The following is a 57,671-nucleotide window of genomic DNA, read 5'->3' on the forward strand; positions in this document are numbered from 1 at the left end:
CGTTACCGTAGCCCGTGGTGCTCAAATCGTTGATCTCAAACGCGCCCGGCGGCACTGAGGTCTCATAAATTTTATTGCCGCTCTGCGTGACGCTGACTTTGGCATTGCTGTTTGCCACGCCGCGAATCACCGGTGCATACCCCGTTGAACCGTTTGGCAGCATACGTTCGTCGCTATACAGACGTGTTCCGCGCAGGCTCAAGGAGTCGAAGGCTTCTCCGTTGGTAAAGGAGTCACCGAGTACCCATTGCGCGTCAAGAGAGGTGATGTCACGCTGAAGATAAATATCCTGGCTGCTGTAGTGCGTGCCGTTGTCTTTATCCCAGTTCAGACTGCCGCGCGATCGCAGGCGCCATGGTCCCATGTTGAGACCATAGCGCAGGCCCGCATAGGCGCTTTCAGAGGTTGAACCGCTGTTTTCGCTGTGCCAGCCGTTGAGATCGTAAGACAGAAGCGCCGCCGGAATGCCGTTATCCCAAAGGGACGGGTCGACATAGCCTAACGGGCGCTTAACCACGTAAATTTGCGGGAAGTTGAGGTTCAACACCTGCTTAGCACTGTCGTAGTTGACCGACGCTTCAGGATAGAATTTTTTTACATCGATGCAGGTCTCGTTGTCGTCGTCGTCCAGCTCGTCTCCGAGTGCGCGGGTATCCACACCGGACTGCGAGAGCAAAAGCCTCGTAATACAGGGTGTCGCGCGCGGCGTCCCGTTATCTTTAAAGATAATGTCAACCGTCGATTTTAACGTGCCGTTTAAATTGACCCTGGTACGGTACGTACCCGGCGCCACCGGGTTACCATGCGCAAAGCGGCTTACGTCAATATTTGTGCTTCTTGAGAGAAGAAACTGTTCGTTAAATTCGACCGCATCTTCGTTTTCCTGCGCGGTGTCATTAGCTGCGTGACTATCTGCACAAACATGTAAGGGGAATGCCGTGCCGATCGCAAGGCATAAAAGAGAACGTCGGAACACCATGGCACATCCATTTATCAGTGCGGATAAACATATCCGCAGAGCTCATGCTATCTATTGTTATGTTGTCGGGTGGCAAATTACTTCAACGTGGTTTCGTGGTTGTCGACCCCACCGTTATCGTTAATTGTTTCGTATGCCACTTTGCCGGTTGTGGTGGTGGTTAATCCTTTGACCAGCATGGCTTTCTCGCTGAAAGGCAGAACAGACTGGTGGGCTACCTCATAGGTCTTTTGGCCCGACTTAAGTTTGACCATTGAAATCGCTACGTTGTACGGGGACTCGTTATGGGCGACGAGGCTGACGCCGTTGCCGTCTTTCTTCATGGTCCAGGTGACATGGTCGGCGGCTTCCAGCGCTGAGCCTTTCAGTCCGTCTGGACGGAAAAAGAATTTAATGCGGGTGCGGAACGCCAGCTGAAGCTGGTTTGTATTTTCGGCGTTGGCATTTTTAGGTTTTGGCGGAATTTCTAATACGTTAAACCAGAACAACGATTCGCGGTCTTTTGGCAGCGAATGACCCATGTAGGTAATACGCAGAGACTGACCTTGCTTAGGGTCGATACGTGAAACTGGCGGGGTGATCACGAACGGGAGCTTAAGTTCTTCCGGGCTTTTTTCGTCGCGACCGTCGTCCAGCCAGGACTGAACCAGCAGAGGTTTTGCACCACGGTTATCCAGGTTAACGATGACGTCTTTTGATGACTCAGGGTAAACAATGCGGGTGCCGGAAATAACAATATCGGCACTGGCGTGTGATGCTGAAAATAAAACAGCAGTAAACAGCGCGGTCTTTAATCCTTTAATTACGGATGCGTTAAACATAATTTTTCCACTTCCTGTTGGAATGATAAGAATAATCCCCCAGAAGCGGGGGATTATTTAAAACCTGCAAAACAAAGAGGTTTATTCGTAGTTCATGGTGAAGGCAACTTGTGCCTGCACGGTACCGGCGGATACTGGATTAGTGGTTTGATCCCAACCCTGGCCCTGGGTATAAGCTACTTTGTAGTACAGCTTAGCCGCGCCGCTTGTATCAACAGTGGCCTGCTGAGTGTTGTTAGTCTGGTCGATTTTCACCAGATCGGTTTTGGTATTGCCATCGTTGCTCAGTACGAGGTTAACGTTCTTCGCAGAACCCTGAGCGTTTGCTGGTGGAACCAGCAGGCCGCCTTCGGTAGAAGTAGAACCCGCCCAGGAGTTGAACTGTGCAGATGCTTTAGCCACGGTAGCAGTATCACAACCGGTCAGCGCCAGGTTGAATTTTTTCTGGCCCAGGGTGCTGGTAGTACCCAGGGCAGTGGTGCCAAAATCAGCAACAGATACGGTGTCCAGGGTGACATCGAAATCGTTACCACTCTGGTCAATTTTCTGATCCAGGGAAACTTTACAAGTGGTGTTAGACACCATGCCGTGGAAAGTAATCGTACCTGTGTCACCTGGAACAGCTGCAATTGCGGAACCTGCGCTCAGAGCCAGTGCAATTGCCATACCCATGCTAACTTTTTTAAAAGACATACCAATATCCATATTTTGAAGTTAAAACATTTAAATCAATAATTTTTTTTGGAGCTATTGATTTAAAATCTGAAGTGTTATTTCGTGGCGGATTCTAGAGATTTATTTAGGATAAGGCTAGTCAACGGGGGTGATTAAAACTGCAGGTTGGTTTAAGTTTTTCTTAATGGGTGGGAGTTATGATTTGAGAATTATATAATATAATTCTCTGAGATTTCTTTGGTTATTTATTTAAATCCTATTAAATGCGCTATAATTGATCGTGGCTTGCACAAAAAAGACTGGACTCATTTTGATAGTGAATGGGATAAAAATGAGTCCAGGGAAAAGAAATCAGGCGACCTGAACAGGAATAGCTTTTGCCGTGCGCTTCATTTCGTTATCGTCTTCAAAATAGGCCACTTTGGGCTGCCAGCGACGCGCTTCTTCGTCAGACATCATCACGAAGCTGGCGATGATCACGATATCGCCCACCTCTGCGCAGTGTGCTGCCGCGCCGTTGACGGAGATGATTTTGGACCCGCGTTCGGCGGCAATTGCATAGGTAGAGAAGCGTTTGCCGTTATTGACGTTCCAGATATCGATCGCTTCGTTCTCAAGAATACCCGCCGCGTCGAGGAAATCCTGGTCAATGGCGCAGGAGCCTTCATAGTGCAGGTCTGCCTGAGTCACTTTCACACGGTGAAGCTTACCTTGCAGCATTTTGCGAATCATTACGTTTACCTTTCATCTTCCGGGTAGAAAAACTACGCCAGCTCAACCACTTTGTTGTCAATCAGGCGAGCCTGGCCAAGCCATGCCGCCACCAGAATTACCGCACGTTTGCTTGTCTCTGCAAGTTCGAGCAGCGTATCAGCATCGCGGATTTGTACATCGTCAGCCCGGAGACCTTTGTCGTTCAGCGCCTGTTCCGCAAGAGCAATAATCTCTTCTGCGGTTAATGCTTTCGCCAGAAGCTGTTCTGCCATGCTGTTCATGACCTTGCTTAACGCGGGGGCGATTTTACGCTGCTCGGCGGTCAAATAGCCATTGCGGGAGCTGAGCGCCAGCCCGTCTTTAGCGCGCACGATCGGCACGCCTACAATCTCAATATCATATCCCATGTCCGCCACCATTTTGCGGATCAGCGCCAGCTGCTGGAAATCTTTCTCGCCGAAGCAGGCGATATCCGGCTGCACCAGGTTAAACAATTTGCTGACGATGGTGGAGACGCCGCGGAAATGGCCCGGACGGCTGGCGCCTTCCAGCATGGTCGAAATTCCCGGAACGTCCACGTAGGTTGCTTCGCCGGTTCCCTGAGGATAAACGTCTGCCGGAGACGGCGCGAAAACAATGTCCGCCTGACGCTTTTTGAGCTTCTCGCAGTCTTCCTGCAGGGTACGCGGGTAGCGCGCCAGGTCGTCTGCGCGGTCAAACTGCATGGGGTTTACGAAGATACTGACCACCACGATATCTGCACGGGCTCTTGCTTCGTCGACAAGCTTCATATGGCCGTCATGCAGGTTGCCCATGGTCGGGACCAGTGCGATACGTTTACCTTCCTGACGCGCGCGACGGATGTGTTGGCGAAGCAGCGGCAGGGTTTCAATGATTAGCACAACGAGACTCCTTAATGGAAACTGTGTTCTTCACCCGGGTAAACACCGGATTCAACGTCGGCAATATACTGCCTGACCGCGGCGCGCATGTCGCCCGCTTCGGTAAGGAAATTTTTCGCAAATTTCGGGATATGCCCACCGGTAATACCAAAGGCGTCGTGCATCACTAAAATTTGCCCGTCGGTCACGTTGCCAGCACCAATACCAATCACCGGAATCGACAGCGCTTCAGTGATACGTTTCGCCAGTTCAACAGGCACGCACTCCAGTACCAGCAATTGCGCGCCTGCAGCTTCCAGCGCCAGGGCATCATCAAACAGCGTCTGTGCCGCATCGCCACGGCCCTGCACCTTGTAGCCGCCAAAGATGTTGACGGACTGCGGCGTCAGGCCCAGATGGCCGCACACCGGCACGGCGCGTTCGGTGAGCATCTTCACCGTATCCACCAGCCAGGCACCGCCTTCAATTTTGACCATATTGGCCCCGGCACGCATGACCGCCGCCGCGTTTTCGAATGCCTGCTCCGGTGTGGCATAGGCCATAAACGGCAGATCGGAAAGCAGGAGGCAGGCTGGCGCACCGCGGCGCACGGCGCGGGTATGGTAAGCAATATCCTCAACCGTGACCGGCAGGGTGGAATCATGTCCTTGTACCGTCATCCCTAACGAATCTCCGACCAGCATGACGTTGATACCCTCTTCGGCAAACAGTTTGGCGAAGCTGTAGTCATATGCGGTGATGGTGGCGAAGCGTTTTTTTTCCTGTTTGCATTTCTGCAGTAAGGAGATGGTGGTTGGTTTCATACTGTTTCCTGATAGCCCAAAGCGAATCTTTGCGCATTCTAACAGTAACATTCCGGGGAACAATGATTTTAGGCAACCGATTAACCACAATTATTTAGCGGCCAACCGGTGGGGGAGAGGTTTACCAGCGAGCGGGTTTTTCCGCGTTCAGGTTGTCCAGAACGGTCTTTAACGAGGTACCGTCCGGGAAGGTGATATCGGGGGCGACTTCAAAGAGCGGCCAGAGCATAAATCCGCGATTTTTCATATCATAATGCGGTACGGTGAGGCGATCGGTATGAATCACCTCCTGGCCAAACAGCATGATGTCGAGATCGAGGGTGCGCGGTCCCCAGCGTTCGGCTTTGCGCACGCGGCCCTGCTGGAGCTCAATGCGCTGGGTGTTATCCAGCAGCGCTTCTGCATCAAGGGCTGTTTCCAGCAACACGGCAGCGTTCAGATAATCAGGCTGATCCTGTGGGCCGAGCGGCGGGGTACGATAAAGCGACGAGACGGCGACGATCCGGCTTTGCGGAATCTCGCCCAGCGCCTTTACGGCAGCGTTAACCTGCTCCAGCGGAGAGGCTAAGTTACTGCCGATGGCGATACAGGCGAGTGTCATGCTGACCCTTCACGACGCGGCGCACGTTTGCGCGGACGACGATGACGGCGACGCGGTGCGGGCTCTTCATCCAGCCCGGTCAGCATATCCTTCTGTTCCGGCGGAGCGGAAACCTGGAATTCAGCCCACCACTGGGCCAGACGCTGCAGCTCCTGACTGCGTTCAATTTCCGCACGCAGGGACAGCAGATCGAACGCGGCGCGGAACTTTGGATGTTCCATCAGTTTCCAGGCGCGTTTACCCTGGCGGCGGGACATGCGCAGCTGAAGCTGCCAGATGTCGCGCACCAGCGTGGTAATACGTTTCGGGATCGCCAGCGTACGGCACCCTTCGTCCAGCACGTCGTTTGCGGCCAGCGCGAAGGCATCGTAATAGGCCAGGCCGCTCTCCTGAGTAATTCTTTGCGCGGTTTCCAGCAGGGGATACCAGAACATCGCCGCAAACAGGAATGCCGGGTTCACGCGCATGTCATTCTGGATGCGGGTGTCGGTATTTTTCAGCACCTGCGCAATCATGCGCTCCATCGGGCTGTCACCGTTTTCGGTGAAGTAGCGCGTAATGGTCGGGAACAGCGGCTGGAACAGGTTGTATTCGCGCAGCAGCTTGTAGGTTTCAAACCCGTAGCCGGCCTGCAATAGCTTCAGCGCTTCTTCAAACAGGCGGGCAGGCGGCACGTCGTTGATCAGCGTCGCCAGACGCGGGATCGGCTCTGCCGTCTCCGGGCTGATGCGCATGTTGAGCTTGGCGGCGAAACGCACGGCGCGCAGCATACGCACAGGATCTTCGCGATAACGCGTTTCTGGCGTGCCGATCAGGCGGATCAGGCCCTCTTTCAGGTCCTGCATACCGCCCACGTAATCACGCACGGTGAAATCCGCCACGCTGTAATAGAGGCTGTTGATGGTGAAGTCGCGGCGCTGGGCATCTTCTTCGATAGAACCGAAAATATTGTCACGCAGCAACATACCGTTCTGGCCGCGCTGGGAGGTCGTGCGATCGGATGCGCCCGCTTCGTGGTGGCCGCGGAAGGTCGCCACTTCGATAATTTCTGGCCCAAACATGACGTGAGCAAGACGGAAACGGCGGCCAACAAGACGACAGTTACGGAATAACTTGCGCACCTGCTCAGGCGTGGCGCTGGTCGTCACGTCGAAATCTTTTGGTTTTTTGCCCAGCAGTAAATCACGCACCCCACCGCCAACGAGATAGGCCTCGTAGCCCGCTTTATTCAGACGATAGAGCACCTTGAGGGCATTTTCACTGATATCTTTGCGGGAAATAGTGTGCTGCTCACGCGGAATAACCGACATGTGTGGCTGTGCAATAGCATCGTTCGCCATGCTCTCTTCGCGGCTTAGCACTTTACGGCAAAAATTAGCGACTCGGGTAAAAATGGTACACCTCGTAGTGTGTTTTGTTATGAAAAAAGCGGCTAATCATAGCTCAGCGCAACGCATTTGAGAATGCTGGATTTTTGGCACCGCCGTGAGCGTCCATTGCGCGATGGCCATTTTCAGCAGTTCGTCAATACGCAGATCCTGCCATTCGTGGGTTACATTTTGGTTGAGAAATCGCAGCGCGTCGATCAAAACAGGACGCGGATCGCCGTCTGGCAGGGCTGGGGCGTGGTTTTGCTTGGACAGTTTAATGCCCTGCGCATTGACCGCCAGCGGCAGATGAAGATAACCCGGTACCTTCCAGCCAAACTGCTGATACAGCGATATTTGCCGCACGGTAGGTTCGACCAGGTCTGCCCCGCGCACAATTTCCGTGACGCCCTGGAAATGGTCGTCGACGACAACGGCCAGGTTATAAGCAAACAGACCATCACGACGGTGAATAATAAAATCTTCGCGCGCCAGACGTTCATCGGCACGGATCTCTCCTGAGAGCAGATCGTGGAAACGGGTGACGGGCGCACGTTGCAGCAGGCGCACGGCGGCGTTCTCCGGGGGATGATTGAGCGTACGGCAGTGCCCGTCATAGACGCCGCCAACGCTCTGGATACGCGCGCGGGTGCAGGTGCAGTTGTAGGAAAGCCCTTGCTCAGCGAGCCAGGCCAGACGCTCCCGATACGCCTCGTGGCGTTTTGATTGCCAGAGAACCTCGCCGTCCCAGTGCAGGCCGTAATGTTCCAGCTGACGCAGTATGGTCTCTGCAGCACCGGGAACTTCACGCGGCGGGTCAATATCTTCTATGCGGACGAGCCATTTGCCTTGGCTGGCGCGAGCCTGCAGGTAGCTGCCGAGCGCGGCAATTAATGAGCCGAAGTGTAATTCACCGGAGGGAGATGGCGCGAAGCGCCCGATATAGTGTGATTCAGACATATCAACGTTAACAAGGCGGGAGAGACTCCCGCCTTTGGAGTGGGTAAACAGCGCTGGTATTAACCGGCCATCTGTTTTTCGCGGATTTCGGCCAGCGTTTTACAGTCGATGCACAGATCGGCGGTTGGACGCGCTTCCAGGCGACGAATACCGATTTCAACACCGCACGATTCGCAGTAGCCAAAATCTTCGTCTTCGACTTTTTTCAGCGTTTTCTCGATCTTTTTGATCAGTTTGCGTTCGCGGTCACGGTTACGCAGTTCGAGGCTGAACTCTTCTTCCTGAGCGGCACGGTCTACCGGATCCGGGAAGTTTGCAGCTTCATCCTGCATATGCGTAACGGTGCGATCGACTTCATCCCTGAGTTGATTACGCCATGCTTCAAGAATACGCTTGAAGTGCGACAGCTGGGCTTCGTTCATATACTCTTCGCCCGGTTTCTCTTGATACGGCTCCACCCCAGCGATGGCGAGAATACTCAGGGACGATGTTTTACGGTTTTGCCCTTCTTGCATGTTGCTTCTCCTTAACACGCACTATCGATCCCCGTGTTGGGGGAAAAATCAGGTCGCTATAAATAGCAGATGCTTTTCCGTATGGCAATTATCTAAACGTAACACTTGACAAGCCTGTGAGGAAAAGCGTATTTGCGCACGCGGCCAGAACACATAATCATCAATCGTCTAATCCCTTATAAGACAATGGGAAGAGAGGATCTCAGAGTCATATTATCGGCAGAAAGTTCCGCCTTATAAGCGAAAACCTCTACCCCCTGCTTTTGTGCCTCATTCAACAATTGCGCGTATTTAGGGTCAATATGGCGGGCAGGTGAGAACCGTTCGATGGCTGAATGCAGTACCGCAAACAGCAGTACGGCGCGTTTGCCCGCCGCCGCAACACTCATTAGCTCCCGCAGGTGCTTCTGTCCACGTAGCGTAACCGCATCCGGGAAGTAGCCATTTTCCTGTTCCGCTAACGTCACTGATTTTACTTCAATATAGCACTCCGGCCTGTCTTCCGCCTGTAACATGAAGTCAATTCTGCTGCTTTCATCGCCATATTTCACTTCACTTTTATGCGTACCATAACCCACCAGTTCGGGAATAGTGCCATGGGTCAGCGCTTCCTTAACCAGTTGATTGGCGCGCAGGGTATTAACGCAAATAAATGCCCCACTTTGTGTCTCAGTTATTTCCCAGGTATGGGGATATTTGCGTTTAGTATTTTCTGAAGTGGAATACCAGACCGTGTCACCCGGCGTGGCGCAACCGGTCATGGCTCCGGTGTTGGGGCAGTGCAGAGTGAGCGTTTCCCCCTCAGTTGTCACCACGTCGGCGAGGAAGCGTTTGTAGCGTTGGATCAGCGTGGCGGGCTGGAGTGCAGGGCTAAACTTCATCAGGATTCCTTCATCGTGTCGCCCAGCGTCCAGCGCTGTAGCGGCGTATAGCGTGTGCGTCCTTGAGCAAAGACAGATTCATAAAGCGCGAATGCATTGACCGGGAAAGCCCAGTGAAAACCCGGGGCCGGGAGGGCAACGGCCTGACCGGCATCGCGCAGCAGCGTGATATGCGGATGAAATGGCTGCGGGCTCTGATAACAGCCGCTGCGCGCCGCCTGCGCGCGCAGCATATTTGCCAGCTGCAATAATCCGCGCGGTGGCTGGCGCGTGCCCAGCCAGACCACGCGCGAACGTAGCCATTGTCCTGCATCGTCGAGGTGCAGCGTAAACGGCGGCTGAGAAATCCGCCCGGCCATGGCGGCTAACGCCCGCTGTTTCCCGGCACTCACGTCGCCCAGGAATGCCAGCGTCAGATGCAGGTTCGCGGCTGAAACGGGCCGACCTGCTTCCGGTGGAAAATGTTCAGCGCGCCAGCGAACGATTTGCCGCTGAACAGGGGCGGGCAGCTCAATGGCAAAAAACAGTCGTTTTGACTCAGACATACGGGGGACTCGGTAATGATATGCGCCGATGCTACAATGTACGCCGACTAATGTTAACCCTCTGGAGCTGTTAGTGTCCTCATTGCCGGTCGCCGTCGTCCTTCCCGAGCTTCTTGCTGCCTTACACCACGCCCCGCAGGTTTTGCTTAACGCGCCTACGGGGGCGGGCAAATCCACCTGGCTGCCGCTACAGATCCTCAAGGAAGGGAAGATTGCCGGAAAAATCATCCTGCTGGAGCCGCGCAGGCTCGCCGCACGCAACGTGGCGCAGCGACTGGCGGAACTGCTGAACGAAAAACCGGGCGAAACGGTAGGTTATCGGATGCGTGCCGAAACCTGCGTTGGCCCGTCCACGCGCCTTGAAGTGGTTACCGAGGGCATTCTCACCCGCATGCTGCAAAACGATCCGGAACTGACCGGCGTGGGGCTGGTGATCCTGGATGAATTCCACGAACGCAGCCTGCAGGCGGATCTGGCCCTGGCGCTGTTGCTGGACGTCCAGCAGGGGCTGCGCGACGACCTCCGGCTGCTCATTATGTCGGCGACGCTGGATAACGCGCGGCTGCAGCAGACGCTGCCTGATGCCCCAGTGATTGCCTCCGAAGGTCGTGCATTCCCGGTGGAGCGGCGCTATCAGCCGCTACCTGCCCATCAGCGTTTTGACGAAGCGGTGGCTGTCGCCACGGCTGAACTGCTTCGTCAGGAGCCGGGGTCGCTGCTGCTATTTTTACCCGGTGTGGGAGAAATCCAGCGCGTACAGGAGCAACTGGTATCACGGGTGAGTAGCGACATTATTCTGTGTCCGCTCTATGGCGCGCTGTCACTGGCCGATCAGCGTAAAGCGATCCTTCCCGCCCCGGCGGGGCAGCGCAAAGTGGTGCTGGCGACCAATATCGCGGAAACCAGTTTGACCATCGAAGGCATTCGCCTGGTGGTGGATAGCGCCCAGGAGAGGGTGGCCAGTTTTGACCCGCGCACCGGGCTGACTAAGCTGCTCACGCAGCGCATCAGCCAGGCATCGATGATCCAGCGTGCGGGCCGTGCCGGGCGTCTTGCGCCGGGCATTTGTCTGCATTTGACCAGCGCGGAGCAAGCTGAGCGTGCCGCACAGCAAAGCACGCCAGAAATTTTACAAAGTGATTTGTCTGGCCTGGTGATGGATCTCCTGCAATGGGGCTGTCCTGACCCTGCCCAGCTCACATGGCTCAACCCTCCGCCAGCGGTTAACCTCACGGCGGCGCGCAGCCTGCTGACTCAGCTTGGCGCGCTGGAAGGCGAGCGTCTGACGGCGCGCGGGCAGAAAATGGCGGCGCTGGGTAACGATCCGCGTCTGACTGCTATGCTGGTGGCCGCGCAGGGGAACGATGAAATTGCCACGGCGGCCAGGCTGGCGGCTATCCTTGAGGAGCCGCCGCGCAGTGGCAGTAGCGATCTGGGACAGGCATTTTCGCGTAATCAGGGGAACTGGCAGCAGCGGGCGCAGCAGCTGGCCAAACGCCTGAATAGCCGGGGCGGTTCACCTGACAGCGATAAAATTGCCTCCCTGCTGTCAGAGGCCTTCCCGGACAGAATTGCCCGCCGCCGCGGGCTGGACGGGCGCTATCAGCTGGCAAACGGCATGGGGGCGATGCTGGACAGCGATGATGCGTTAACGCGTCACGAATGGCTGATTGCCCCGCTTTTGCTTCAGGGGAGCCACTCTCCTGACGCACGTATTTTACAGGCGTTTGCCGTAGACATTGATGCCCTGACCCGCGCTTGTCCGCAGCTGCTGCAGCAGTCCGATATCGTGGAATGGGATGAGACTCAGGGCACGCTAAAGGCGTTTCGCCGCAGTCAGATTGGCAAACTGACGCTCGGGACGAAACCGCTGGCGAAGCCGTCAGAAGAAGAGTTACACCAGGCGATGCTGAACGGCATCCGGGAAAAAGGGCTGAGCGTACTGAACTGGACGCCGGAAGCTGAACAGTATCGTATACGCCTGCACTGCGCCGCGAAGTGGCTGCCGGAACACGGCTGGCCAGCGGTGGATGATGAGACGCTGCTGGCTACGCTTGAGCACTGGCTACTGCCGCAAATGAGCGGCGTACACTCCTTGCGTGCGCTCAAGGCGCTTGATGTTAAGACCGCGTTACAGAATTTACTGGACTGGTCATTACGTCAACGTCTGGATAGTGAGCTGCCTGGGCATTACACTGTGCCCACCGGGAGCCGGATTGCCATTCGTTATCATGAGGATAATCCTCCGGCGCTGGCGGTACGGATGCAGGAGATGTTTGGTGAAGCCACCACACCGTCTATCGCAGAAGGGCGTGTGCCGTTGGTGCTTGAGCTGCTGTCGCCTGCGCAGCGTCCGCTGCAGATCACCCGCGATCTGGGCGCGTTCTGGGCGGGAAGTTACCGGGACGTGCAGAAAGAGATGAAAGGGCGCTATCCCAAACACGTCTGGCCGGACGATCCGGCGAACACGGCACCGACACGGCGGACGAAGAAGTATTCGTGAATCAGGGGAAGAGGGGAGTGCGGGCTGGATTGTGCGGGCTGGATTGTGCGGCCTGATGCCCTCACCCCGGCCCTCTCCCATGGGGAGAGGGAGAAAACACTAAAGACTTTCCTGCAAGGAAAGTCTTGCTGTTTATTTTGAGAGATTTCTTCTTTCACAGGTCAGTGGAAGAAATGAGAATCGGGCCTTTGCGCCTGAACGTTGCGGAGAAAAAGCATGGCGGGGAATGACCGCGAGCCAATAGGACGTAAGGGAAAACCCACGCGTCCGGCGAAAGAAAAGGTAAGCCGTCGTCGCCTCAGAGATGAGGACTATGACGATGACTATGAAGACGATTATGAGGATGAAGAACCGATGCCGCGTAAAGGAAAAGGCAAAGGGCGCAAGCCTCGGGGCAAACGCGGCTGGTTCTGGCTGCTGCTGAAGCTGTTCATTGTTTTTGTTGTGCTGATGGCGATTTACGGCGTTTATCTGGATCAGAAGATCCGCAGCCGTATCGACGGTAAAGTCTGGCAGTTACCTGCGGCAGTGTATGGCCGTATGGTGAACCTTGAGCCAGATATGTCCATCAGTAAGAACGAGATGGTGAAACTGCTGGAAGCGACCCAGTATCGTCAGGTGTCGAAGATGACGCGCCCTGGCGAATTTACCGTTCAGGCGAAAAGCATTGAGATGATCCGCCGTCCGTTCGACTTCCCGGACAGCAAAGAGGGGCAGGTGCGCGCGCGTCTGACCTTTGACGGCGATCGTCTGGATACCATCGAGAACATGGATAACAACCGTCAGTTCGGTTTCTTCCGTCTCGATCCGCGTCTGATCACCATGCTCTCGTCGGCAAACGGCGAGCAGCGCCTGTTTGTGGCGCGTAACGGCTTCCCGGATCTGCTGGTGGATACGCTGCTGGCAACCGAGGACCGTCACTTCTACGAGCACGACGGCATCAGCCTTTACTCTATCGGCCGTGCGGTACTGGCGAACCTGACCGCGGGTCGTACCGTGCAGGGGGCGAGTACGCTGACTCAGCAGCTGGTGAAGAACCTGTTCCTCTCCAGCGAACGCTCTTATTGGCGTAAAGCCAACGAAGCGTACATGGCCGTGCTGATGGATGCGCGTTACAGCAAGGATCGTATTCTTGAGCTGTACATGAACGAGGTTTACCTCGGTCAGAGCGGCGATAACGAAATCCGCGGCTTCCCGCTGGCAAGCCTGTACTACTTTGGCCGCCCGGTGGAAGAGCTGAGCCTGGACCAGCAGGCATTGCTGGTGGGCATGGTGAAAGGGGCGTCCATCTACAACCCGTGGCGTAACCCGAAACTGGCGCTGGAGCGTCGTAACCTGGTCCTGCGTCTGCTGCAACAACAGCAGGTGATCGATCAGGAACTGTACGACATGCTGAGCGCGCGTCCGCTTGGCGTGCAGCCGCGCGGTGGGGTGATCTCTCCTCAGCCTGCGTTTATGCAAATGGTGCGTCAGGAGCTGCAAAGCAAGCTCGGTGATAAGGTCAAAGATCTCTCCGGCGTGAAGATTTTCACCACCTTTGACTCCGTGGCCCAGGATGCAGCAGAAAAAGCCGCGGTGGAAGGTATTCCGGCACTGAAGAAACAGCGCAAGCTGAGCGATCTGGAAACCGCCATGGTGGTGGTTGACCGCAACACCGGCGAAGTACGCGCGATGGTGGGCGGTGCCGAGCCGCAGTATGCGGGCTATAACCGTGCCATGCAGGCGCGTCGTTCGATTGGTTCTCTGGCAAAACCGGCGACCTATCTCACCGCCCTGAGTCAGCCGAATCTGTATCGTCTGAACACCTGGATTGCCGATGCGCCAATCTCACTGCGTCAGCCTAACGGTCAGGTCTGGTCCCCGCAGAACGATGATAAACAGTTCAGCGGCCAGGTTATGCTGGTGGATGCGTTGACCCGTTCCATGAACGTCCCCACGGTTAACCTCGGTATGGCGCTGGGCCTGCCTGCGATTGTCGACACCTGGCAGAAACTGGGCGTGTCGAAAGATCAGCTGCATCCGGTTCCGGCGATGATTCTGGGGGCACTTAACCTGACGCCGATCGAAGTGGCACAGGCGTTCCAGACCATTGCCAGCGGCGGTAACCGTGCGCCGCTTTCGGCCCTGCGCTCGGTGATTGCCGAGGATGGCTCCGTGCTGTATCAGAGCTTCCCACAGGCAGAACGTGCGGTGCCTGCGCAGGCGGCCTATATGACGCTGTGGACCATGCAGCAGGTTGTGCAGCGGGGTACTGGCCGTCAGCTGGGGGCGAAATATCCGGGTCTGCATCTGGCGGGTAAAACCGGGACCACCAACAACAACGTCGATACCTGGTTTGCCGGTATTGATGGCCGTGAAGTGGTGATCACCTGGGTAGGCCGTGATAACAACCAGCCAACCAAGCTGTACGGTGCAAGCGGGGCGATGTCGATTTACCAGCGCTATCTGGCGAATCAGTCTCCGGTGCCGCTGAACCTGGTTGCGCCGGAAGATATCGTCGATATGGGCGTGGACGGTTCCGGTAACTTTGTTTGCGGCGGTGGGATGCGTACCCTGCCGGTCTGGACCACCAATCCGGACTCCCTCTGCCAGCAGAGCCAGCCTGAACAGCCAACGGGCAACCCGTTCGATCAATCTTCTCAGCCTCAGCAGCCGCAGCAACAACAGCCGCAGCAGCAGAATGAGAAGAAAGACAGCGATGGCGTAGCCGGCTGGATTAAGGACATGTTTGGCGGGAATTAATTAATTCCCTGAATAAAAGGCCGCTTTATTTTAAAGCGGCCTTTTTTATTGTTTACAGTCCGCAATCCTTTAAAAAAAGTTAATTCAAAATTAAGAATTCCTAAGATTCATTATTTTTTATTTAAAACATAGTCTTGTGCGCCATTATGTGCAGGAGGTTTTTAGGCTATCTGGACACTGGTAAGAATGATCTGATTTAATCGCCTCAAGGAATCACAGGCTTTCCTGAAACATGGCTGGGTTAATTACCCCTGTATGAGTGATATGAGCGCTTAAATAACATTCTGACGCACAGTATTGGGGCGGGAATGGATGACTGCATCGATATATATAAGGATATGATTATGAGTAAGTATGTTCTTTCTTCATTTTTGGCTGCAAGCATAATGGCAGCGCTGTCTCTGCCAGCATTTGCCGGAAACGATTCTGGCACGGTGAACTTTGCCGGGAAAGTGGTGGCCGACACCTGTGAAATTAATGTTGATGGCTCCGGTACGACCTCGTCAACCGTCACGTTCCCCGATACCTATGCGTCGGACTTTGGCACTGATGGCGCAGTGGGCACCAGCAAAACGTTTAATATTGAAGTGAAAAAATGTGACCCGCTGGTTGCCAAACTCAACCTCAAATTCAGCGGAACGACAACGGATGCCGCGCATAAACGTCTGAAGAACGACCTCAGCGGCGCCGGTAATGCCACCAACGTTGGCATCATCGTCAGCAATGAAAACGGCACGAAAGACGATGTGGTATTTGATGGCTCCCTGCCTTCGACGGGAACGGATGTGGCTAACGATGCGACGGGAACAAATGCGTCAGTCTTTAACTACATCGCGAAGGTGATTCAGATTGGTGATACTGCACCCACCGCAGGCCGCTATTCTTCTTCGGCAACTTTCGAGGTTGTCTATCGCTAAGTCATTACTGGCAGCCTTTATGGCTGCCTTTTGGAACGTTGTATGAAGACTTTATTTAAATTGTTATGTGGTTGTTTAATTATTTCTTGTCTGTCAGCGCAGGCCAGCGTGGTTCTGGGTGGTACTCGTATTATTTATCCATCAAATAAAGCTGAAGTACAAATAGCCCTTAAAAATAAAGATCCCCATACGCGTTATCTGGTACAAAGCTGGGTCAGCTATGTCAATAATGCAAAAGCGCCCTTCGTTATTACCCCTCCTGTTTATAAGCTGCAGGAAAATCGTCAAACCCTTTTACACGTTATTTTTACTGGCGATAAAAAAAGCCTGCCATCAGACCGTGAATCGCTGTTCCTGGCGAATGTGAAATCGGTCTCCGCGCTGTCGCCTGAGCTGAAAGAGAAAAATACCCTGCAGTTCGCGATGAAAACGCGGCTGAAGCTTTTCTGGCGCCCGTCTCAGTTAAAAGAGGCCGATGCGCTGGTGGCGGATGAAAAAATCACGTTCCGTCGTCAGGGCGACACGCTTATTGCCAACAACCCCACACCGTTTTACGTCTCCTTTGGCGAGCTGGCCGTGGGCGGGAAAAGCGTACCGGTGAAAGAGACCGAAACCACGCCGGGGGCTATTTCGATGATGGTTGCACCGTTTAGCGAGCAGCATTTTGCGTTGCCAAAAGGGGCGACGGGTGCGGTGACCTGGACGGCAATCAATGATTTTGGGGCGCAAACCCCTCAGCGCAAGCAGGCCCTTTAACGGGATCGTGTTGGAATGCTATGTCCTCTCCCTTTCGCCAAAAACAGGTATGGTCCGGGATCGTGCTCGCGCTGTTCGTCGCGATCCCGCCTGCGTGGGCTGATGACGAATTCAACCTGCGGATCCTTGAGCTGGATACGCCGCTGGAAAATACCGCTACGCTCAAAAACTTCATTAATGATAACGGCTTGCTGGCAGGGCGCTATCTGACCACCATCATGTGGGATCGGGACGTCGTGGATAAACGCGAGGTCACCTATGTGCTTTCTGACGATAAGCAGCAGCTTCTGCCGGAGCTGACCAAAGCGGATCTGCGTGAATTCGGCGTGAACGTCGACGCGGTGCCGGATCTCAAAGATATGGACGATGCGGCCTGCATTCGGGATATCTCCCATTTTATCGAACATGCTCGCTACGATTACAATCAGGATAACCAGACCCTGACGCTGGTCATTCCCCAGGCCTACCGCAACCGCGCGGCTGCGGGCGCCATTAACCCGAAATTCTGGGATGACGGTGCTCCGGCGGCCTGGACAAGCTATCAGCTCAGCGGTTCTCAGCAGCACTACAGCACGGGTCAAACCTCATCAACCTGGCTTGGCCTGACGTCGGGTCTTAATCTGGGCGCGTGGCGGCTGCGCAACAACAGTACCTGGAGTGACTCTTCGGGCTGGGAAGCCATCGCCACCACCCTGCAGCGCGATATCAAAGCGCTGAAAAGCCAGCTTGAACTGGGCCAGACGTACACCAACAGCGAGCTGTTCGACAGCATGCAGATGACCGGCCTGACGCTGGAAACGGATACGGCGATGCTACCGGTCAGCCAGCAGGGGTTTGCGCCAGTCGTGAGGGGGATTGCCAACAGCGATGCAAAAGTCACCATTAAGCAAAACGGCTACACCCTTTATCAAACCAACGTCTCGCCGGGGCCATTTGAGATCCGTGATTTAAGCCAGGTCGCCTCCGGCGCGGATCTGGAAGTCACCGTTGAAGAGGCGGATGGCTCGGAGCATAGCTTCATACAGGCCAGCGCGTCGGTGCCGGTCCTCCAGCGTGAGGGCGGGTTTAAGTATTCGCTGGCGGCCGGGCGTTATCGCGGCAATGAAGGGGAAGATGAGCCCACCTTTGTGCAAGGTACGGCTATTTATGGCCTGCCGTATGGCGTGACGGCCTACACCGGCGCTCAGGGGGCGTCGATGTATCATGCACTATTGCTGGGGGTTGGCGCGGATTTGGGTCACCTGGGCTCAGCCTCGGTGGATATCACCACCGCGAGAACCGCCTTTGATGACGGACGTGATGACGCAAATGGACTCTCATGGCGAGCGCAGTATTCAAAAGATATTCCCGACACAGATACCACCGTCACGCTTGCCAGCTACCGCTATTCCACCTCCGGGTTTTATACCTTTCAGGAGGCTATCGATCAGCGCGACAGCGAGATTGATGACGGCATTTATACCTATCGCAGAACCAACAACCGCCGAAGCCGCATGCAGGTAAACCTTTCCCAGCGGCTTTCTGACTGGGGCTCGGCGTATCTTAACGGCTATCAGCAGGATTACTGGGATATGGACGGCCACGAGCGCAGCGTCAGCGCCGGGCTGAGCTCCAGCTGGCGGGATATTACCTGGTCGATAAGCTACAACCTGACCCGCACGCCAGATGCCGATTCCGATCGGCAACTGGCGCTGAACGTCAATATCCCGTTATCGCACTGGCTCTCTAACGCGTGGGCAAACTACAGCGTAAATACCGCAAGCGGCGGGTATGTCTCGCACCAGGTGGGGATCGGGGGGACCGCGCTTGAGGATAACAAGCTGAGCTATAACCTCCAGCAGACCTACGCCAACAAAGATACGGGCTATGGCGGCAGCGTATCCGGGCGCTATCGCGGCTCGTCCGGCGAAGTTGGCATGGGGTACAGCTACGGCGGGGATAACCGCCAGTGGAACTATAACGCTCAGGGATCCATCGTGGCTCACGGTCAGGGCGTTACGCTGGGGCAGCCCGTGCGGGACGCTTTCGCGATTGTACACATCAACGACGGAGAGGATGTCAACGTTCAGAGCGGCCGCGGCATTTATACCGATGCGTTTGGTAATGCCATCGTGCCGTCGCTTACCGCTTACCGACACAACACCCTCACGGTAAACACGCAGGAACGCAGCGATATTGATATTGACGGGGCAACGTTAGATCTCGTGCCGACAAAAGGCGCGGCGATACTGGCGAACTTCGAGGCCCGCGTTGGGCGCCGCGCGCTGGTCACGCTGCGTCATCAGGGTAAACCAGTGCCGTTTGGTGCCATCGTGGCGCTTGATAACACCACCGCGATTGTCGGGGATGATGGCGAGGTCTACCTCTCAGGGCTTAACGGACACACATCGTTCAGCGCGCAGTGGGGAGAGGCGGGCGACGAACAGTGTCATGGCGTCATCGATTTACCCGATGACAATGGCGAGGGAATCATTAATACCGCGGTCAATTGCCAATGAGGCTGGAGAGAAAATGCGCGTGACTATTCTGGTGAGAACCGTTATCTCTGCCGTACTGCTGGTCGCCGCCGCGCGGGTACATCCGGCATTTGCTCAATGTACTTTCAGCGGCGGGGATGGATCTGGCGGCATTGTTACCTTTCAGCTTCCAGCGGTCTTTATGCTCGATCCCGATACCCCTGTGGGGACCGTAATTTATGACAATGCCGTCGAATCCAATGAAATTACGGTGCACTGTGGCGGAGCTGACGCGCAAATCCGGCGCGGCTATTTGACCCTGACGGATGCCGACGCGCGTGAGGACGTTCTGCCGGGAGTCTATAAAACCAACGTGCCGGGGATTGGAATCCGTGCGGCGGCGTCAAGCGAACGGTTGCCCGACTATATAGAGGAGGACCTCATTCGTCCCTGGCAGTATTATGGCTACAAACATGGCGGGTCTGATGGCACCCACGTCTTTCGGGCCGCCGCCCAGCTGGTGGTCATCGGCCAGGTACAGGACGGGATGCTGGATACCTCGCGCCTGACCGCGCAGGATACGCTCGGCGGTGCTGTAGTGGGAGAAATACGTTTTTCGCCCACCAGCGTCCATATTACGACCAATACCTGTAACCTGGTTGACCGGAACATCTTTGTTCCTCTCAAAACGGTCAATTCTCAGGATTTTGACGGGCAATACTCAGAGATACTGACTGATGGGAGCTTTAAGATCGCTATAAACGACTGCGCGGCGGGAACAAAGATTGACTATCAGTTCACCCGCACGGGGTCGACGGGGGTGACCAACGGCTCGATTTTGGGCATTGCATCCGGTGATGCTGCCGCACAAGGGTTGGGGATTCAAATTCTCGACAGCAACGATACCGTCCTTCAGTTTGACCAGACCTATACTGCGATATCCGCTACGCAGGACAAGGTGCCCGCAGAGATCCCCCTGAAGGCCCGCTACGTAAAAACGGGGGAGGTCAAACCCGGAAAAGTCGAGGCGGTCGCCACGTTCGAGCTGTTTTACCGCTAATGCTTCCCGCCCGCTCCGGCGGGTTTTGGCGATCCTTTCGCTAACATCATTAACCCCCTGTTTTCATCTGGTTAATTCTTAATCCCTCAATTCTCGTAGGGCCGCTTATTGCTTGCTATGCAACCGGCGTTTCGCCTATTATTCTTGCGCTCATAATAATAATTCTCGTTTACGTTATCATTAACCTTTCCATCAGAGATACAACATGGCGCTTTCCAATACTGCTCAGCCAATCAACACGTCGCTGCGAAAAGTCGCGGTCGTCGTAGCCACAGCGGTTGCCGGCATGTCGGCTTATGCACATGCTGCCGAAACCCCGAAAAAAGAAGAAACCATTACGGTAACCGCAGCGCCTGCGGCACAGGAAAGTGCCTGGGGACCGGCGGCAACTATCGCGGCAAGACAATCCGCGACCGGCACGAAAACCGATACGCCAATTCAGAAGGTGCCGCAGTCTATTTCAGTCGTCACCGCCGAAGAGATGGCGCTGCACCAGCCGCGTTCGGTAAAAGAAGCCCTGAGCTATACGCCGGGCGTGGCGGTTGGCACCCGTGGTGCGTCGAATACCTATGACTATCTGGTGATTCGCGGCTTTGCGGCCGACGGCCAGAGCCAGAATAACTACCTCGACGGCATGAAGATGCAGGGCAACTTCTATAACGACGCGGTAATCGACCCTTACATGCTGGAACGCGCCGAGATCATGCGCGGTCCGGTTTCCGTTCTGTACGGCAAAAGCAGCCCTGGCGGTTTGCTGAACATGGTAAGCAAGCGCCCAACCACCGAGCCGCTGAAAGAAATCCAGTTCAAAGTCGGTACGGACAGCCTGTTCCAGACCGGGTTTGACTTCAGCGATGCCATCGACGACGACGGCGTATACTCTTACCGCTTAACGGGTGTTGCGCGTTCTAATAACGCTCAGCAGGAGCGTGCGGAAGAGCAGCGTTACGCCATCGCGCCATCGTTCTCCTGGCGTCCGGATGATAAGACTACCTTCACGTTCCTCTCTTACTTCCAGAACGAGCCTGAAACCGGCTACTACGGCTGGCTGCCAAAAGAGGGGACGGTTGATCCGCTGCCGAACGGCGATCGTCTGCCGACGAACTTCAATGAAGGCGCGAAGAACAATACCTATTCCCGCAACCAGAAAATGGTGGGATACAGCTTCGATCACGAATTCAACGATACCTTTACCGTACGCCAGAACCTGCGCTTTGCTGAGAATAAAACCTCACAAAACAGTGTTTACGGCTATGGCGTCTGTACCGATCCGGCGAATGCAGGCAACAAACAGTGCGCCGCGTTAGCCCCTGCTGACAAAGGCCATTATCTGGCGCGTAAATACGTTGTCGATAATGAAAAGCTGCAGAACTTCACCGTTGATACCCAGTTGCAAAGCAAATTCGCTACCGGTGAGGTGGACCACATCCTGCTGACCGGCGTTGACTTTATGCGCATGCGTAATGACATTAACTCCTGGTTCGGCTATGACGACTCGGTGCCGCTGCTGGATCTCTACAACCCGGTGAACAGCGATTTTGATTTCGGTTCAAAAGATCCGGCGACCTCCGGCCCTTATCAGATCCTCAACCGTCAGAAACAGACCGGTCTGTACGTTCAGGATCAGGCGCAGTGGGATAAAGTGCTGGTTACGCTGGGCGGCCGTTATGACTGGGCGGATCAGGAATCGTATAACCGCGTGTTGAATACCACCTCCAAACGTGATGATACCCAGTTCACCTGGCGTGGTGGTGTTAACTACCTGTTTGATAATGGCGTAACCCCGTACTTCAGCTACAGCGAATCGTTTGAGCCCGCTTCGCAGACCGATGCTCAGGGCAAACTGTTCTCCCCGTCTAAAGGTAAGCAGTACGAAGCGGGCGTGAAATACGTGCCGAATGACCGTCCGATCGTTGTCACCGGTGCGTTGTACCAACTGACCAAAACCAACAACCTGATGGCGGACCCGGCTGGCTCGTTCTCCTCGGTTGAAGGAGGAGAAATCCGCGCGCGTGGCGTAGAGCTGGAAGCGAAAGCGGCGCTGTCTGCAAGCGTGAACGTTGTCGGTTCCTACACCTATACCGATGCGGAATACACCACCGATACGAATTACAAAGGCAACACGCCTGCTCAGGTGCCTAAACACATGGCATCCGTATGGGGAGATTACACGCTGTTTGATGGCCCGCTGTCCGGCCTGACGCTGGGTACCGGCGTGCGTTACACCGGCTCCAGCAAAGGCGATCCGGCGAACACCTTCACGGTAGGCAGCTACACCGTTGTCGATGCGCTGGTGAGATACGACCTGGCGCGCGTGGGCATGGCAGGCTCGAACGTCGCACTTCACGTGAACAACCTGTTTGATCGCGAGTATGTTGCCAGCTGCTTTAACACCTACGGTTGCTTCTGGGGTGCTGAACGTCAGGTTGTCGCCACCGCGACCTTCCGCTTCTAATCTCTCTTTGGGCACGGTTCGCCGTGCCCTTTTTATTTAAGTTGGCTGATATGCAGGATAATCAAACGCAATCCGACACCACCTTCACGCTCAATCATCTCTCCTTTCGCGTACCCGGACGCACGTTGCTGTATCCGCTCTCTCTGACGTTCCCGGCCGGTAAAGTGACGGGCCTGATTGGTCACAACGGTTCCGGTAAATCCACGCTCCTTAAGATGCTGGGACGCCATCAGCCGCCGTCTGAAGGGGATATCCTGCTGGACGGACAGCAACTGGAGAGCTGGAGCAGCAAAGCCTTTGCGCGCAAAGTGGCCTATCTGCCGCAGCAGTTGCCGCAGGCGGAAGGGATGACGGTGCGTGAGCTGGTGGCGATTGGGCGTTATCCGTGGCACGGGGCGCTTGGGCGCTTCGGCGTGGCTGACCGGGAGAAAGTGGAAGAGGCGATTGCGCTGGTTGGGCTAAAACCGCTGGCGCACCGTCTGGTGGATAGCCTGTCTGGCGGTGAGCGTCAGCGGGCGTGGATTGCAATGCTGGTGGCTCAGGACAGCCGTTGCCTGCTACTGGATGAACCTACCTCTGCGCTGGATATTGCCCATCAGGTCGACGTGCTGGCGCTGGTACACCGGTTAAGCCAGCAGCGTGGCCTGACGGTGATTGCGGTCCTGCACGATATCAACATGGCGGCGCGCTACTGCGATTATCTTGTCGCGCTACGCGGCGGCGAAATGATTGCGCAGGGAACACCGTCAGAATTGATGCGCAGCGAAACGCTGGAACACATTTACGGTATTCCAATGGGTATCTTGCCTCACCCGGCTGGGGCTGCACCGGTGAGCTTCGTGTACTGATGCTGGACAACACATTTATCAGCCGTCGTCGCCTGTTGACGGCAATGGCGCTCTCACCTCTGCTGTTTAACATGACGACGGCGCGTGCTGCCGCAGTCGATCCTCACCGCATTGTGGCGCTGGAGTGGCTGCCGGTAGAGCTGATGATGGCGCTGGGTGTCACGCCCTATGGCGTGGCGGACATCCCTAACTATAACCTCTGGGTGAACGAGCCGAAGCTGCCGGACTCGGTGATTGACATCGGCCTGCGTACGGAGCCAAACCTCGAACTGCTTACCCAAATGAAACCGTCATTCCTGTTCTGGTCTGCGGGCTATGGCCCGTCAGAAGAGACCATGGCACGTATTGCGCCAGGGCGCGGTTTTTCCTTTAGCGACGGTAAAAAACCGCTGACCGTGGCGAAAAACTCGATCAACGAGATGGCGCATTTCCTCAACCGTGAAACGGAAGCCAAAAAGCATCTCGATGAATTCGATGCCCTGATTGACGTCCTGAAGCCGCGCTTTGCCGGGCGGGGCGATCGCCCGCTGCTGATGGTGACGCTGCTGGATGCCCGCCATATGCTGGTATTCGGTAAAAACTGTCTGTTCCAGGAGGTGCTGGACAGCTTTGGCATTCGCAATGCGTGGGAAGGGGAGATGACCTTCTGGGGCAGTACCGCCGTCGGTATCGATCGTCTGGCGGCGTTTCGTGATGTGGATGTGCTGTGTTTCGACCACGGCAACGAGCGCGAAATGCAAACGCTGATGGCGACGCCGCTCTGGCAGGCGATGCCGTTTGTGCGCGAGAAGCGCTTCCAGCGTGCGCCCGCTGTGTGGTTCTACGGCGCGACGCTATCGGCCATGCATTTTGCCCGCGTACTGGATAACGCGCTGGGAGGTAAAGCATGAGTACCCGTATCGCGCGTTTCCCGGTTTTACTGCTGTCCGTGCTTTTTCTGGCTGCACTGTCATTCACCGGGTTCAATCTCTCGACGGCGTTACCGCGTGCGCAGTGGGGAGCCGCGCTGGTCTCGCCGGATATCGACAATATTCAGCAGATGCTGTTCCACTACAGCCTGCTGCCGCGTCTGGCGATCTCCCTTTTGGTCGGGGCCGGTTTAGGCCTGGTAGGCGTCTTATTCCAGCAGGTATTACGTAACCCGCTGGCGGAGCCAACCACGTTGGGCGTCGCTACCGGGGCGCAGCTTGGGATCACGATCACCACGCTGTGGGCATTGCCCGGCGCGTTAACCTCGCAGTTTGCGGCCCTCGCGGGGGCGTGTGTCGTAGGGGCGCTGGTCTTTGGTGTGGCCTGGGGAAAACGCCTTTCTCCGGTAACGCTGATTCTTGCCGGGCTGGTAGTCAGCCTCTATTGCGGTGCGATTAACCAGCTGCTGGTGCTGTTCAATCACGATCAGCTGCAAAGTATGTTCCTGTGGAGCACCGGCACGCTCACCCAGACCGACTGGAGCATTGTGCAGCGTCTGTGGCCGCAGCTGGCGGGCGGAGTCGTGCTGACGCTGCTGCTCCTGCGTCCGCTGACGCTCATGGGGCTGGATGATGGCGTGGCGCGTAACCTGGGGCTGGCACTGTCGCTGGCACGCCTGGCGGCGCTCACGCTGGCGATTGTGCTGAGCGCTCTGCTGGTTAACGCGGTGGGCATTATCGGCTTTATCGGTCTCTTTGCGCCGCTGCTGGCAAAAATGCTCGGGGCGCGTCGGCTGCTGGCGCGTCTGCTGCTCGCACCGTTGATCGGGGCGCTGATCCTCTGGCTTTCCGATCAGATCATTCTCTGGCTGGCCCGCGTCTGGATGGAAGTGTCTACCGGGTCAGCAACGGCGCTTATCGGTGCGCCGCTGCTGCTGTGGTTGCTCCCGCGTTTGCGCAGCATCAGCGCGCCTGCGATGGACGCGGGCGATAAGGTCTACGCGGAACGTCAGTCGGTACTGTGGTTTAGCCTTGCCGGTCTGGGAGTCTTGCTTCTCGCCTCGTTTGCCGCACTCGCGTTTGGGCGCGATGCCGCAGGCTGGCACTGGGCAACGGGTGATTTACTCAACGAATTACTGCAATGGCGCTGGCCGCGGATCCTCTCCGCGCTTATTGCCGGTGTGATGCTGGCGGTTGCTGGCTGTATTATTCAGCGTCTGACCGGTAACCCGATGGCGAGCCCGGAAGTGCTGGGGATCAGCTCCGGTGCCGCCTTTGGCGTGGTGCTGATGCTGTTCCTGGTGCCAGGGAACGCGTTTGGCTGGTTGATGCCTGCCGGGAGTATCGGTGCGGCGGTGACGCTGATGATTATTCTGATTGCCTCTGGCCGCGGCGGATTTTCCCCGCACCGGATGTTGCTGGCCGGGATGGCGCTCAGCACGGCCTTTACGATGCTGTTGATGATGCTGCAGGCGAGTGGCGATCCGCGAATGGCGAAGATTCTGACCTGGATTTCTGGCTCAACCTACAACGCGACCGCCAGCCAGGTTGTGCATTCCGGGATCGTAATGATTGTGCTGCTGGCGATTGTGCCGCTGTGTCGTCGCTGGATGACCATTCTGCCGCTCGGCGGCGAAACGGCGCGGGCTGTGGGCATGGCGCTGACGCCTACGCGTGTCGCACTTCTCCTGCTGGCAGCGTGCCTCACGGCAACGGCAACCATGACTATTGGCCCGCTGAGCTTCGTCGGGTTGATGGCACCGCATATCGCCAGAATGATGGGGTTCCGCCGGACAATGCCGCACATTGTGATGTCAGCCCTGACGGGCGGAGTCATTCTGGTATTTGCGGACTGGTGTGGAAGGATGGTGCTGTTCCCTTACCAGATCCCGGCGGGACTGCTGTCGACCTTTATAGGCGCGCCGTATTTTATTTATCTGTTGAGAAAGCAGAGTCGGTAGTCAGGTGCGGCCTGATGCCCTCACCCCGGCCCTCTCCCACGGGGAGAGGGAGAATATCGTAGGCCGGGTAAGCGTTAGCGCCACCCGGCAATTCCCTTAAAGCTTCGCAAACACCTTACGCGCCGCGTCGATGGTGTTATTGATATCTTCTTCGCTGTGCGCCACGGACATAAAGCCCGCTTCAAACGCCGACGGCGCCAGGTACACACCTTCTTCCAGCATCAGGTGGAAGAAGCGCTTGAAGCGTTCAACATCGCACTTCACGACGTCCTGATAGCAGGTCACGGTTGGCGCATCGGTGAAGAAAATCCCGAACATGCCGCCGACGTGATTGACCACCAGTGGGATACCCGCCTCTTCTGCGGCTTCCAGCAGACCGTTAGCCAGTTGAGTCGTCAGGTCGGTCAGGGTTTCGTGAATACCTGGTTGCGCCACTTCGGTCAGGCAGGCGAAGCCTGCTGCCATCGCAATCGGGTTGCCGGAAAGGGTACCAGCCTGGTAGACCGGGCCCGTTGGCGCCAGCGCTTCCATCACATCCTTACGGCCGCCGAATGCGCCAACAGGCATGCCGCCGCCGATGATTTTGCCGAGGCAGGTCAGGTCCGGCTCAACGCCATAATAAGACTGGGCACCCGCCAGCGCTACGCGGAAGCCGGTCATCACTTCGTCGATGATCAGCAAGGCACCAAACTCATCGCACAGGGCGCGCAGGCCCGGCAGGAAGTCCGGCTGCGGTGGAATGCAGTTCATGTTGCCCGCTACCGGTTCAACGATGATGCAGGCGATCTCCTGCGGATACTGCTCGAACGCCGCGCGAACGGTGTTCAGATCGTTATAGGTACAGGTCAGGGTATGCTTAGCGAAATCCGCCGGCACGCCAGGCGAGTTTGGCTGGCCGAGGGTCAGCGCGCCGGAGCCTGCTTTCACCAGTAAACAGTCTGCGTGGCCGTGGTAGCAGCCTTCGAATTTAATGATTTTATCGCGACCGGTAAAACCGCGCGCCAGGCGGATCGCGCTCATGGTCGCTTCGGTACCGGAGTTCACCATACGTACCATGTCCATGGTCGGCACCAGTTCGGTCACCAGCTCCGCCATCTTCACTTCCATTTCGGTTGGCGCACCGAAGCTCAGGCCACGCTGAGCGGCTTCAATGACCGCGTTACGAATGGCTGGGTGGTTGTGCCCGAGCACCATCGGTCCCCAGGAACCGACATAATCGATATAGGCTTTGCCATCGACATCATACAGATACGCGCCGTCAGCACGTTCAATAAACAGCGGCGTACCGCCCACGCCGGTAAAGGCGCGAACAGGCGAGTTCACACCACCTGGAATAAGCTCCCGGGCTGCACTGTAGAGGTTTTCAGACTTGCTCATGGCGTCGTTCCTGGTTCGTATAAAATGATTAAGCACACTATTCTAAGTGATTCGCAGTAGGTTATGAAATTTTTAGCCAGATAATGCTTTAAGATTTGTTAAGTATTTTTAAGGGGACGGAGGGAATGTCTCTGGTAAAATCTCCTCGGCTTTTTGTATGACGAATAAGAACAGGACATGAAATCAGATTCTCCGTCTTTTGAAGAACAACAGTTTACGCGCGCTCAGCACCGGATCAGTATTCGGCGGCTGCTCAATCGCGATAAAACGCCGCTGGCGATCCTGCTGGCTGCAGCCGTGGTGGGGACTCTCGCCGGTTTGGTTGGCGTGGCGTTTGAAAAAGCGGTCAATGCCGTACTCAACTGGCGAGTGGGCACCGTCGCGGGTTTTGCCGATAGCCGGTGGCTGGTCTGGGTCGGGGCATTTGGACTGTCGGCGCTGTTTGCCATGGTGGGGTATTTTCTGGTGCGTAAATTCGCCCAGGAGGCCGGCGGGTCTGGCATCCCGGAAATTGAAGGTGCACTGGAAGAGTTGCGCCCGGTGCGCTGGTGGCGCGTGATCCCGGTTAAATTCATCGGCGGTATGGGGACGCTGGGCGCGGGGATGGTGCTGGGCCGGGAAGGGCCAACGGTACAACTGGGGGGCAACGTCGGACGCATGGTGGGCGATCTGTTCCGGATGCGAAGCGCCGAAGCGCGCCATACGCTGCTCGCCACCGGTGCGGCGGCGGGTCTTTCAGCGGCGTTTAACGCACCGCTGGCGGGCATATTGTTCATCATCGAAGAGATGCGCGCGCAGTTCCGCTACAACCTGATCTCCATTAAAGCCGTGTTTACCGGCGTTATTATGTCGAGCATTGTTTTCCGCCTCTTCAATGGCGAAGGGGCGGTAATTGAGGTGGGTAAACTGACCAACGCGCCGGTCAACACCCTGTGGCTTTACCTGATCCTCGGCATGATTTTTGGCGTGGTGGGGCCGCTGTTTAACACCTGCATCTTACGTGCTCAGGATATGTTCCAGCGTATTCATGGCGGCAATACGACGAAATGGGTGCTGATGGGCGGCCTGCTGGGCGGGATGTGCGGCGTGCTCGGCTTTATTGAGCCGAATGCCGCAGGCGGCGGCTTCGGGCTGATCCCCATCGCCGCAGCGGGAAATTTCAGCGTCGGTCTGCTGCTGTTTATGTTTATCTCCCGGGTTATCACAACGGTTCTGTGCTTCTCCTCCGGTGCACCCGGCGGGATTTTCGCCCCGATGCTGGCGCTTGGTACGCTGCTGGGCACCGCGTTTGGTATGGCAGCCAAAGTGGGCTTCCCGGCGTATCATCTTGATGCTGGCACCTTCGCGGTGGCCGGCATGGGGGCACTGCTGGCTGCGTCTCTGCGTGCACCGTTGACCGGTATCGTGCTGGTGCTGGAGATGACAGATAATTACCAGCTCATTTTGCCAATGATCATTACCTGTCTCGGGGCGACACTATTAGCCCAATTCCTGGGCGGGAAACCGCTATACTCCACCATCCTCGCGCGTACCCTGGCAAAGCAAGAGGCGGAGCGGGCCGCCGCGCAGAATACTTGAATGAATTACCAGGGTATTAGATAATGACGAAAAGAATTGGGTGAATTTTACCCAATAGCAGTATTCATGGGAGCATAAGATGAGTGATGACGTAGCTGTGCCGCTGGAATTTACCGAAGCAGCAGCCAACAAAGTGAAAACCCTGATTGCCGACGAAGACAATCCGGATCTGAAACTGCGTGTCTATATTACCGGTGGCGGCTGCAGCGGCTTCCAGTACGGTTTTACTTTTGACGATCAGGTGAACGATGGTGATATGACCATCGAGAAGCAGGGCGTTGCGCTGGTGGTTGACCCGATGAGCCTGCAGTATTTGGTCGGCGGTTCAGTGGATTACACCGAAGGTCTGGAAGGGTCACGCTTTGTGGTGACTAACCCGAACGCAACCAGCACTTGCGGGTGTGGTTCTTCGTTCAGTATTTAAGCCTGAATGCGGATTTGTAGGCCCGGTAAGCGAAGCGCCACCGGGCTTATAAACGACGCCTATCTTGAATTTTCATCCAGCGCAAACGTCGGCAGCTTCAGGTGCCAGCGTATTGCCGCCAGACGAATCACCAGCGTCACGACCATCCCCAGCATCGCAGCATTTTCCAGCGGCACCGCAAAGGTGTAATACGCCGTGGCGTGCACAATCCCGCCAATAATACAGGCAGTAGCATAGATCTCGGTACGCAGGATCATCGGTACTTCACGCGCCAGAATGTCGCGAATAATGCCGCCGCCCACGCCGGTTAATACGCCCATGCAGATCGCGACCATCGGGCCGGTTCCGGCATTGAAGGCTTTATTGACGCCAATACCGACAAACACGGCCAGACCCACGGCATCCAGCACCGGGAGTATCCATTTCGGTAATCTGCGGGGCTGGCGAACCAGCACAATGGTTAACAGACAGGTCACCATGGCTACCACCAGATCGGTCGGATCTTTCACCCAAAACACCGGGCCATTCGCCAGCGCCATATCACGGATAGTCCCGCCGCCAACGGCAGTGACTACGCCAAGCACCAGCACGCCAAACGGATCCATGCGTAGTTTTCCGGCGAGCAGAACGCCGGAGATAGCAAAAACGGCTGTGCCAAGAATATCCAGCCAATAAACGAGCATCGTTAAATCCTCGAAAAAGGTCTTCTGTTAGTGACTCTCTGCCAGTGCGGCACAGAGCTGTTTTGCGGCGAGGATAATACGCGGGCTGGCGCGTTCAAACCAGTCACTGTTGAGTGGGATCACCGGAATTTTTAGCTGGCTTTGCCAGAATTGTTTAATTTTAGGAATCTCGCTCGCATTTCCGACCACGACGATGGCCTGCGGCTGGCGCGCCAGAACCTGCTCACGGCTAACCTGCGGCCACGGTACCCGGCTGGCAGCAAAAATATTTTCACCGCCACACACTTCCAGGACCTGGTTCTGAATTGACCCTTTACCTGTGGTAAACAGCGGCTGACTGCCAAACTGCAGGAAGATGCGCTTTTTAACGGACGTATCGTATTGAGCTTTCAGCGCAGCATAGTCATTGAGCATCTGGCTCGCCGCATGCCTGGCTTTTTCAGGCGCAGGGCTATAAGGGGCAAGGGCTCGCAGTGCCTGAGCGACTTGCTCAATACTTACGGCGTCAACCCACATGACCTTGATGCCAAGCGAGGTAAGCTGATTGACCTGCCGTTCGGCGTTACCGCCACGCCAGGCCAGCACGAGATCGGGTCTCAGCGCCACGATGCGCTCAAGGTTCATCCCTTGCCAGGTCGCAACGTGTTCAATGTTGGCCGCCTGGGGGGGGTAATCCGAAAAGCTACTCACGCCAACGGGGGTGATGCCAGCGGCAAAGGCCAGCTCGGTGTTAGCGGGAGAGAGCGTAATTACGCGAGGCGCGGCACAGAGCCACGCTGAAGCAAGCAGAAGCAGGGCGGCAAGCGCCCTGAGGGATGGTTTAGCCACGTGCCAGGTTCTGCACCAGGCGTTCCACCATCACGGTGGACTGTTTTGCCGCAACGGTCAGGAACTCGTCGAAGCTGATGTGAGACTGCTGGTCTGCGACGTCAGAGATGGCGCGAACCACCACGAACGGTACGCTGAAGTTGTGGCAAACGTGCGCAATCGCGGTCGCTTCCATCTCAACGGCAACCGCCTGCGGGAAGTTATGACGGATTTTTGCCAGACCGACGGAGCCATTGATGAACGCATCACCGCTGACAATCAGGCCGCGTACCGCGTTAAGATTGAGCTCAGCAATACAGGTTTCAGCCGCCGCAATCAGTTTGTCGTCAGCTTTAAACCCTGCCGGGCAGCCCGGGAGTTGACCGTATTCGTAGCCAAACGCGGTTACGTCGGCATCGTGATAACGCGCTTCGTCGGAGACAACGATATCGCCCACTTTCAGCGTCGGCGCCAGGCCGCCAGCCGAACCGGTGTTCACGATCACGTCCGGCTTGCAGCGCTCAAGCAGCAGGGTCGCACCCAGCGCAGCAGCCACTTTACCGATGCCTGATTTCAGCAGAGCCACGTCAACACCGTTAAGCTGACCGGTGTAGATCTCACCCCCCCCCAGAGAGAGGGTCTGACGGTTCTCAATTTTGTCACGCAGGAGCGTAACTTCTTCTTCCATTGCACCAATAATGCCGATTTTCATAGATTTACTCGCGATGTGCCTTGTTAAGATGCATAGTCTATCATGCGGTTAAGGGGAAACGCATTCTCACGCGGGGGAGCACATGTCACCAATCGATTTTCGTACCAAAATTAACTGGCACCGACGTTTCCGCTCGCCACAGGGCGAGAAGAGCGAACATGAGATCCTGCGTATCTTCGAAAGCGATCGAGGAAGGATTATTAACTCGCCCGCCATCCGGCGTTTGCAGCAAAAAACGCAGGTGTTTCCGCTGGAGCGTAATGCCGCTGTACGCACGCGCTTAACCCACTCAATGGAAGTGCAGCAGGTCGGGCGGTATATTGCCAAAGAGATTTTAAGCCGTCTCAAAGAGCTACGTTTACTGGAAACCTATGGTCTGGACGAGCTGACGGGGCCCTTCGAGAGCATCGTTGAGATGGCCTGCCTGATGCATGACATCGGCAATCCGCCTTTTGGTCACTTTGGCGAGGCGGCAATTAATGACTGGTTTAAACAACGCCTTCATCCGTCGGATGCGGCAAGCCAGCCGCTCAGCGATGACCGCTGCATCGTGCGGGATTTACGTCTGCGTGAAGGTGAAGAAGGGCTTAACGATCTGCGTCGCAAAGTGCGTCAGGATCTCTGTCACTTCGAGGGCAATGCCCAGGGTATCCGACTGGTACATTCTCTGATGCGCATGAACCTGACCTGGGCGCAGGTCGGCTGTATCCTGAAATATACGCGTCCCGCGTGGTGGACGGGAGAGACGCCTGCATCCCACAGCTATTTAATGAAGAAACCGGGCTACTACCTTTCCGAAGAGGCCTATATTGAACGGCTGCGTAAAGAACTTTCATTGACGCCAAACGGTCGCTTTCCATTAACCTGGATTATGGAAGCCGCGGATGATATTTCCTATTGCGTCGCTGACCTGGAAGATGCCGTTGAGAAAAGAATATTCAGCGTCGAGGAGCTTTACCAGCACCTTTATGCCGCCTGGGGAAACCACGAAAAAGGTTCACTGTTTGCTCAGGTTGTCGAAAATGCCTGGGAAAAGTCGCGCTCAAATACATTAAGCCGCAGCACGGAAGACCAGTTCTTTATGTATTTGCGCGTCAATACATTAAATAAACTGGTGCCCTACGCAGCCTCGCGCTTTATCGATAATCTGCCGCAGATTTTCAGCGGGGAATTCAATCACGCGCTGCTGGAAGATGACAGCAGTTTCAGTCAACTCCTTGAGCTCTATAAACATGTGGCGATGCGGCATGTGTTCAGCCATCCGGATGTCGAGCAGCTCGAACTGCAGGGCTACCGGGTAATCAGTGGGTTACTGGAAATTTATTCTCCGTTGCTTCAGCTGTCGGTCGACGAATTCAGTGAGCTGGTGGAAAAAGAACGCGTGCGACGAATTCCCATCGAATCCCGGCTTTATCAAAAACTTTCAACCCGTCATCGGCTGGCCTATGTCGAAGCGATAAGTAAGCTGGATCGTCACGCTACGCAGTGGCCGGTAATGGAATATTATTATCGCTGCCGTCTTATCCAGGACTATATCAGCGGCATGACGGATTTGTATGCCTGGGATGAATACCGCAAGCTAATGGCTGTGGAATAAACGCTGAGTTTTGTAAAGACAGCCAATAAATTTTTACCTTTTCCATAAACTTATGGCCGGAACTAAGCGGTATAAAATGAATCTGAGTTACACAGCAATTTTGCGTTACCTGTAAATCGAGATTGAGAAACATGAAAAAAACCACATTAGCAATGAGTGCACTGGCTCTGAGTTTAGGTTTAGCGCTGTCTCCTCTGACTGCTACCGCAGCCGAGACCGCGTCATCGGCAGCAACCGCGCAGCAGATGCCAAGCCTGGCACCGATGCTCGAAAAAGTGATGCCATCGGTGGTGAGTATTAACGTTGAGGGGAGTACGACCGTCAATACGCCGCGTATGCCGCGTAACTTCCAGCAGTTCTTTGGTGACAACTCACCGTTCTGCCAGGACGGTTCGCCATTCCAGAGTTCCCCGTTCTGTCAGGGCGGTGGTGCAGGGGATGACAGCCAGGGCGGCGGCCAGCAACAGAAATTCATGGCGCTTGGCTCGGGGGTCATTATCGATGCAGCGAAAGGCTACGTCGTGACCAACAACCACGTGGTTGATAACGCGAACAGCATTAAGGTTCAGCTGAGCGATGGCCGTAAGTTCGACGCAAAAGTGGTCGGCAAAGACCCGCGTTCCGATATTGCGCTGATCCAGATTCAGGATCCGAAAAACCTGACGGCGATTAAAATTGCCGACTCTGATGCGCTGCGCGTAGGTGACTACACCGTGGCTATCGGTAACCCGTTCGGTCTGGGCGAAACCGTGACCTCAGGTATCGTCTCTGCACTGGGCCGTAGCGGCCTGAACGCAGAGAACTATGAAAACTTTATTCAGACGGATGCGGCCATCAACCGCGGTAACTCCGGCGGTGCGCTGGTGAACCTGAACGGCGAGCTGATCGGTATTAACACCGCGATCCTGGCGCCGGACGGCGGCAACATCGGGATCGGTTTTGCTATCCCGAGCAACATGGTGAAAAACCTGACCGCGCAGATGGTGCAGTACGGCCAGGTGAAACGCGGCGAGCTGGGCATTTTGGGCACCGAGCTGAACTCTGAGCTGGCAAAAGCGATGAAAGTGGATGCCCAGCGCGGCGCGTTCGTCAGCCAGGTGATGCCGAACTCCTCTGCTGCGAAAGCAGGGATTAAAGCGGGTGACGTGATCACCTCCCTGAACGGTAAACCGATCAGCAGCTTTGCAGCCCTGCGTGCGGAAGTCGGCTCTATGCCGATTGGCAGCAAAGTGACCCTCGGTCTGCTGCGTGACGGTAAGCCGGTCAACGTGAGCCTGGAGCTGCAGCAGAGCAGCCAGAATCAGGTTGATTCCAGCACCATCTTCAGCGGTATTGAAGGCGCTGAGATGAGCAATAAGGGCGCAGACAAAGGTGTGGTAGTGAATAACGTGAAGGCGAATTCACCTGCTGCCCGTATCGGCCTGAAAAAAGGGGATGTGATCATGGGCGCTAACCAGCAGCCGGTGAAAAACATCGCTGAACTGCGCAAAATTCTCGACAGCAAACCGTCCGTGCTGGCGTTGAATATTCAGCGTGGTGATACCTCTATCTACCTGCTGATGCAGTAATCCTCTTAAGCCCCTGTACGCAGGGGCTTTCTTGTTTCTGTGACTTTTCCCACAACTCCATACTTCTTCCGCTCTCTTTGTGCATTCGCACAATGCAGCCGTCACTGAACTTCCCTATGCTTGAGCTCTGCTCAGAGGAGGGTGACATGGCTGGCTGGCATCTTGATACCAAAATGGCGCAGGATATCGTGGCGCGCACGATGCGCATCATTGATACCAACATCAATGTAATGGATGCCCGTGGGCGCATTATTGGTAGTGGCGATCGTGAGCGCATTGGTGAATTGCACGAAGGCGCGCTTTTGGTGCTCTCTCAGGGGCGTGTGGTTGATATCGACGATGCGGTTGCGAAACACCTGCACGGCGTGCGCCAGGGCATCAATTTACCGCTGCGCCTTGAAGGCGAGATTGTGGGGGTTATCGGCCTGACCGGCGAGCCGGAGTCCCTGCGTAAATATGGCGAGCTGGTCTGTATGACGGCGGAAATGATGCTGGAGCAGTCGCGCCTGATGCATCTGCTCGCCCAGGACAGCCGCCTGCGCGAAGAGCTGGTGATGAACCTTATCCAGGCGGAAGAGCTTACGCCTGCACTCAGCGAATGGGCGCAGCGCCTGGGGATCGACCTCAATCAGCCGCGCGTGGTGGCGGTGATCGAGGTCGATAGCGGTCAGCTTGGCGTAGACAGCGCGATGGCCGAACTGCAGCAGCTGCAAAATGCGCTGACGACACCGGAACGCGATAACCTGGTGGCGATAGTCTCGCTGACGGAAATGGTGGTGCTCAAACCCGCGCTCAATCCGTTTGGCCGCTGGGATGCCGAAGATCATCGTCGTCGCGTGGAACTGCTGATTTCCCGGATGCAGGAGAACGGTCAACTGCGTTTTCGCGTTGCGCTCGGCAATTACTTTTCCGGGCCGGGCAGTATTGCCCGCTCCTGGCGCACCGCGCGCACCACCATGATGGTGGGTAAGCAGCGGATGCCGGAGAGCCGCAGTTATTTCTATCAGGACCTGATGCTGCCGGTGCTGCTCGACAGCCTGCGTGGCGGCTGGCAGGCCAACGAGCTGGCGCGGCCATTAGCGCGCCTGAAAGCGATGGACAACAACGGCCTGCTGCGCCGGACGCTGCAGGCGTGGTTCCGCCATAACGTGCAGCCGCTGGCGACGTCGAAGGCGTTGTTTATTCATCGCAATACGCTGGAGTACCGGCTTAACCGGATTTCGGAGCTAACGGGGCTGGATCTGGGGAATTTTGACGACAGGCTGCTGCTGTATGTGGCGTTGCAGCTGGATGAGCAGAGATGACTGAGTGCGGTCTGGTGCCCTCACCCCATCCCTCTCCCACGGGGAGAGGGCGCAAACATTAAAAACGGCAATCAGGGACTGCCGTTTTGCTTTTATTTCCGAGTTAACTTCTCAAGATCCGCTTCAATCTCGCTGATCTTATTGGTAACAACGCTTTCAAGGTGACGCAGATCGTCAAGGATCTTACGCTTGAGATCGACTTCAGTGCGGTCGCGCTGACAAATCTGATCGAGTTCATCGATCACATAGCGCAGGTTAGGGCTGATTTCCTGAACTTCTTTGTACCCCTGGCCTACGCCGTCCGCGACGACGGTCTTACGCTGGCGTGGATATTTAAACTTCACGCTTTTGGCGAAAAACTCGCCTTTATCCTTGTGAAAATAAATTTTTAAGATGTCGTTGTTGGCTTCCTGGCGGAGGCTGTAACGATCAATTTCATCAGGATTGGTAATGCCCAGACTTTTCAGATTATCGTACATAGCGGTACCCTTATCTCAACATAACCTTTGAATAATTAATGAAAAAATTCCTTTTTGCCACCCTCGGGTTCAAAAAAAGCGGGGTCGATCCTGATTACCTTTCACTGACATTACCGAGCAGGGAAAATAAATGCTCCCACTCGTTTATTGTTGTTTTTAACGACCACGTCAAGCGGAAATCAACGTAATAAGGTAATCATTTCTCTCAACCTTAATGCAGCATCGTGAGAGTCGTGAGAAAAGGCGAGCGAGACGGTATTCAAAGCCGGGGAATTCAGGCAAAGTTATCGCACGAAAGCGTAGGCTGCGGGGATAATGACATGTCAGGACGCATTGATTATCAAATTGAAAAATATAGCTTTGGTGCCGTAGAGGAGAACCAAAGACTCACGCATCAGTGGGCAGAAGTCGCCGCCGAATGCCGCCAGCTTCAGGCGGGGGCGGAGGAGCGTTTACGCATTGCCTTGCTCAACGTGGATTATGTCACCAGCTTCGAATTGCCATTTCGGCTGATACTGATCCGCGCCCCGCAGCTAATTGCCGGGCTGCGCGATGAGTTTCAGCTAAACCAGAAGAACGTCATCTTCAACGGCAAGCGCTTTGGCTGCGTTTACAGCCTGAAGGGCGATCTGGATGCGATCCCCGACGCTTTTCAATACCGCATGACCACCCGCATTCGACGGGTCGATCCCACCGGGCTTACGGCGGAGCCATTCCGGCAGATTGCCAGAGAGGTCAAAGCGCCGCGTGAGCGACTGAAGCTGGCGCTGGAATCGGGTCTGGCTGTGACTGCGCTTGACGGGCTTTTCTGGTTGGGGAGCCAGCGTATGGCGGCGGATATTGCAGGGTTGAGAAGAAAGGGAATGGTAATCGTGACTGCGGAAACGGACGTCTTTGATGATTACACCGGGACGCACAGGCGGGTCCCGGTGTATCAACGGGTCAGCGATTAGTCGATGGTGCGCAGCAGTTCGTTGATACCGACTTTACCGCGGGTTTTCGCATCCACTTTCTTCACGATAACGGCACAGTACAGGCTGTATTTGCCATCTTTCGACGGCAGGTTACCGGAAACGACCACGGAACCCGCCGGAACGCGGCCGTAGTGAACTTCGCCGGTTTCGCGATCGTAAATACGGGTGCTCTGGCCGATGTAAACGCCCATGGAGATCACGGAACCCTCTTCCACGATCACGCCTTCAACCACTTCTGAACGTGCGCCGATGAAGCAGTTGTCTTCGATGATGGTTGGGTTAGCCTGCAGTGGCTCCAGAACACCACCGATGCCCACGCCGCCGGACAGGTGAACGTTTTTACCGATTTGGGCACAGGAACCGACGGTAGCCCAGGTATCCACCATCGTACCTTCGTCAACGTAGGCACCGATGTTCACGTAGGATGGCATCAGCACGGTGTTGCGTGCGATGAACGCGCCCTGACGCACTGCCGCAGGCGGCACCACGCGGAAGCCTTCTTTCTGGAAACGCGCTTCGTCGTAATCCGCGAATTTCATTGGGACTTTATCGAAGTAGCGGCTTTCTGCTCCGTCGATAACCTGGTTATCGTTGATACGGAAAGAGAGCAGCACCGCTTTCTTCAGCCATTGATGAGTAACCCACTGACCGTCGATTTTTTCTGCCACGCGCAGCGCGCCGGAATCCAGCAGGGAAATCACCTGGTTTACCGCTTCACGGGTCACGGTATCCACATTTGCCGGGGTAATCTCGGCGCGACGCTCAAAAGCGGACTCAATAACGTTCTGTAACTGCTGCATTGTTTACTCTTTCCATTTCACTAAAAAACACGTCACCCTTTATCGTTTGGATTGAGGGCTGCTGTCAACCGTTGTTGCACTTCAAGTTGCAGGTCATTATTAAGGGCACGCCGGTCGGCGGTGGCGATTATAAATAAATCTTCTACTCGCTCGCCAATGGTTGTAATTCGGGCGCCATGAAGCGAAATTCCCAGATCGGCAAAAACCTGGCCGACGCGGGCGAGCAGCCCTGGCTGGTCGAGCGCGATCAGCTCCAGGAACGATTTACGGTCGGTGTGGGTCGGCAGGAAATTGACCTCGGTATCGACGGTAAAGTGGCGCAATTTCGCCGGCTGGCGACGCGGCTGCGGTGGCTGCCAGCTGCGCTGAGTGATCGCCTGTTCCAGACCGAAGCGTATCCCTTCATGCCTGTCCGACGAGAGCGGACTGCCATCCGGCTCCAGCACGATAAAGGTATCCATCGCCATGCCGTCGCGGGTGGTAAAAATCTGCGCGTCGTGAACGCTCAGGTTACGCCTGTCCAGCTCGGCGCAGACCGCAGCAAACAGATAAGGCCGATCCGGGCTCCAGATGAAGATCTCCGTCCCGCCGCGCGTCGCCTGTGGGCTAAGCAGGATCATCGGCTGCGACAGATCGTGCTTCAGCAGATGTCGCGCGTGCCAGGCAAGCTGGTTTGGGCTGTGGCGGACAAAATAGTTGGCACGGCAGCGGGCCCAAATCTGATGCAGTGCTTCTTCATCAATGTTATCCATCCGCAGCAGCGCCAGGGCCTGCAGCTGGTGATGGCGCACGCGTTCGCGCATGTCCGGGGTGTTTTGCATCCCGCGACGCAGCTGTTTTTCGGTAGCAAAATAGAGCTCGCGCAGCAGGCTTTGCTTCCAGCTGTTCCACAGGGTTTCATTGGTGGCACAAATATCCGCGACCGTCAGGCACACCAGATAGCGCAGACGGTTCTCCGTCTGGACCTCTTCGGCGAATTGCTTAATTACCTCTGGATCCTGAATATCACGACGCTGGGCAGTGACTGACATCAGCAGGTGATGGCGTACCAGCCAGGCGACCAGCTGCGTTTCGCGCGAGTTGAGCCCATGCAGCTCGGCAAATTTCAGCACGTCCTGCGCACCCAGCACCGAGTGGTCTCCACCGCGGCCTTTGGCGATGTCGTGGAACAGGGCGGCAATCAGGATCAGTTCCGGATGGGTGAGGCGCGGCCACAGCTCCACGCAAAGCGGGTGGCGGGATCGCGTCTCTTCTTTCGCAAAGCTTTCCAGCTTGAGCATGACGCGGATCGTGTGCTCATCCACCGTGTAGGCGTGAAAGAGATCGAACTGCATCTGTCCGACGATGTGCGACCACTGCGGCATATAGGCCCACAGCACGCTATGACGGTGCATTGGCAGCAGACCACGGCTGACGGCGCCAGGATGACGGAGCATACTCAAAAACAGCGAGCGCGCTTCCGGGATATAGCACAGAGGCTGCGTCAGATGACGGCGCGCATGGCGCAGATGGCGCAGGGTGGTGGAGTAGATCCCGGTAATCGTGCTGTTGCGCACCATGGTGTAGAACATTCGCAGGATCGCTTCCGGCTCGCGGATAAACAGCGTTTCGTCCCGCAGGTCGATAAGCGTGCCGCGCAGCTGGAATTCGTCATCAATTGGGCGCGGCTTTTCGTCCGCCGTCAGGGCCAGAATGGCCTCGTCGAACAGCTGCAACAGCATCTGGTTCAGCTCGGTCACCCGGCGGGTGACGCGGAAGAAATCCTTCATCATCTGCTCAACCGGTTCGTTACCTTCGCCCTGATAATTCAATCGCTGCGCCACGCTGAGCTGGCGGTCAAACAGCAGGCGGTTATCGTAGCGGGTCACTTCCAGATGCAGGGCAAAACGGATGCGCCACAGCAGATGCAGGCACTCGTTCAGTTCGTTACGTTCGGCCTCGGTTAAAAAGCCAAAGCCGACCATCTCGTCCATTGAGGTGGCGCCAAAGTGGCGGCGGGCCACCCACTGTAGCGTGTGGATGTCGCGCAGGCCGCCGGGGCTGCTTTTAATATCGGGTTCAAGATTGTAACTGGTGCCGTGGTAGCGCTGATGGCGATGATTTTGCTCCTCGACCTTCGCGGCGAAGAATTTTTCTGACGGCCAAAAGCCGTCGCTGAAGATGTGTTTTTGCAGCTCCAGGAACAGCGCCACGTCACCGATCAGCAGACGGGTTTCAATCAGGTTGGTGGCGACGGTCAGGTCAGATAAGCCCTCCAGCAGGCACTCTTCCAGGGTTCTCACGCTGTGTCCCACTTCCAGCTTCACGTCCCAGAGCAGGGTCAGCAGCTCGCCAATCTTCTGCGCCTGTTCGTCCGGTAGCTTTTTACGGCTTAAGATCAGGAGATCGATATCGGAAAGTGGATGAAGTTCACCGCGGCCATAGCCCCCGACGGCAACCAGCGCGATGTCGCTCACCTGCCCGAAACCGTAGTCGATCCACAGACGCTGCAGGAGCTGGTCGATAAATTCGGTGCGCGCTTCAATAAGTTGCTCGGCTGAGACCCCTGCGTCGAACGCGCTGCCCAGCCAGCGATGGAAAACATCCATATGGGCTTTGATATGCGCGCAGGTCAGCTCGTGCGACGGCCAGACGCCCGGGTTATCGGGCTGGTCGGGAAGGGTGGGAAGTGCTGTGTTAGCATACTGTTCGGGTAAGAGATTACTCATCGTGCGCCACCCATAAGAAAAAGCTATCGCCATTAAAAAAGCCGGCATTTGCCGGCTTCTTATCACTCAATGTTCGTCAGTATCGCCGGGATGGTGTCATCCTTGCGCAACGTCATAATTTCGCAGCCGTTGTCTGTTACCACAATAGTATGCTCGTACTGAGCAGACAAGCTTCTGTCTTTGGTTTTCACCGTCCAGCCATCTTTCATGGTGCGGATGCGGTAGTCACCGGCGTTGACCATCGGCTCGATGGTGAAGGTCATACCCTTTTGCAGCACCACGCCGCCGTCATCGGCATCATAGTGCAGAACCTGGGGTTCTTCATGGAAAACGCGGCCAATACCGTGACCGCAGTATTCGCGCACGACGGAGAACCCTTCCGCTTCTACAAACTTCTGGATGGCAGCACCAATGGTACGCAGGCGAATACCCGGCTTAACCATTTTCAGCGCCAGGTACAGGCTCTCTTGTGTCACTTTGCACAGACGCTCGCCCAGAATCGTTGGCTTGCCGACAATGAACATCTTAGAGGTGTCACCGTGGTACTCGTCTTTAATGACGGTCACGTCGATGTTGACGATGTCGCCATCTTTCAGCAGTTTTTCGTCGTCCGGGATACCGTGACAAACCACTTCATTAATAGAAATGCAGACGGATTTCGGGAAACCGTGGTAGCCGAGGCAGGCGGAAACCGCGTGCTGTTCGTTCACGATATAGTCGTTACAGATGCGGTCCAGTTCACCGGTGCTGACGCCCGGCTTCACGAACGGTTCGATCATTTCCAGCACTTCCGCGGCCAGACGACCGGCGACGCGCATCTTTTCAATTTCTTCAGGTGTCTTAATAGAGATAGCCATGTAATCTGTCCATCGGTGTCGATTTTTTCGACAATACTAGTCTAAGTGTCGTCAATGGTATCAGTCAGGCACGCTCCGTGCCAAATTGAGAATCATTAACAGCACACTCCGCCAACAACTGTTGGTTTCTGGTCGTGTTTTGTGGTATAAAGCGCGCCGGACTTCCGATCCATCTCAGATACACAGGCTGGACGGGAGCGACAAATCTCACTTTGTGTAACAACACACACGTATCGGCACATATTCCGGGGTGCCCTTCGGGGTCGGTAATATGGGATACGTGGAGGCATAACCCCAACTTTCAATATAGAGGTTTTAAACATGGCAACTGTTTCCATGCGCGATATGCTCAAGGCTGGTGTTCACTTTGGTCACCAGACCCGTTACTGGAACCCGAAAATGAAGCCTTTCATCTTCGGCGCGCGTAACAAAGTTCACATCATCAACCTTGAGAAAACTGTACCAATGTTCAACGAAGCCCTGGCTGAGCTGAACAAGATCTCTTCCCGTAAAGGTAAGATTCTGTTCGTTGGTACTAAGCGCGCTGCAAGCGAAGCTGTGAAAGATGCTGCTAACAGCTGCGACCAGTTCTTCGTGAACCATCGCTGGTTGGGCGGCATGCTGACCAACTGGAAAACTGTTCGTCAGTCCATCAAGCGCCTGAAAGATCTGGAAACCCAGTCTCAGGACGGTACTTTCGACAAGCTGACTAAGAAAGAAGCGCTGATGCGCACTCGTGAACTGGACAAGCTGGAAAACAGCCTGGGCGGTATCAAAGATATGGGCGGCCTGCCAGACGCGCTGTTCGTAATCGATGCAGACCACGAGCACATCGCTATCAAAGAAGCTAACAACCTGGGTATCCCGGTATTCGCTATCGTTGATACCAACTCCGATCCGGACGGTGTTGACTTCGTTATCCCGGGTAACGACGACGCAATCCGTGCTGTTAGCCTGTACCTGAGCGCTGTAGCTGCTACCGTTCGTGAAGGCCGTTCCCAGGATCTGGCTTCTCAGGCGGAAGAAAGCTTCGTAGAAGCTGAATAATAAGGTTTTACCCCTTATTAGTACCGTGTATGAATAGGGGCCCATTACCGGCCCCTTTTTTCAATTTACACTGTTTGGCCCCCGGCCGGGCAGTTCACATCTCCCGAGGATTTAAGAATGGCTGAAATTACCGCATCCCTGGTAAAAGAGCTGCGCGAGCGTACTGGCGCAGGCATGATGGATTGCAAAAAAGCGCTGACTGAAGCGAACGGCGACATCGAGCTGGCAATCGAAAACATGCGTAAATCCGGTGCGATCAAAGCAGCTAAAAAAGCAGGCAACGTTGCTGCTGACGGCGTGATCATCACCAAAATCGACGGCAACTACGGCATCATTCTGGAAGTTAACTGCCAGACTGACTTCGTTGCTAAAGATGGCGGTTTCCAGGCATTTGCGAACAAAGTTCTGGACGCAGCGGTTGCTGGCAAAATCACTGACGTTGAAGTTCTGAAAGCACAGTTCGAAGAAGAACGTGTTGCGCTGGTTGCTAAAATCGGTGAGAACATCAACATCCGTCGCGTTTCTTCTCTGGAAGGCGACGTTCTGGGCTCTTACCAGCACGGTGCACGTATCGGTGTTCTGGTTGCGGCTAAAGGCGCTGACGAAGAGCTGGTTAAACAGCTGGCCATGCACATCGCTGCAAGCAAACCAGAATTCGTTAAGCCAGAAGACGTGTCTGCTGAAGTGGTAGAAAAAGAGTACCAGGTTCAGCTGGACATCGCGATGCAGTCTGGTAAGCCAAAAGAAATCGCAGAGAAAATGGTTGAAGGCCGCATGAAGAAATTCACCGGCGAAGTTTCTCTGACTGGCCAGCCTTTCGTTATGGATCCAAGCAAGTCTGTTGCTCAGCTGCTGAAAGAGCACAACGCTGACGTAACTGGCTTCATCCGCTTCGAAGTGGGCGAAGGCATCGAGAAAGTTGAGACTGACTTCGCAGCAGAAGTTGCTGCAATGTCCAAGCAGTCTTAATGATTGAAAAGGAGCCGCCTGAGGGCGGCTTCTTTTTGTCACCCGTCATATGAAATCAGACAGGCTCCAGTATCGCTGTGCTGATTTGCGGCATATCATGTCGCCAGAATTAACTCCCATCTTAATCGTTGACAGTCTCAGGAAAGAAACATGGCTACCAATGCAAAACCCGTGTACAAACGCATTCTGCTTAAGCTGAGTGGCGAAGCGCTGCAGGGATCGGAAGGCTTCGGTATTGACGCAAGCATCCTTGATCGCATGGCACAGGAAATCAAAGAACTGGTCGAACTGGGTATCCAGGTTGGCGTGGTCATTGGCGGTGGCAACCTTTTCCGTGGTGCTGGTCTGGCGAAAGCGGGGATGAACCGCGTTGTGGGCGACCACATGGGTATGCTGGCAACCGTCATGAATGGCCTGGCGATGCGTGATGCGCTCCACCGCGCCTATGTGAATGCCCGCCTGATGTCCGCGATTCCACTGAATGGCGTATGCGATAATTACAGCTGGGCAGAGGCGATCAGCCTGCTGCGCAACAACCGCGTGGTGATCCTCTCCGCCGGTACGGGTAACCCGTTCTTTACGACCGATTCCGCTGCCTGCCTGCGCGGTATTGAGATCGAAGCCGATGTGGTACTGAAAGCGACCAAAGTAGACGGCGTGTTTACTGCCGACCCGGCAAAAGATCCTTCCGCCACCATGTACGATCAGCTGAGCTACGGCGAAGTGCTGGAAAAAGAGCTGAAAGTGATGGATCTTGCCGCCTTCACGCTGGCTCGCGACCACAAACTGCCGATCCGTGTCTTCAACATGAATAAGCCAGGCGCACTGCGTCGCGTGGTCATGGGCGAAAAAGAAGGCACTTTGATCACGGAATAATTTCCGTCGGCGATAAATACAGGTAAGATTCCGCTTTATTTTGTAGTGGTATCTTACCCGGGCGCGCCTTTGGCGTTGTCATGAATTAAACGCGACTATACTTAGCACACCTGTAGCGCTGTGCTGGCGGATAGTCTGCCTGAGACAAGTTTTCAAGGATTCGTAACGTGATTAACGACATCAGAAAAGATGCTGAAGTACGCATGGAAAAATGCGTAGAAGCGTTCAAAACCCAAATCAGCAAAATCCGTACTGGCCGTGCTTCCCCAAGCCTGCTGGATGGCATCATCGTGGAATACTACGGTACGCCAACCCCTCTGCGTCAGCTGGCGAGCGTGACGGTAGAAGATACCCGTACGCTGAAAATCAACGTGTTCGATCGCTCTATGAGCCCGGCGGTTGAGAAAGCAATCATGGCCTCTGACCTCGGTCTGAACCCAAGTTCTGCCGGTTCTGATATCCGCGTTCCACTGCCTCCACTGACGGAAGAGCGTCGTAAAGATCTGATCAAAGTGGTGCGTGGCGAAGCTGAGCAGGGTCGCGTATCCGTGCGTAACGTTCGCCGTGACGCGAACGATAAAGTGAAAGCGCTGCTGAAAGAAAAAGAGATCAGTGAAGATGACGATCGTCGTTCTCAGGACGACATTCAGAAAATGACCGACGCAGCGATCAAGAAAATTGATGCGGCGCTGGCAGATAAAGAAGCGGAACTGATGCAGTTCTGATTTCTGTCGTACACTGATAAACGCCGTTCAGAGGGACTTCGGGTCTTGCTGGCGGCGTTTTGCTTTTATCTGGTCTAACTTTTTTCGGGCATCCCATGAAGCATTTAACTCTCCTTGGCTCAACCGGCTCTATCGGTTGCAGTACTCTCGACGTCGTCCGCCACAATCCTGAACATTATACCGTGACCGCGCTGGTCGCCGGTAAGAACGTGCAGCGCATGGTCGAGCAGTGCCTGGAGTTTATGCCACGTTATGCGGTTATGGATGACGATGAGAGCGCGCGTCAGCTGAAAACTCTGCTGCTTGAGAAGGGCAGTCGAACCGAGGTGCTGAGTGGGTCGCAGGCGGCCTGCGACATGGCGGCGCTGGATGAGGTTGACCAGGTCATGGCGGCCATTGTCGGTGCGGCCGGGTTGTTGCCGACGCTTGCGGCAATAGATGCGGGTAAAGATGTTCTGCTGGCCAACAAAGAGTCGCTGGTGACCTGTGGACGTCTGTTTATGGACGCGGTGAAGCAGCGCGGGGCGCGTCTTTTGCCGGTCGACAGCGAGCACAACGCCATTTTTCAGAGTTTACCGCAACCTTTTCAACAGAACCTGGGGTACGCTGACCTGGAGCAGAATGGCGTCGTGTCGATTCTGCTTACCGGGTCTGGTGGCCCGTTCCGTGAAACGCCACTGTCTGAACTGAGCGCAATGACGCCGGATCAGGCGTGTCGTCATCCGAACTGGTCAATGGGACGTAAAATCTCCGTTGACTCCGCCACCATGATGAATAAAGGTCTGGAATACATTGAAGCTCGCTGGCTGTTTAATGCGTCAGCGAAACAGATGGAAGTTCTGATTCACCCGCAATCGGTCATTCACTCGATGGTGCGCTATCAGGATGGCAGCGTGCTGGCACAGCTGGGCGAGCCGGATATGCGTACGCCCATCGCCCATACAATGGCGTGGCCAAACCGGGTGAAATCGGGCGTGAAGCCGCTTGATTTTTGTAAGCTAAGTTCCCTGACGTTCAGTGAACCCGATTACGATCGCTATCCTTGTCTGAAGCTTGCGATGAACGCCTTCGACCAGGGACAGGCGGCGACGACGGCACTGAATGCAGCCAACGAAATTACCGTTGACGCATTTCTGCATCAGCAAATCCGCTTTACCGATATCGCAACGTTGAATTTATCGGTACTGGAAATAATGGATTTGCGTGAGCCTCAAAGTGTGGAAGAGGTGCTGGCGGTCGATGCTGCTGCACGTGATATTGCGCGTAAACAGGTGAGCCGCCTCGCAAGCTGGTGATAAAGCAAGCACTAGTCGTCGTGCTATTTGTTAGCTTTGGGCTTCAGTGATATAGTCTGCGCCACCTGATCGCAGGAATTTGACTTTATGTGGTCAGGTAAGCCGTGGTTTGACACGGCTTTTTTATGTACAGGCTTAAGTATTCCTGAGTACCGTTAAATCCTTTTCAGGGACAAAAAACGCGTTATGTTGTCTGCGAATCAACCAATAAGCGAAAACTTGCCAGCTCATGGCTGCCGTCATGTAGCAATCATTATGGATGGCAATGGCCGCTGGGCGAAAAGACAAGGGAAGATACGAGCCTTTGGGCATAAAGCAGGGGCGAAATCCGTTCGCCGCGCCGTTTCTTTTGCCGCGAATAACGGCATTGATGCGTTAACGCTCTATGCTTTTAGCAGTGAAAACTGGAATCGACCGCCGCAGGAAGTGACTGCGTTGATGGAACTGTTTGTGTGGGCGCTCGACAGCGAAGTAAAAAGCCTGCACCGCCACAACGTCCGCCTGCGTATCATTGGCGATACCAGTCGTTTTAACTCACGTTTGCAGGAACGGATTCGTAAAGCAGAAGCGCTGACTGAAAATAATACCGGTCTGACGCTCAATATCGCGGCGAATTACGGCGGACGCTGGGATATTATCCAGGGCGTTCGGCATCTGGCCGAACAGGTTCAGGAAGGGCTGTTGAGACCCGACCAGATTGATGAAGAGGCGCTGAGCAAGCAAATCTGCATGAATGAGCTGGCACCTGTGGATTTGGTAATTAGGACAGGGGGGGAACATCGCATAAGTAACTTTTTGATATGGCAAATTGCCTATGCCGAACTTTACTTTACAGATGTTCTTTGGCCCGATTTTGATGAACAAGACTTTGAAGGTGCGCTGCATGCCTTTGCCAATCGAGAGCGTCGTTTCGGCGGCACCGAGCCAGGTGGCGACAACGCCTGATGGGGGTAGCTTTTGCTGAAGTATCGCCTGATTTCCGCTTTTGTATTAATACCCATTGTCATTGCGGCGCTGTTTTTACTGCCCCCGGTGGGATTCGCTATTGTCACGCTGGTGGTCTGCATGCTCGCGGCGTGGGAATGGGGACAGTTTAGCGGCTTTACCTCGCGCAATCAGCGAGTATGGCTTGCGGTACTCTGTGGCTTTATTCTGGCCATAATGTTGTTTACGTTGCCTGAATATCACCACGATATTCATCAGCCGCTGGTTGCCGGCTCCTTGTGGATATCGCTGGCCTGGTGGGTGGCGGCATTGCTGCTGGTTCTTTTTTATCCAGGCTCTGCGGCGTTATGGCGTAATTCGAAAGTGTTGCGACTCATTTTTGGTCTGCTCACCATTGTGCCTTTTTTCTGGGGGATGGTCGCGCTACGCGCCTGGCACTATGACGAAAACCACTATAGCGGTGCGATCTGGCTGCTTTATGTGATGATTCTCGTCTGGGGGGCTGACTCCGGGGCCTATATGTTTGGTAAACTGTTCGGCAAACATAAACTGGCGCCGAAGGTGTCTCCAGGGAAAACCTGGCAAGGATTCATCGGCGGCTTGTTTACGGCTGCAGTTATCTCCTGGGGCTATGGCGTCTGGGCGGATCTGGCAGTGGCTCCGTCAATACTGCTGGTATGCTCTATTTTTGCAGCGCTTGCCTCAGTGCTCGGTGATTTAACCGAAAGTATGTTTAAGCGTGAAGCAGGGATTAAGGACAGCGGACATCTGATTCCAGGGCATGGCGGTATACTGGATCGCATTGACAGCCTGACAGCGGCTGTTCCAGTGTTTGCTTGCCTGCTTTTACTGGTATTCGGGACGATTTAACGGAAGGTTTTATGCTGAGCATTCTCTGGAATCTGGCGGCGTTCATTGTTGCACTGGGTGTGCTGATTACCGTGCATGAATTTGGCCATTTCTGGGTTGCTCGCCGTTGTGGTGTGCGGGTAGAGCGATTCTCCATTGGTTTTGGCAAATCACTCTGGACGCGCACCGACCGTCACGGCACGGAATTTGTCATTGCACTTATCCCGCTTGGCGGCTACGTCAAAATGCTCGACGAACGCGTCGAGCCTGTCGCACCCGAGCTGCGACACAGTGCGTTTAACAACAAAACCGTTGGACAACGCGCTGCCATCATCGCTGCCGGACCGGTAGCCAACTTCATCTTTGCAATTTTCGCTTACTGGCTGGTGTTTATTATCGGCGTCCCTGGCGTGCGTCCGGTGGTGGGGGAAATTGCGCCCAACTCTATCGCGGCGAATGCGCAAATTACGTCCGGGATGGAACTTAAAGCGATTGATGGCATCGAAACCCCTGATTGGGATGCCGTGCGACTGCAACTGGTAGCCAAAATTGGCGATGCGCAGACAACCCTCAGCGTATCGCCGTTTGGGTCCGACGCGCGTCAGGACAAAGTACTGGATTTACGCCACTGGCGTTTCGAGCCCGATAAAGAAGATCCCGTCGCAGCGCTGGGTATTCGTCCCCGCGGTGCGCAGATTGAGCCGGTATTAGCTGAAGTCCAGCCAAATTCGGCGGCGAGCAAAGCGGGTTTGCAAGCGGGCGACAGGATCGTTAAAGTCGATGGTCAACCATTAACAGAGTGGATGACCTTTGTTACTCTGGTGCGCGATAATCCGGGGACGTCCCTCGCGCTGGAAGTTGAAAGGCAAGGCAGTCCGCTTTCGCTGACGCTGATCCCGGATACGAAGTCGGTCGGCAAAAAGGCAGAAGGGTTCGCAGGCGTTGTGCCAAAAGTGATCCCGCTGCCAGATGAGTACAAGACAATACGCCAGTATGGGCCGTTCAGCGCCATCCTTGAAGCCACGGATAAAACATGGCAACTGATGAAGCTGACGGTCAACATGTTGGGGAAATTGATAACCGGTGATGTGAAACTGAACAACCTCAGTGGGCCAATCTCGATTGCTCAGGGGGCTGGGATGTCAGCGGAATTCGGGGTGATTTACTATCTCATGTTCCTCGCGCTCATTAGCGTGAACCTTGGGATAATCAACCTGTTCCCGCTTCCCGTGTTAGACGGGGGTCATCTGCTGTTTTTAGCGATTGAAAAGCTAAAAGGCGGACCGGTATCCGAGCGAGTTCAAGACTTTAGTTACCGCATCGGCTCGATTTTGCTGGTGCTGTTAATGGGGCTTGCACTTTTCAATGATTTCTCTCGGTTGTAAGAGAGTTAGTTAGGAAGAACGCATAATAACGATGGCGATGAAAAAGTTGCTCATAGCGTCGCTGCTGTTTAGCAGCGCCACCGTATACGGTGCTGACGGGTTCGTAGTGAAAGACATTCATTTCGAAGGCCTTCAGCGTGTCGCCGTTGGTGCGGCCCTCCTCAGTATGCCTGTGCGCCCCGGCGATACGGTTAATGATGAAGATATCAGTAACACCATCCGTGCTCTGTTTGCCACCGGCAACTTCGAGGATGTCCGCGTCCTGCGCGATGGTGATACGCTGCTGGTACAGGTAAAAGAACGTCCAACGATCGCCAGTATCACTTTCTCCGGTAACAAGTCGGTGAAAGATGACATGCTCAAGCAAAACCTTGAAGCATCCGGTGTTCGTGTGGGGGAATCTCTGGACCGCACAACCCTTTCAGACATTGAAAAAGGTCTGGAAGACTTCTACTACAGCGTCGGTAAATACAGTGCCAGCGTGAAAGCGGTGGTTACGCCGCTCCCACGTAACCGTGTTGACCTGAAGCTGGTCTTCCAGGAAGGTGTTTCCGCGAAGATCCAGCAGATCAACATCGTGGGTAACCACGCGTTTAGCACCGACGAACTGATCTCCACTTTCCAACTGCGCGATGAAGTGCCGTGGTGGAACGTGGTTGGCGATCGTAAATACCAGAAACAGAAACTGGCGGGGGATCTCGAAACCCTGCGCAGCTACTATCTGGATCGCGGTTACGCCCGTTTCAACATCGACTCGACTCAGGTCAGTCTGACGCCGGACAAGAAAGGTATCTACATCACGATTAACATCACTGAAGGCGATCAGTACAAGCTTTCCGGTGTTGAAGTCAGTGGTAACCTGGCCGGGCATTCAGCTGAAATTGAAGCGCTGACTAAAATTCAGCCGGGCGATCTGTACAGCGGTTCTAAAGTCACCAAAATGGAAGACGGCATTAAGAAGCTGCTCGGCCGCTATGGTTATGCTTACCCGCGTGTACAAACACAGCCGGAAATCAACGACGCGGATAAAACCGTTAAGCTGCATGTTAACGTTGATGCGGGTAACCGTTTCTACGTACGTAAGATCCGCTTCGTCGGTAACGATACCTCCAAAGACTCCGTTCTGCGTCGCGAAATGCGTCAGATGGAAGGGGCATGGTTGGGTAGCGACCTCGTTGACCAGGGTAAAGAGCGTCTGAACCGTCTGGGCTATTTCGAAACCGTGGACACGGAAACGCAGCGTATACCCGGCAGCCCGGATCAGGTTGATGTCGTGTATAAGGTGAAAGAGCGTAACACCGGTAGCTTCAACTTCGGTGTGGGCTACGGTACTGAAAGTGGCGTGAGCTTCCAGGTTGGCGTCCAGCAGGATAACTGGCTGGGTACAGGTTACTCTGTCGGTATTAACGGCACCAAAAACGACTACCAGACCTACTCTGAGTTCTCTGTTACCAACCCATACTTCACCGTTGACGGTGTAAGCCTGGGCGGTCGTATCTTCTATAACGACTTTAAAGCAGACGACGCGGATCTCTCCTCCTATACCAACAAGAGCTATGGTGTAGACGGAACGCTCGGCTTCCCGGTTAACGAATATAACACCCTGCGTGCGGGCTTAGGTTACGTGCATAACGACCTGTCCAACATGCAACCGCAGGTGGCGATGTGGCGTTATCTGGACTCTATTGGCCAGTCTGCGAGTAAAACCGGCGATAACAATGGTTTTGCTGCGGATGACTTCACCTTCAACTACGGCTGGACCTATAACCGCCTCGACCGTGGTTACTTCCCAACGGAAGGTTCTCGCGTCAACCTGAACGGTAAAGTGACCGTTCCGGGCTCTGACAATGAGTTCTACAAGGTAACCCTGGATACCGCGTCCTACTTCCCAATTGATGATGACCACAAGTGGGTCGTTCTGGGTCGTACCCGTTGGGGCTATGGTGATGGTATCGGCAGTAAAGAGTTGCCGTTCTACGAGAACTTCTACGCGGGTGGTTCCAGCACCGTGCGTGGCTTCCAGTCCAACAACATTGGTCCGAAAGCGGTTTACTACGGCGGTAACGATAAAGATAACTGCTATAAATCTTCATCTTCCGAAGTGTGTAGCTCTGATGATGCAGTGGGCGGTAACGCCATGGCCGTGGCGAGCCTCGAGTTCATCACACCAACGCCGTTTATCAGTGATAAATACGCGAACTCCGTCCGTACGTCCTTCTTCTGGGATGCCGGTACGGTGTGGGACACCAACTGGCAGAATACTGCACAGATGCGTGATGCTGGCGTTCCGGACTACAGCGATCCGAGCAATATTCGCATGTCTGCTGGTATCGCATTACAATGGATGTCACCGCTGGGACCGTTGGTCTTCTCTTACGCCCAGCCGTTTAAGAAATACGATGGAGACAAAGCGGAGCAATTCCAGTTTAACATTGGTAAAACCTGGTAATAATCCGCTGCAAAGGAATGCGTTGGCAGTGTAGCGCTGACAACCGGCGATCGGTAAAACGGTCGCCTTGCCACGCAAAGAACGGTACCTTCTGGTGCCAATGGGATGGTAAGGAGTTAATTGTGAAAAAGTGGTTATTAGCTGCAGGTCTCGGTTTAGCGATGGCAACTTCTGCTCAGGCAGCAGACAAAATCGCAATCGTCAACATGGGTAATTTGTTCCAGCAGGTTGCACAGAAAACGGGTGTTTCTGCAACACTGGAAAACGAATTCAAAGGCCGTGCGAGCGAACTGCAGCGTATGGAAGGCGATCTTCAGTCCAAAATGCAGCGTCTGCAGCGTGATGGTTCTACCATGAAAGCAAGCGATCGCAGCAAACTGGAAAAAGACGTTATGGCTCAGCGCCAGACCTTCTCTCAGAAAGCGCAGGCTTTCGAGCAGGATCGTCAGCGTCGTTCTAACGAAGAGCGTGGCAAGCTGGTCACTCGCATTCAGACTGCTGTTAAAGCAGTGGCTGCCGATCAGAGCATCGATCTGGTTGTTGATGCGAATGCCGTTGCTTTCAACAGCAGCGATGTTAAAGACATCACCGCTGATGTTCTGAAACAGGTTAAATAAGTAATGCCTTCAATTCGACTGGCTGATTTAGCTCAGCAGTTGGATGCAGAATTACACGGTGATGGCGATATCGTCATCACCGCTGTTGCGTCCATGCAATCTGCTAAAGCTGGCACGATTACCTTCATGGTAAGCCCTAAGTACCGTGAACAACTGGCTCAATGCCAGGCGTCAGCTGTTGTTCTGACGCAGGACGATCTTCCCTTTGCCACTGGAAGTGCACTGGTAGTGAAAAACCCCTACCTGACGTATGCACGCATGGCTCAAATTCTTGATACCACGCCGCAGCCGGCTCAGAACATTGCTGCCAGTGCAGCAATCGATCCGACGGCTAAGCTTGGTAACAATGTTGCCGTTGGTGCGAATGCGGTTATCGAGTCTGGCGTTGTGCTGGGTGATAACGTCGTGATTGGCCCGGGGTGCTTCGTTGGGAAAAATACGAAAATCGGCGCAGGAACCCGTTTATGGGCCAATGTGTCCGTTTATCATGAAGTTGAAATCGGCGAAAATTGCCTCGTCCAGTCCAGCACCGTGATTGGTTCTGATGGCTTTGGTTACGCGAACGATCGCGGTAACTGGGTTAAGATCCCGCAGCTTGGTCGCGTTATTATTGGCGATCGCGTGGAGATTGGGGCCTGTACTACGATCGATCGTGGTGCACTCGACGACACGATCATTGGCAATGGTGTTATCATCGATAACCAGTGCCAGATTGCGCATAACGTTGTGATTGGCGACAATACCGCAGTTGCGGGGGGCGTCATCATGGCGGGCAGCCTGAAAATTGGTCGTTATTGCATGATTGGCGGTGCGAGCGTGATTAATGGCCACATGGAAATATGCGACAAGGTGACGGTGACAGGCATGGGCATGGTAATGCGTCCGATCACTGAACCTGGCGTCTATTCCTCGGGCATTCCGCTGCAACCCAACAAGGTATGGCGTAAAACAGCAGCACTGGTGATGAACATTGATGATATGAGCAAGCGACTCAAGTCTCTTGAGCGTAAGATCGATCAACAAGACTAAACGTCACCCGTTTAACGCTATCTTTCCCGGCCTGTCGGCTTTCTAATAAACCGGCAGGCCGTGTTATTATTGTTATCAGTACATTTTGACAGGAAGAGTATTTTGACTACTGACACTCATACTCTGCATATTGAAGAGATTTTAGAACTTCTGCCGCACCGCTACCCGTTTTTGCTGGTAGACCGTGTGCTGGATTTTGAAGAAGGTCGTTTTCTGCGCGCAGTGAAAAATGTTTCCGTGAACGAACCGTTCTTCCAGGGACACTTCCCGGGTAAGCCTATCTTCCCGGGTGTGTTGATTCTGGAAGCGATGGCTCAGGCTACCGGTATTCTGGCGTTTAAAAGCGTCGGTAAACTGGAGCCAGGTGAACTCTATTACTTCGCAGGTATTGATGAAGCGCGCTTTAAGCGTCCTGTCGTGCCTGGTGATCAGATGATCATGGAAGTCACTTTTGAAAAAACGCGTCGTGGCCTGACTCGCTTCAAAGGCGTAGCGCTGGTTGACGGCAAAGTTGTTTGCGAAGCGACGATGATGTGTGCTCGTAGCCGGGAGTCCTGATACGTGATTGATAAATCCGCCTTTATTCATCCTACTGCTATTGTGGAAACCGGCGCCATCATTGGTGCCAACGTTCACATTGGCCCGTTCTGTATTGTTGGACCCAATGTCGAAATTGATGAGGGTACAGTACTGAAATCTCACGTTGTCGTGAATGGTCATACGACCATTGGCAGCAATAACGAGATCTATCAGTTCGCTTCCATCGGTGAAGTTAACCAGGATCTGAAATATGCTGGTGAGTCGACCCGTCTGGAAATTGGCGATCGTAACCGTATTCGCGAAAGCGTCACCATTCATCGTGGAACAGTACAGGGTGGTGGGTTGACGAAGGTGGGTAGCGATAACCTGTTTATGGTGAATGCGCATATTGCGCATGACTGTACCGTGGGCGATCGCTGTATTCTTGCCAACAACGCAACGCTGGCAGGACACGTATCTGTTGATGACTTCGCAATTATTGGCGGCATGACCGCAGTCCATCAGTTCTGCATCATTGGTGCACACGTGATGGTCGGTGGCTGCTCCGGTGTGGCGCAGGACGTCCCACCGTATGTGATTGCGCAGGGCAACCATGCCACGCCGTTTGGCGTGAACATCGAAGGCCTCAAGCGTCGTGGTTTTAGTCGCGAAGCGATTACTGCCATCCGTAACGCGTACAAACTGCTGTACCGTAGCGGTAAAACGCTGGAAGAGGCGAAGCCGGACATTGCCGAACTGGCGGATAAGTTCCCGGAAGTGAACGCGTTCATGGAGTTCTTTGACCGTTCAACAAGGGGTCTGATTCGTTAATGGTCGACAGTCGTCCGCTTACGATAGCCCTGGTCGCCGGAGAAACCTCCGGCGATATTCTTGGTGCCGGTCTCATCCGCGCGCTCAAAGCTCGCGTACCTAACGCCCGCTTTGTTGGCGTGGCTGGCCCGCTGATGCAGGCCGAAGGCTGTGAAGCCTGGTATGAAATGGAAGAGCTGGCCGTGATGGGCATTGTTGAGGTGCTGGGGCGTTTGCGACGCTTGCTGCATATTCGTGCCGATCTTACCCGCCGATTTACCGAGCTCAAACCCGATGTGTTTGTCGGTATCGATGCACCCGACTTCAACATTACCCTCGAAGGTAATCTGAAAAAGCAGGGCATCAAAACCATTCATTACGTCAGTCCGTCCGTTTGGGCGTGGCGACAGAAACGCGTTTTCAAAATTGGACGGTCCACCAACCTGGTGCTGGCTTTTCTGCCTTTCGAAAAAGCGTTTTACGACAAATTTAATGTTCCGTGCCGTTTTATCGGTCATACCATGGCGGATGCGATGCCGCTGGATCCGGATAAAAACGCGGCGCGCGACGTGCTCGATATCCCTCATGATGTGCACTGTCTGGCATTGCTGCCAGGAAGCCGTGGCGCAGAAGTGGAGATGCTGAGCGCTGATTTCCTGAAAACCGCGCAGATTCTTCGCAAGACGTATCCCGATCTTGAAGTGGTCGTGCCGCTGGTGAATGCCAAACGCCGCGAGCAGTTCGAACGCATTAAAGCGGAAGTCGCCCCGGATCTTCACGTCCGCCTGCTGGACGGGAAAGGTCGGGAAGCAATGTTTGCGAGCGATGCCGCACTGCTGGCCTCTGGCACGGCTGCGCTGGAATGTATGCTGGCGAAATGCCCGATGGTGGTCGGTTATCGTATGAAGCCGTTTACCTTCTGGCTGGCAAAACGTCTGGTGAAAACGGATTATGTCTCCCTGCCAAACCTGCTTGCCGGGCGCGAGCTGGTAAAAGAGCTCTTACAGGATGAGTGCCAGCCTCAGGCGCTGGCGGAGGCTCTGCTGCCGCTGCTCGCCAACGGCAAGACCAGCCACCAGATGCATGATACCTTCCGTGAACTGCATCAACTGATCCGCTGCAATGCAGATGAGCAAGCGGCCGATGCAGTGCTGGAGTTAGCAAAATGATGGAATTTGTATACCCTCACACGCATCTTGTGGCAGGGGTGGACGAAGTCGGTCGTGGCCCGTTAGTGGGGGCTGTTGTGACCGCCGCGGTGATCCTCGATCCCGCCCGCCCGATCGTCGGGCTAAACGACTCAAAAAAATTATCCGAAAAACGTCGACTGGCCCTGTTCAGTGAGATTCAGGAGAAGGCTCTGGCCTGGAGCCTGGGGCGCGCTGAGCCGCATGAAATCGACGAGTTGAATATTTTGCATGCTACAATGCTGGCCATGCAGCGCGCGGTAGCGGGCCTGAAAATTGCTCCGGAATATGTCCTGATTGACGGCAACCGCTGTCCGGCACTGCCGATGCCTTCTATGGCGGTCGTCAAAGGCGATAGCCGTGTCGCCGAGATCAGCGCAGCATCTATTATTGCCAAGGTGACACGCGACGCTGAAATGGCCGCGCTGGATCTCACTTACCCTCAGTATGGCTTCGCCCAGCACAAGGGGTATCCTACGGCTTTCCATCTGGAAAAGCTGGCTGAACATGGCGCAACTGAACATCACCGGCGCAGCTTTGGCCCGGTGAAACGCGCGCTGGGACGGGTGTCCTGAATCAATACGCAAGCAATTAAGTAACGCGGAATCTGAAGATGGCTGAACCACGTTTCGTACACCTGCGGGTGCATAGCGACTACTCCATGATCGATGGGCTGGCGAAGACCGGGCCGCTTGTAAAAAAGGCGGCCGCGCTTGGCATGCCTGCGCTGGC

At 55.0% G+C, this 57,671-nt stretch carries 52 protein-coding genes (2 of these 52 running past the window's edge); 32 read left to right on the plus strand and 20 right to left on the minus strand.

Features of this window, described 5'->3' with window-relative positions; translation table 11 throughout:
* The 12 genes from ACOTYN_RS01060 to thpR form a co-directional block, all read right to left on the minus strand.
* Positions 1-979 carry the 5' end (the start) of an outer membrane usher protein gene (locus ACOTYN_RS01060; protein ID WP_045134590.1) on the minus strand. 1,619 nt of this gene lie to the left of the window's left edge, so 979 of the gene's 2,598 nt are visible here — the first part of the coding sequence; the start codon lies at positions 977-979; its stop codon lies off the left edge, out of view.
* A gap of 77 nt (positions 980-1,056) precedes the next feature.
* The gene (locus ACOTYN_RS01065) at positions 1,057-1,800 is read right to left on the minus strand and encodes a fimbrial chaperone (protein ID WP_045269066.1); all 744 of its coding nucleotides are present in this window, start codon (positions 1,798-1,800) and stop codon (positions 1,057-1,059) included.
* An 81-nt stretch (positions 1,801-1,881) separates the two neighbouring features.
* Positions 1,882-2,493 (minus strand): fimbrial protein, encoded by a 612-nt coding sequence (locus tag ACOTYN_RS01070; RefSeq protein WP_047344010.1) that lies wholly within the window; start codon positions 2,491-2,493, stop codon positions 1,882-1,884.
* A gap of 333 nt (positions 2,494-2,826) precedes the next feature.
* The gene (gene panD, locus ACOTYN_RS01075) at positions 2,827-3,207 is read right to left on the minus strand and encodes an aspartate 1-decarboxylase (RefSeq protein ID WP_071922579.1); all 381 of its coding nucleotides are present in this window, start codon (positions 3,205-3,207) and stop codon (positions 2,827-2,829) included.
* A gap of 32 nt (positions 3,208-3,239) precedes the next feature.
* Positions 3,240-4,091 carry a pantoate--beta-alanine ligase gene (gene panC / locus ACOTYN_RS01080; RefSeq protein WP_014882599.1) on the minus strand — a complete coding sequence of 284 codons (852 nt, stop codon included), beginning with the start codon at positions 4,089-4,091 and terminating at the stop codon, positions 3,240-3,242.
* A gap of 11 nt (positions 4,092-4,102) precedes the next feature.
* Entirely contained in the window at positions 4,103-4,894 is a 792-nt protein-coding gene (gene panB, locus ACOTYN_RS01085; RefSeq protein WP_014882600.1) for a 3-methyl-2-oxobutanoate hydroxymethyltransferase, read from the minus strand.
* Positions 4,895-5,015: 121 nt separating this feature from the next.
* Positions 5,016-5,495: a 2-amino-4-hydroxy-6-hydroxymethyldihydropteridine diphosphokinase gene (folK, locus tag ACOTYN_RS01090; protein WP_071922578.1), complete on the minus strand. Its 480-nt coding sequence runs from the start codon at positions 5,493-5,495 to the stop codon at positions 5,016-5,018.
* Complete coding sequence (gene pcnB / locus ACOTYN_RS01095; RefSeq protein ID WP_205732188.1) at positions 5,492-6,889, minus strand: polynucleotide adenylyltransferase PcnB; 1,398 nt, start codon at positions 6,887-6,889, stop codon at positions 5,492-5,494. Before pcnB ends, folK begins: the two co-directional genes overlap by 4 nt.
* A gap of 42 nt (positions 6,890-6,931) precedes the next feature.
* On the minus strand, positions 6,932-7,822 hold the full coding sequence (gene gluQRS / locus ACOTYN_RS01100) for a tRNA glutamyl-Q(34) synthetase GluQRS (protein WP_058690745.1): 891 nt from the start codon (positions 7,820-7,822) through the stop codon (positions 6,932-6,934).
* A gap of 59 nt (positions 7,823-7,881) precedes the next feature.
* Entirely contained in the window at positions 7,882-8,337 is a 456-nt protein-coding gene (gene dksA, locus ACOTYN_RS01105; protein WP_001155232.1) for an RNA polymerase-binding protein DksA, read from the minus strand.
* Positions 8,338-8,513: 176 nt separating this feature from the next.
* On the minus strand, positions 8,514-9,218 hold the full coding sequence (gene sfsA, locus ACOTYN_RS01110) for a DNA/RNA nuclease SfsA (RefSeq protein ID WP_071922576.1): 705 nt from the start codon (positions 9,216-9,218) through the stop codon (positions 8,514-8,516).
* Positions 9,218-9,763 carry an RNA 2',3'-cyclic phosphodiesterase gene (gene thpR, locus ACOTYN_RS01115; RefSeq protein WP_032637482.1) on the minus strand — a complete coding sequence of 182 codons (546 nt, stop codon included), beginning with the start codon at positions 9,761-9,763 and terminating at the stop codon, positions 9,218-9,220. Before thpR ends, sfsA begins: the two co-directional genes overlap by 1 nt.
* 73 nt (positions 9,764-9,836) lie before the next feature.
* Here thpR and hrpB point away from each other — a divergent pair, with 73 nt between their 5' ends.
* From hrpB to fhuB, 10 genes are all read left to right on the plus strand, one after another.
* Positions 9,837-12,266: an ATP-dependent helicase HrpB gene (hrpB, locus tag ACOTYN_RS01120; RefSeq protein ID WP_261660232.1), complete on the plus strand. Its 2,430-nt coding sequence runs from the start codon at positions 9,837-9,839 to the stop codon at positions 12,264-12,266.
* A gap of 216 nt (positions 12,267-12,482) precedes the next feature.
* Positions 12,483-15,008, plus strand: coding sequence for a bifunctional glycosyl transferase/transpeptidase (gene mrcB, locus ACOTYN_RS01125; RefSeq protein WP_014882607.1), 2,526 nt, complete (start codon positions 12,483-12,485; stop codon positions 15,006-15,008).
* 344 nt (positions 15,009-15,352) lie between these two features.
* Entirely contained in the window at positions 15,353-15,925 is a 573-nt protein-coding gene (locus ACOTYN_RS01130; RefSeq protein ID WP_023332117.1) for a fimbrial protein, read from the plus strand.
* A 42-nt stretch (positions 15,926-15,967) separates the two neighbouring features.
* The gene (locus ACOTYN_RS01135) at positions 15,968-16,681 is read left to right on the plus strand and encodes a fimbrial biogenesis chaperone (protein WP_023332118.1); all 714 of its coding nucleotides are present in this window, start codon (positions 15,968-15,970) and stop codon (positions 16,679-16,681) included.
* Positions 16,682-16,701: 20 nt separating this feature from the next.
* Positions 16,702-19,179, plus strand: a complete 2,478-nt coding sequence (locus ACOTYN_RS01140; protein WP_332956075.1) for a fimbria/pilus outer membrane usher protein — start codon at positions 16,702-16,704, stop codon at positions 19,177-19,179.
* Between the two features lie 13 nt (positions 19,180-19,192).
* On the plus strand, positions 19,193-20,197 hold the full coding sequence (locus ACOTYN_RS01145; RefSeq protein WP_071922573.1) for a fimbrial protein: 1,005 nt from the start codon (positions 19,193-19,195) through the stop codon (positions 20,195-20,197).
* A gap of 205 nt (positions 20,198-20,402) precedes the next feature.
* Complete coding sequence (gene fhuA, locus ACOTYN_RS01150) at positions 20,403-22,652, plus strand: ferrichrome porin FhuA (RefSeq protein ID WP_071922572.1); 2,250 nt, start codon at positions 20,403-20,405, stop codon at positions 22,650-22,652.
* A 50-nt stretch (positions 22,653-22,702) separates the two neighbouring features.
* Positions 22,703-23,500, plus strand: coding sequence for a Fe3+-hydroxamate ABC transporter ATP-binding protein FhuC (fhuC, locus tag ACOTYN_RS01155; RefSeq protein WP_332956071.1), 798 nt, complete (start codon positions 22,703-22,705; stop codon positions 23,498-23,500).
* The gene (gene fhuD / locus ACOTYN_RS01160) at positions 23,500-24,390 is read left to right on the plus strand and encodes a Fe(3+)-hydroxamate ABC transporter substrate-binding protein FhuD (protein WP_071922570.1); all 891 of its coding nucleotides are present in this window, start codon (positions 23,500-23,502) and stop codon (positions 24,388-24,390) included. Before fhuC ends, fhuD begins: the two co-directional genes overlap by 1 nt.
* Positions 24,387-26,369 (plus strand): Fe(3+)-hydroxamate ABC transporter permease FhuB, encoded by a 1,983-nt coding sequence (fhuB, locus tag ACOTYN_RS01165; RefSeq protein WP_332956068.1) that lies wholly within the window; start codon positions 24,387-24,389, stop codon positions 26,367-26,369. Before fhuD ends, fhuB begins: the two co-directional genes overlap by 4 nt.
* A 96-nt stretch (positions 26,370-26,465) precedes the next feature.
* Here fhuB and hemL read toward each other — a convergent pair whose 3' ends face one another.
* Entirely contained in the window at positions 26,466-27,746 is a 1,281-nt protein-coding gene (hemL, locus tag ACOTYN_RS01170) for a glutamate-1-semialdehyde 2,1-aminomutase (RefSeq protein ID WP_014882616.1), read from the minus strand.
* Positions 27,747-27,923: 177 nt separating this feature from the next.
* On the opposite strand from hemL, the gene clcA reads away from it, so the two are divergent.
* Both clcA and erpA read left to right on the plus strand, forming a co-directional pair.
* The gene (gene clcA / locus ACOTYN_RS01175) at positions 27,924-29,324 is read left to right on the plus strand and encodes a H(+)/Cl(-) exchange transporter ClcA (RefSeq protein WP_023332123.1); all 1,401 of its coding nucleotides are present in this window, start codon (positions 27,924-27,926) and stop codon (positions 29,322-29,324) included.
* A 79-nt stretch (positions 29,325-29,403) separates the two neighbouring features.
* The gene (gene erpA, locus ACOTYN_RS01180; RefSeq protein WP_008501923.1) at positions 29,404-29,748 is read left to right on the plus strand and encodes an iron-sulfur cluster insertion protein ErpA; all 345 of its coding nucleotides are present in this window, start codon (positions 29,404-29,406) and stop codon (positions 29,746-29,748) included.
* Positions 29,749-29,807: 59 nt separating this feature from the next.
* Here erpA and ACOTYN_RS01185 read toward each other — a convergent pair whose 3' ends face one another.
* The 3 genes from ACOTYN_RS01185 to mtnN are packed head-to-tail and all read right to left on the minus strand — an operon-like array spanning position 29,808 to position 31,950.
* Complete coding sequence (locus tag ACOTYN_RS01185; RefSeq protein ID WP_014882618.1) at positions 29,808-30,431, minus strand: TRIC cation channel family protein; 624 nt, start codon at positions 30,429-30,431, stop codon at positions 29,808-29,810.
* A 27-nt stretch (positions 30,432-30,458) separates the two neighbouring features.
* A complete protein-coding gene (gene btuF / locus ACOTYN_RS01190; RefSeq protein ID WP_023332124.1) occupies positions 30,459-31,259 on the minus strand; it encodes a vitamin B12 ABC transporter substrate-binding protein BtuF in 801 nt (266 codons plus the stop codon).
* Complete coding sequence (gene mtnN, locus ACOTYN_RS01195) at positions 31,252-31,950, minus strand: 5'-methylthioadenosine/S-adenosylhomocysteine nucleosidase (RefSeq protein ID WP_023332125.1); 699 nt, start codon at positions 31,948-31,950, stop codon at positions 31,252-31,254. Before mtnN ends, btuF begins: the two co-directional genes overlap by 8 nt.
* 82 nt (positions 31,951-32,032) lie before the next feature.
* Here mtnN and dgt point away from each other — a divergent pair, with 82 nt between their 5' ends.
* The 3 genes from dgt (at position 32,033) to cdaR (ending at position 36,419) form a co-directional block, all read left to right on the plus strand.
* Positions 32,033-33,547 carry a dGTPase gene (gene dgt, locus ACOTYN_RS01200; protein ID WP_047625872.1) on the plus strand — a complete coding sequence of 505 codons (1,515 nt, stop codon included), beginning with the start codon at positions 32,033-32,035 and terminating at the stop codon, positions 33,545-33,547.
* 131 nt (positions 33,548-33,678) lie between these two features.
* Positions 33,679-35,115: a serine endoprotease DegP gene (gene degP, locus ACOTYN_RS01205; protein WP_014882622.1), complete on the plus strand. Its 1,437-nt coding sequence runs from the start codon at positions 33,679-33,681 to the stop codon at positions 35,113-35,115.
* A 146-nt stretch (positions 35,116-35,261) separates the two neighbouring features.
* Complete coding sequence (gene cdaR, locus ACOTYN_RS01210) at positions 35,262-36,419, plus strand: DNA-binding transcriptional regulator CdaR (protein ID WP_014882623.1); 1,158 nt, start codon at positions 35,262-35,264, stop codon at positions 36,417-36,419.
* A 92-nt stretch (positions 36,420-36,511) separates the two neighbouring features.
* Here cdaR and ACOTYN_RS01215 read toward each other — a convergent pair whose 3' ends face one another.
* Positions 36,512-36,898 carry a DUF3461 family protein gene (locus ACOTYN_RS01215; protein WP_014168696.1) on the minus strand — a complete coding sequence of 129 codons (387 nt, stop codon included), beginning with the start codon at positions 36,896-36,898 and terminating at the stop codon, positions 36,512-36,514.
* 320 nt (positions 36,899-37,218) lie between these two features.
* Between ACOTYN_RS01215 and ACOTYN_RS01220 the strand changes: the two genes are divergently transcribed.
* Complete coding sequence (locus tag ACOTYN_RS01220; protein WP_071922569.1) at positions 37,219-37,851, plus strand: DNA-binding protein; 633 nt, start codon at positions 37,219-37,221, stop codon at positions 37,849-37,851.
* On the opposite strand, the gene dapD is transcribed toward ACOTYN_RS01220, so the two are convergent.
* The 3 genes from dapD to map all read right to left on the minus strand — a co-directional run bounded on the left by dapD (position 37,848) and on the right by map (position 42,237).
* Complete coding sequence (gene dapD / locus ACOTYN_RS01225; RefSeq protein WP_008501915.1) at positions 37,848-38,672, minus strand: 2,3,4,5-tetrahydropyridine-2,6-dicarboxylate N-succinyltransferase; 825 nt, start codon at positions 38,670-38,672, stop codon at positions 37,848-37,850. The two genes, ACOTYN_RS01220 and dapD, sit on opposite strands and share 4 nt — an antisense overlap.
* 32 nt (positions 38,673-38,704) lie before the next feature.
* Positions 38,705-41,380: a bifunctional uridylyltransferase/uridylyl-removing protein GlnD gene (gene glnD, locus ACOTYN_RS01230; RefSeq protein WP_032637948.1), complete on the minus strand. Its 2,676-nt coding sequence runs from the start codon at positions 41,378-41,380 to the stop codon at positions 38,705-38,707.
* 62 nt (positions 41,381-41,442) lie between these two features.
* Entirely contained in the window at positions 41,443-42,237 is a 795-nt protein-coding gene (gene map / locus ACOTYN_RS01235) for a type I methionyl aminopeptidase (protein WP_014882626.1), read from the minus strand.
* Between the two features lie 321 nt (positions 42,238-42,558).
* On the opposite strand from map, the gene rpsB reads away from it, so the two are divergent.
* From rpsB to dnaE, 16 genes are all read left to right on the plus strand, one after another.
* Positions 42,559-43,284, plus strand: a complete 726-nt coding sequence (gene rpsB, locus ACOTYN_RS01240; RefSeq protein ID WP_003856207.1) for a 30S ribosomal protein S2 — start codon at positions 42,559-42,561, stop codon at positions 43,282-43,284.
* 117 nt (positions 43,285-43,401) lie between these two features.
* Positions 43,402-44,253 carry a translation elongation factor Ts gene (tsf, locus tag ACOTYN_RS01245; RefSeq protein WP_014882627.1) on the plus strand — a complete coding sequence of 284 codons (852 nt, stop codon included), beginning with the start codon at positions 43,402-43,404 and terminating at the stop codon, positions 44,251-44,253.
* Positions 44,254-44,403: 150 nt separating this feature from the next.
* Positions 44,404-45,129: a UMP kinase gene (pyrH, locus tag ACOTYN_RS01250; RefSeq protein ID WP_023332129.1), complete on the plus strand. Its 726-nt coding sequence runs from the start codon at positions 44,404-44,406 to the stop codon at positions 45,127-45,129.
* Between the two features lie 167 nt (positions 45,130-45,296).
* A complete protein-coding gene (gene frr, locus ACOTYN_RS01255; protein ID WP_014882629.1) occupies positions 45,297-45,854 on the plus strand; it encodes a ribosome recycling factor in 558 nt (185 codons plus the stop codon).
* A gap of 95 nt (positions 45,855-45,949) precedes the next feature.
* Entirely contained in the window at positions 45,950-47,149 is a 1,200-nt protein-coding gene (gene ispC, locus ACOTYN_RS01260; protein WP_023332130.1) for a 1-deoxy-D-xylulose-5-phosphate reductoisomerase, read from the plus strand.
* A 186-nt stretch (positions 47,150-47,335) separates the two neighbouring features.
* Positions 47,336-48,094: a (2E,6E)-farnesyl-diphosphate-specific ditrans,polycis-undecaprenyl-diphosphate synthase gene (gene ispU, locus ACOTYN_RS01265; RefSeq protein ID WP_014882631.1), complete on the plus strand. Its 759-nt coding sequence runs from the start codon at positions 47,336-47,338 to the stop codon at positions 48,092-48,094.
* Between the two features lie 12 nt (positions 48,095-48,106).
* Entirely contained in the window at positions 48,107-48,964 is an 858-nt protein-coding gene (gene cdsA, locus ACOTYN_RS01270; protein ID WP_014882632.1) for a phosphatidate cytidylyltransferase, read from the plus strand.
* An 11-nt stretch (positions 48,965-48,975) separates the two neighbouring features.
* A complete protein-coding gene (rseP, locus tag ACOTYN_RS01275; protein WP_014882633.1) occupies positions 48,976-50,328 on the plus strand; it encodes a sigma E protease regulator RseP in 1,353 nt (450 codons plus the stop codon).
* A 31-nt stretch (positions 50,329-50,359) separates the two neighbouring features.
* Positions 50,360-52,777 carry an outer membrane protein assembly factor BamA gene (gene bamA / locus ACOTYN_RS01280; protein ID WP_014882634.1) on the plus strand — a complete coding sequence of 806 codons (2,418 nt, stop codon included), beginning with the start codon at positions 50,360-50,362 and terminating at the stop codon, positions 52,775-52,777.
* A gap of 122 nt (positions 52,778-52,899) precedes the next feature.
* A complete protein-coding gene (skp, locus tag ACOTYN_RS01285) occupies positions 52,900-53,394 on the plus strand; it encodes a molecular chaperone Skp (RefSeq protein ID WP_014882635.1) in 495 nt (164 codons plus the stop codon).
* Positions 53,395-53,397: 3 nt separating this feature from the next.
* Positions 53,398-54,423, plus strand: a complete 1,026-nt coding sequence (gene lpxD / locus ACOTYN_RS01290) for a UDP-3-O-(3-hydroxymyristoyl)glucosamine N-acyltransferase (RefSeq protein ID WP_023332132.1) — start codon at positions 53,398-53,400, stop codon at positions 54,421-54,423.
* A 102-nt stretch (positions 54,424-54,525) separates the two neighbouring features.
* Positions 54,526-54,981 carry a 3-hydroxyacyl-ACP dehydratase FabZ gene (fabZ, locus tag ACOTYN_RS01295; protein ID WP_010426706.1) on the plus strand — a complete coding sequence of 152 codons (456 nt, stop codon included), beginning with the start codon at positions 54,526-54,528 and terminating at the stop codon, positions 54,979-54,981.
* Positions 54,982-54,984: 3 nt separating this feature from the next.
* Positions 54,985-55,773 carry an acyl-ACP--UDP-N-acetylglucosamine O-acyltransferase gene (lpxA, locus tag ACOTYN_RS01300; RefSeq protein ID WP_332956059.1) on the plus strand — a complete coding sequence of 263 codons (789 nt, stop codon included), beginning with the start codon at positions 54,985-54,987 and terminating at the stop codon, positions 55,771-55,773.
* Positions 55,773-56,921, plus strand: a complete 1,149-nt coding sequence (gene lpxB / locus ACOTYN_RS01305; RefSeq protein WP_014882638.1) for a lipid-A-disaccharide synthase — start codon at positions 55,773-55,775, stop codon at positions 56,919-56,921. Before lpxA ends, lpxB begins: the two co-directional genes overlap by 1 nt.
* Positions 56,918-57,514: a ribonuclease HII gene (rnhB, locus tag ACOTYN_RS01310; RefSeq protein ID WP_014882639.1), complete on the plus strand. Its 597-nt coding sequence runs from the start codon at positions 56,918-56,920 to the stop codon at positions 57,512-57,514. Before lpxB ends, rnhB begins: the two co-directional genes overlap by 4 nt.
* Before the next feature lie 38 nt (positions 57,515-57,552).
* On the plus strand, positions 57,553-57,671 hold the 5' end (the start) of the coding sequence (gene dnaE / locus ACOTYN_RS01315) for a DNA polymerase III subunit alpha (protein WP_023336775.1). Its footprint extends 3,364 nt past the window's final position; the window shows 119 of its 3,483 coding nt (coding positions 1-119); the start codon lies at positions 57,553-57,555; the stop codon falls past the right edge of the window.

This window comes from Enterobacter cloacae complex sp. IR5458 (assembly GCF_049238025.1).
Taxonomy (GTDB): domain Bacteria; phylum Pseudomonadota; class Gammaproteobacteria; order Enterobacterales; family Enterobacteriaceae; genus Enterobacter; species Enterobacter kobei.

Coding starts and splice junctions, on each gene's coding strand:
- ACOTYN_RS01065 (WP_045269066.1), bottom strand. CDS start 1,800: ATGTTTAACGCATCCGTAATTAAAGGATTAAAGACCGCGCTGTTTACT.
- ACOTYN_RS01070 (WP_047344010.1), bottom strand. CDS start 2,493: ATGTCTTTTAAAAAAGTTAGCATGGGTATGGCAATTGCACTGGCTCTG.
- panD (WP_071922579.1), bottom strand. CDS start 3,207: ATGATTCGCAAAATGCTGCAAGGTAAGCTTCACCGTGTGAAAGTGACT.
- panB (WP_014882600.1), bottom strand. CDS start 4,894: ATGAAACCAACCACCATCTCCTTACTGCAGAAATGCAAACAGGAAAAA.
- folK (WP_071922578.1), bottom strand. CDS start 5,495: ATGACACTCGCCTGTATCGCCATCGGCAGTAACTTAGCCTCTCCGCTG.
- gluQRS (WP_058690745.1), bottom strand. CDS start 7,822: ATGTCTGAATCACACTATATCGGGCGCTTCGCGCCATCTCCCTCCGGT.
- dksA (WP_001155232.1), bottom strand. CDS start 8,337: ATGCAAGAAGGGCAAAACCGTAAAACATCGTCCCTGAGTATTCTCGCC.
- sfsA (WP_071922576.1), bottom strand. CDS start 9,218: ATGAAGTTTAGCCCTGCACTCCAGCCCGCCACGCTGATCCAACGCTAC.
- thpR (WP_032637482.1), bottom strand. CDS start 9,763: ATGTCTGAGTCAAAACGACTGTTTTTTGCCATTGAGCTGCCCGCCCCT.
- mrcB (WP_014882607.1), top strand. CDS start 12,483: ATGGCGGGGAATGACCGCGAGCCAATAGGACGTAAGGGAAAACCCACG.
- ACOTYN_RS01130 (WP_023332117.1), top strand. CDS start 15,353: ATGAGTAAGTATGTTCTTTCTTCATTTTTGGCTGCAAGCATAATGGCA.
- ACOTYN_RS01135 (WP_023332118.1), top strand. CDS start 15,968: ATGAAGACTTTATTTAAATTGTTATGTGGTTGTTTAATTATTTCTTGT.
- ACOTYN_RS01140 (WP_332956075.1), top strand. CDS start 16,702: ATGTCCTCTCCCTTTCGCCAAAAACAGGTATGGTCCGGGATCGTGCTC.
- ACOTYN_RS01145 (WP_071922573.1), top strand. CDS start 19,193: ATGCGCGTGACTATTCTGGTGAGAACCGTTATCTCTGCCGTACTGCTG.
- fhuA (WP_071922572.1), top strand. CDS start 20,403: ATGGCGCTTTCCAATACTGCTCAGCCAATCAACACGTCGCTGCGAAAA.
- fhuC (WP_332956071.1), top strand. CDS start 22,703: ATGCAGGATAATCAAACGCAATCCGACACCACCTTCACGCTCAATCAT.
- fhuD (WP_071922570.1), top strand. CDS start 23,500: ATGCTGGACAACACATTTATCAGCCGTCGTCGCCTGTTGACGGCAATG.
- fhuB (WP_332956068.1), top strand. CDS start 24,387: ATGAGTACCCGTATCGCGCGTTTCCCGGTTTTACTGCTGTCCGTGCTT.
- hemL (WP_014882616.1), bottom strand. CDS start 27,746: ATGAGCAAGTCTGAAAACCTCTACAGTGCAGCCCGGGAGCTTATTCCA.
- clcA (WP_023332123.1), top strand. CDS start 27,924: ATGAAATCAGATTCTCCGTCTTTTGAAGAACAACAGTTTACGCGCGCT.
- erpA (WP_008501923.1), top strand. CDS start 29,404: ATGAGTGATGACGTAGCTGTGCCGCTGGAATTTACCGAAGCAGCAGCC.
- ACOTYN_RS01185 (WP_014882618.1), bottom strand. CDS start 30,431: ATGCTCGTTTATTGGCTGGATATTCTTGGCACAGCCGTTTTTGCTATC.
- mtnN (WP_023332125.1), bottom strand. CDS start 31,950: ATGAAAATCGGCATTATTGGTGCAATGGAAGAAGAAGTTACGCTCCTG.
- dgt (WP_047625872.1), top strand. CDS start 32,033: ATGTCACCAATCGATTTTCGTACCAAAATTAACTGGCACCGACGTTTC.
- degP (WP_014882622.1), top strand. CDS start 33,679: ATGAAAAAAACCACATTAGCAATGAGTGCACTGGCTCTGAGTTTAGGT.
- cdaR (WP_014882623.1), top strand. CDS start 35,262: ATGGCTGGCTGGCATCTTGATACCAAAATGGCGCAGGATATCGTGGCG.
- ACOTYN_RS01215 (WP_014168696.1), bottom strand. CDS start 36,898: ATGTACGATAATCTGAAAAGTCTGGGCATTACCAATCCTGATGAAATT.
- ACOTYN_RS01220 (WP_071922569.1), top strand. CDS start 37,219: ATGTCAGGACGCATTGATTATCAAATTGAAAAATATAGCTTTGGTGCC.
- dapD (WP_008501915.1), bottom strand. CDS start 38,672: ATGCAGCAGTTACAGAACGTTATTGAGTCCGCTTTTGAGCGTCGCGCC.
- glnD (WP_032637948.1), bottom strand. CDS start 41,380: ATGAGTAATCTCTTACCCGAACAGTATGCTAACACAGCACTTCCCACC.
- map (WP_014882626.1), bottom strand. CDS start 42,237: ATGGCTATCTCTATTAAGACACCTGAAGAAATTGAAAAGATGCGCGTC.
- rpsB (WP_003856207.1), top strand. CDS start 42,559: ATGGCAACTGTTTCCATGCGCGATATGCTCAAGGCTGGTGTTCACTTT.
- tsf (WP_014882627.1), top strand. CDS start 43,402: ATGGCTGAAATTACCGCATCCCTGGTAAAAGAGCTGCGCGAGCGTACT.
- pyrH (WP_023332129.1), top strand. CDS start 44,404: ATGGCTACCAATGCAAAACCCGTGTACAAACGCATTCTGCTTAAGCTG.
- ispC (WP_023332130.1), top strand. CDS start 45,950: ATGAAGCATTTAACTCTCCTTGGCTCAACCGGCTCTATCGGTTGCAGT.
- ispU (WP_014882631.1), top strand. CDS start 47,336: ATGTTGTCTGCGAATCAACCAATAAGCGAAAACTTGCCAGCTCATGGC.
- rseP (WP_014882633.1), top strand. CDS start 48,976: ATGCTGAGCATTCTCTGGAATCTGGCGGCGTTCATTGTTGCACTGGGT.
- bamA (WP_014882634.1), top strand. CDS start 50,360: ATGGCGATGAAAAAGTTGCTCATAGCGTCGCTGCTGTTTAGCAGCGCC.
- lpxD (WP_023332132.1), top strand. CDS start 53,398: ATGCCTTCAATTCGACTGGCTGATTTAGCTCAGCAGTTGGATGCAGAA.
- lpxB (WP_014882638.1), top strand. CDS start 55,773: ATGGTCGACAGTCGTCCGCTTACGATAGCCCTGGTCGCCGGAGAAACC.
- rnhB (WP_014882639.1), top strand. CDS start 56,918: ATGATGGAATTTGTATACCCTCACACGCATCTTGTGGCAGGGGTGGAC.